General features: G+C 43.5%; 50 protein-coding genes. 18 read left to right on the forward strand and 32 right to left on the reverse strand.

Annotated elements, in window-relative coordinates:
- Positions 1-249: 249 nt before the first annotated feature.
- From AM228_RS36615 to AM228_RS00020, 7 genes are all read right to left on the reverse strand, one after another.
- Positions 250-567, reverse strand: a complete 318-nt coding sequence (locus tag AM228_RS36615; RefSeq protein ID WP_082348677.1) for a CHAT domain-containing protein — start codon at positions 565-567, stop codon at positions 250-252.
- A gap of 3 nt (positions 568-570) precedes the next feature.
- Positions 571-873 carry a hypothetical protein gene (locus AM228_RS00005; RefSeq protein WP_054464044.1) on the reverse strand — a complete coding sequence of 101 codons (303 nt, stop codon included), beginning with the start codon at positions 871-873 and terminating at the stop codon, positions 571-573.
- Between the two features lie 45 nt (positions 874-918).
- Positions 919-1,056, reverse strand: a complete 138-nt coding sequence (locus AM228_RS31470; protein ID WP_156331415.1) for a hypothetical protein — start codon at positions 1,054-1,056, stop codon at positions 919-921.
- Between the two features lie 548 nt (positions 1,057-1,604).
- Positions 1,605-1,853, reverse strand: a complete 249-nt coding sequence (locus AM228_RS00010) for a hypothetical protein (protein ID WP_156331416.1) — start codon at positions 1,851-1,853, stop codon at positions 1,605-1,607.
- Positions 1,808-2,242, reverse strand: a complete 435-nt coding sequence (locus AM228_RS00015) for a M48 family metallopeptidase (RefSeq protein WP_054464046.1) — start codon at positions 2,240-2,242, stop codon at positions 1,808-1,810. The genes AM228_RS00010 and AM228_RS00015 overlap by 46 nt, the downstream gene beginning before the upstream one ends.
- A 76-nt stretch (positions 2,243-2,318) precedes the next feature.
- Entirely contained in the window at positions 2,319-2,489 is a 171-nt protein-coding gene (locus AM228_RS31475) for a hypothetical protein (RefSeq protein ID WP_156331417.1), read from the reverse strand.
- Between the two features lie 90 nt (positions 2,490-2,579).
- The gene (locus AM228_RS00020; RefSeq protein WP_054464256.1) at positions 2,580-4,115 is read right to left on the reverse strand and encodes a SagB/ThcOx family dehydrogenase; all 1,536 of its coding nucleotides are present in this window, start codon (positions 4,113-4,115) and stop codon (positions 2,580-2,582) included.
- A gap of 583 nt (positions 4,116-4,698) precedes the next feature.
- Between AM228_RS00020 and AM228_RS00025 the strand changes: the two genes are divergently transcribed.
- Positions 4,699-5,241, forward strand: a complete 543-nt coding sequence (locus AM228_RS00025) for a pentapeptide repeat-containing protein (protein ID WP_054464047.1) — start codon at positions 4,699-4,701, stop codon at positions 5,239-5,241.
- 327 nt (positions 5,242-5,568) lie between these two features.
- Here AM228_RS00025 and AM228_RS00030 read toward each other — a convergent pair whose 3' ends face one another.
- Entirely contained in the window at positions 5,569-6,228 is a 660-nt protein-coding gene (locus AM228_RS00030) for an L-threonylcarbamoyladenylate synthase (RefSeq protein WP_054464048.1), read from the reverse strand.
- Between the two features lie 159 nt (positions 6,229-6,387).
- On the opposite strand from AM228_RS00030, the gene larC reads away from it, so the two are divergent.
- Positions 6,388-7,818 (forward strand): nickel pincer cofactor biosynthesis protein LarC, encoded by a 1,431-nt coding sequence (gene larC, locus AM228_RS00035; RefSeq protein ID WP_054464257.1) that lies wholly within the window; start codon positions 6,388-6,390, stop codon positions 7,816-7,818.
- 452 nt (positions 7,819-8,270) lie between these two features.
- Here the strand turns inward: larC and sbcD are convergent, their stop codons facing one another.
- On the reverse strand, positions 8,271-9,569 hold the full coding sequence (gene sbcD / locus AM228_RS00040) for an exonuclease subunit SbcD (RefSeq protein WP_054464049.1): 1,299 nt from the start codon (positions 9,567-9,569) through the stop codon (positions 8,271-8,273).
- Positions 9,570-9,728: 159 nt separating this feature from the next.
- Entirely contained in the window at positions 9,729-10,523 is a 795-nt protein-coding gene (gene cysH, locus AM228_RS00045) for a phosphoadenosine phosphosulfate reductase (RefSeq protein ID WP_231636501.1), read from the reverse strand.
- A 205-nt stretch (positions 10,524-10,728) separates the two neighbouring features.
- Between cysH and AM228_RS00050 the strand changes: the two genes are divergently transcribed.
- Positions 10,729-10,995 (forward strand): glutaredoxin family protein, encoded by a 267-nt coding sequence (locus AM228_RS00050; protein ID WP_054464051.1) that lies wholly within the window; start codon positions 10,729-10,731, stop codon positions 10,993-10,995.
- A gap of 198 nt (positions 10,996-11,193) precedes the next feature.
- On the opposite strand, the gene AM228_RS00055 is transcribed toward AM228_RS00050, so the two are convergent.
- Positions 11,194-11,415 (reverse strand): Uma2 family endonuclease, encoded by a 222-nt coding sequence (locus AM228_RS00055; RefSeq protein ID WP_231636503.1) that lies wholly within the window; start codon positions 11,413-11,415, stop codon positions 11,194-11,196.
- A gap of 429 nt (positions 11,416-11,844) precedes the next feature.
- Here AM228_RS00055 and AM228_RS00060 point away from each other — a divergent pair, with 429 nt between their 5' ends.
- From AM228_RS00060 to AM228_RS00085, 5 genes are all read left to right on the forward strand, one after another.
- The gene (locus tag AM228_RS00060) at positions 11,845-12,105 is read left to right on the forward strand and encodes a UPF0175 family protein (RefSeq protein ID WP_054464053.1); all 261 of its coding nucleotides are present in this window, start codon (positions 11,845-11,847) and stop codon (positions 12,103-12,105) included.
- Positions 12,089-12,598, forward strand: a complete 510-nt coding sequence (locus AM228_RS00065) for a DUF3368 domain-containing protein (RefSeq protein ID WP_054464054.1) — start codon at positions 12,089-12,091, stop codon at positions 12,596-12,598. The genes AM228_RS00060 and AM228_RS00065 overlap by 17 nt, the downstream gene beginning before the upstream one ends.
- A gap of 576 nt (positions 12,599-13,174) precedes the next feature.
- Positions 13,175-13,363, forward strand: coding sequence for a hypothetical protein (locus AM228_RS00075; protein WP_054464055.1), 189 nt, complete (start codon positions 13,175-13,177; stop codon positions 13,361-13,363).
- Positions 13,353-13,622, forward strand: a complete 270-nt coding sequence (locus tag AM228_RS00080) for a type II toxin-antitoxin system RelE/ParE family toxin (RefSeq protein WP_054464056.1) — start codon at positions 13,353-13,355, stop codon at positions 13,620-13,622. Before AM228_RS00075 ends, AM228_RS00080 begins: the two co-directional genes overlap by 11 nt.
- Before the next feature lie 266 nt (positions 13,623-13,888).
- Complete coding sequence (locus AM228_RS00085; RefSeq protein ID WP_054464057.1) at positions 13,889-15,412, forward strand: UDP-N-acetylmuramoyl-L-alanyl-D-glutamate--2,6-diaminopimelate ligase; 1,524 nt, start codon at positions 13,889-13,891, stop codon at positions 15,410-15,412.
- Positions 15,413-15,509: 97 nt separating this feature from the next.
- On the opposite strand, the gene AM228_RS00090 is transcribed toward AM228_RS00085, so the two are convergent.
- From AM228_RS00090 to AM228_RS00100, 3 genes are all read right to left on the reverse strand, one after another.
- Positions 15,510-16,088 (reverse strand): hypothetical protein, encoded by a 579-nt coding sequence (locus AM228_RS00090; RefSeq protein ID WP_072160592.1) that lies wholly within the window; start codon positions 16,086-16,088, stop codon positions 15,510-15,512.
- Positions 16,089-16,271: 183 nt separating this feature from the next.
- Positions 16,272-16,673: a hypothetical protein gene (locus AM228_RS00095; protein ID WP_054464058.1), complete on the reverse strand. Its 402-nt coding sequence runs from the start codon at positions 16,671-16,673 to the stop codon at positions 16,272-16,274.
- A gap of 94 nt (positions 16,674-16,767) precedes the next feature.
- Entirely contained in the window at positions 16,768-17,010 is a 243-nt protein-coding gene (locus AM228_RS00100) for a hypothetical protein (protein ID WP_156331419.1), read from the reverse strand.
- Positions 17,011-17,428: 418 nt separating this feature from the next.
- Here AM228_RS00100 and AM228_RS00105 point away from each other — a divergent pair, with 418 nt between their 5' ends.
- Complete coding sequence (locus AM228_RS00105) at positions 17,429-18,802, forward strand: AAA family ATPase (protein WP_054464060.1); 1,374 nt, start codon at positions 17,429-17,431, stop codon at positions 18,800-18,802.
- Here AM228_RS00105 and AM228_RS00110 read toward each other — a convergent pair.
- Both AM228_RS00110 and AM228_RS00115 read right to left on the reverse strand, forming a co-directional pair.
- Entirely contained in the window at positions 18,745-19,356 is a 612-nt protein-coding gene (locus AM228_RS00110) for a nucleotidyl transferase AbiEii/AbiGii toxin family protein (protein ID WP_082348678.1), read from the reverse strand. The genes AM228_RS00105 and AM228_RS00110 overlap by 58 nt on opposite strands.
- Complete coding sequence (locus AM228_RS00115) at positions 19,353-19,967, reverse strand: type IV toxin-antitoxin system AbiEi family antitoxin domain-containing protein (RefSeq protein WP_231636504.1); 615 nt, start codon at positions 19,965-19,967, stop codon at positions 19,353-19,355. Before AM228_RS00115 ends, AM228_RS00110 begins: the two co-directional genes overlap by 4 nt.
- Before the next feature lie 308 nt (positions 19,968-20,275).
- Here AM228_RS00115 and AM228_RS31480 point away from each other — a divergent pair, with 308 nt between their 5' ends.
- Entirely contained in the window at positions 20,276-20,437 is a 162-nt protein-coding gene (locus tag AM228_RS31480; RefSeq protein WP_156331420.1) for a hypothetical protein, read from the forward strand.
- Positions 20,438-21,041: 604 nt separating this feature from the next.
- Here the strand turns inward: AM228_RS31480 and AM228_RS00120 are convergent.
- A complete protein-coding gene (locus AM228_RS00120) occupies positions 21,042-22,775 on the reverse strand; it encodes a HAMP domain-containing sensor histidine kinase (RefSeq protein ID WP_054464062.1) in 1,734 nt (577 codons plus the stop codon).
- A gap of 391 nt (positions 22,776-23,166) precedes the next feature.
- On the reverse strand, positions 23,167-23,889 hold the full coding sequence (locus tag AM228_RS00125) for a putative N-acetylmannosamine-6-phosphate 2-epimerase (protein WP_231636505.1): 723 nt from the start codon (positions 23,887-23,889) through the stop codon (positions 23,167-23,169).
- Between the two features lie 435 nt (positions 23,890-24,324).
- On the opposite strand from AM228_RS00125, the gene AM228_RS00130 reads away from it, so the two are divergent.
- Complete coding sequence (locus AM228_RS00130) at positions 24,325-25,173, forward strand: DUF1361 domain-containing protein (RefSeq protein WP_054464063.1); 849 nt, start codon at positions 24,325-24,327, stop codon at positions 25,171-25,173.
- A 112-nt stretch (positions 25,174-25,285) separates the two neighbouring features.
- Here AM228_RS00130 and AM228_RS00135 read toward each other — a convergent pair whose 3' ends face one another.
- Positions 25,286-27,916 carry a putative PEP-binding protein gene (locus AM228_RS00135; protein ID WP_082348679.1) on the reverse strand — a complete coding sequence of 877 codons (2,631 nt, stop codon included), beginning with the start codon at positions 27,914-27,916 and terminating at the stop codon, positions 25,286-25,288.
- Positions 27,917-28,972: 1,056 nt separating this feature from the next.
- Here AM228_RS00135 and AM228_RS00140 point away from each other — a divergent pair.
- From AM228_RS00140 to AM228_RS00155, 4 genes are all read left to right on the forward strand, one after another.
- A complete protein-coding gene (locus tag AM228_RS00140) occupies positions 28,973-29,656 on the forward strand; it encodes a ComF family protein (protein ID WP_054464260.1) in 684 nt (227 codons plus the stop codon).
- 191 nt (positions 29,657-29,847) lie between these two features.
- Positions 29,848-30,072: a hypothetical protein gene (locus AM228_RS00145; RefSeq protein WP_054464064.1), complete on the forward strand. Its 225-nt coding sequence runs from the start codon at positions 29,848-29,850 to the stop codon at positions 30,070-30,072.
- A gap of 6 nt (positions 30,073-30,078) precedes the next feature.
- Complete coding sequence (locus AM228_RS00150) at positions 30,079-30,375, forward strand: hypothetical protein (RefSeq protein WP_156331421.1); 297 nt, start codon at positions 30,079-30,081, stop codon at positions 30,373-30,375.
- A 141-nt stretch (positions 30,376-30,516) separates the two neighbouring features.
- Positions 30,517-35,280 (forward strand): PAS domain S-box protein, encoded by a 4,764-nt coding sequence (locus AM228_RS00155; RefSeq protein WP_054464066.1) that lies wholly within the window; start codon positions 30,517-30,519, stop codon positions 35,278-35,280.
- A gap of 243 nt (positions 35,281-35,523) precedes the next feature.
- Here AM228_RS00155 and AM228_RS00160 read toward each other — a convergent pair whose 3' ends face one another.
- A complete protein-coding gene (locus AM228_RS00160) occupies positions 35,524-35,994 on the reverse strand; it encodes a hypothetical protein (RefSeq protein WP_054464067.1) in 471 nt (156 codons plus the stop codon).
- A gap of 5 nt (positions 35,995-35,999) precedes the next feature.
- Positions 36,000-37,124 (reverse strand): ParM/StbA family protein, encoded by a 1,125-nt coding sequence (locus AM228_RS00165; protein ID WP_156331422.1) that lies wholly within the window; start codon positions 37,122-37,124, stop codon positions 36,000-36,002.
- A gap of 59 nt (positions 37,125-37,183) precedes the next feature.
- Here AM228_RS00165 and AM228_RS31485 point away from each other — a divergent pair, with 59 nt between their 5' ends.
- The gene (locus AM228_RS31485) at positions 37,184-37,330 is read left to right on the forward strand and encodes a hypothetical protein (RefSeq protein WP_156331423.1); all 147 of its coding nucleotides are present in this window, start codon (positions 37,184-37,186) and stop codon (positions 37,328-37,330) included.
- Between the two features lie 108 nt (positions 37,331-37,438).
- Here the strand turns inward: AM228_RS31485 and AM228_RS00170 are convergent, their stop codons facing one another.
- Together AM228_RS00170 and AM228_RS35875 are read right to left on the reverse strand one after the other, a co-directional pair.
- A complete protein-coding gene (locus AM228_RS00170) occupies positions 37,439-37,834 on the reverse strand; it encodes a RidA family protein (protein ID WP_054464068.1) in 396 nt (131 codons plus the stop codon).
- Between the two features lie 221 nt (positions 37,835-38,055).
- On the reverse strand, positions 38,056-38,190 hold the full coding sequence (locus tag AM228_RS35875; RefSeq protein WP_255353120.1) for a hypothetical protein: 135 nt from the start codon (positions 38,188-38,190) through the stop codon (positions 38,056-38,058).
- Positions 38,191-38,386: 196 nt separating this feature from the next.
- Here AM228_RS35875 and AM228_RS00175 point away from each other — a divergent pair, with 196 nt between their 5' ends.
- A complete protein-coding gene (locus AM228_RS00175; RefSeq protein ID WP_054464069.1) occupies positions 38,387-38,662 on the forward strand; it encodes a hypothetical protein in 276 nt (91 codons plus the stop codon).
- Here AM228_RS00175 and AM228_RS00180 read toward each other — a convergent pair.
- Entirely contained in the window at positions 38,641-38,880 is a 240-nt protein-coding gene (locus AM228_RS00180) for a hypothetical protein (RefSeq protein WP_054464070.1), read from the reverse strand. The two genes, AM228_RS00175 and AM228_RS00180, sit on opposite strands and share 22 nt — an antisense overlap.
- A 418-nt stretch (positions 38,881-39,298) precedes the next feature.
- Between AM228_RS00180 and AM228_RS31490 the strand changes: the two genes are divergently transcribed.
- Entirely contained in the window at positions 39,299-39,454 is a 156-nt protein-coding gene (locus AM228_RS31490) for a hypothetical protein (RefSeq protein ID WP_156331425.1), read from the forward strand.
- Between the two features lie 78 nt (positions 39,455-39,532).
- Here the strand turns inward: AM228_RS31490 and AM228_RS00185 are convergent, their stop codons facing one another.
- The 8 genes from AM228_RS00185 to AM228_RS00215 all read right to left on the reverse strand — a co-directional run.
- Positions 39,533-43,528 (reverse strand): magnesium chelatase subunit H, encoded by a 3,996-nt coding sequence (locus AM228_RS00185; RefSeq protein WP_054464071.1) that lies wholly within the window; start codon positions 43,526-43,528, stop codon positions 39,533-39,535.
- Between the two features lie 323 nt (positions 43,529-43,851).
- Entirely contained in the window at positions 43,852-47,007 is a 3,156-nt protein-coding gene (locus tag AM228_RS00190) for a CHAT domain-containing protein (protein WP_054464072.1), read from the reverse strand.
- Positions 47,008-47,119: 112 nt separating this feature from the next.
- Positions 47,120-47,284 carry a hypothetical protein gene (locus AM228_RS31495; protein ID WP_156331426.1) on the reverse strand — a complete coding sequence of 55 codons (165 nt, stop codon included), beginning with the start codon at positions 47,282-47,284 and terminating at the stop codon, positions 47,120-47,122.
- Positions 47,285-48,018: 734 nt separating this feature from the next.
- Positions 48,019-49,203, reverse strand: a complete 1,185-nt coding sequence (locus AM228_RS00195; RefSeq protein WP_054464073.1) for a caspase family protein — start codon at positions 49,201-49,203, stop codon at positions 48,019-48,021.
- Between the two features lie 105 nt (positions 49,204-49,308).
- Entirely contained in the window at positions 49,309-52,695 is a 3,387-nt protein-coding gene (locus AM228_RS00200) for a tetratricopeptide repeat protein (RefSeq protein ID WP_231636506.1), read from the reverse strand.
- 250 nt (positions 52,696-52,945) lie between these two features.
- Complete coding sequence (locus AM228_RS00205) at positions 52,946-53,263, reverse strand: nucleotidyltransferase family protein (protein ID WP_054464074.1); 318 nt, start codon at positions 53,261-53,263, stop codon at positions 52,946-52,948.
- A gap of 299 nt (positions 53,264-53,562) precedes the next feature.
- Positions 53,563-53,868, reverse strand: coding sequence for a XisI protein (locus AM228_RS00210; RefSeq protein WP_156331427.1), 306 nt, complete (start codon positions 53,866-53,868; stop codon positions 53,563-53,565).
- A gap of 21 nt (positions 53,869-53,889) precedes the next feature.
- A partial coding sequence (locus AM228_RS00215; protein ID WP_369817654.1) for a XisH family protein occupies positions 53,890-54,398 on the reverse strand: 509 nt, incomplete at its 5' end.

The raw sequence follows: 54,398 nt of genomic DNA on the forward strand, positions 1-54,398 counted from the left end.
ATATGAGTATAATTAAACTTGTGAATCCGGCTGGCCAAAAATCTCTAATGAGCCAAAACGTAGATAAGGGCGAGTATGCCCCGAACAGCTATCCAGTAATTATTGTGCCACAAGGGTTTCTAGTATGTTTACGAAAATTAGTCCCCCTGCCAAAATGTCCGACTACTTAAGTGATGTCTCCATATCTGACGGCAAGACAAAAGCTACCAATTTTTGAGTAGCAATGGGTAAATCTGTCCAACAATTACGTTACAGTTTCAAACCCGGACTGAGCGCTAGACTATATTTTTCGATCAGATATTGTTGACCATCGTAGAGTGCTGCCATCGGTAATGAACGTAAAAAAACATCCAGGACAAATACCAGGTTTTGCGTTTGATTGCGGTTCAAATCTGCTTCAGCGGGCTGAATTAGCCAATCATAAATTTTTTCAGAAATTCGCAGGCGCTCCGCACTAGAATAACCCAGGTAAAGGGAAGAATAGAATTGTTGTAAAATTTCTTCAATTTTCCCTTTGGGCAGTGGGGTGGCGTAGGGGCGTAAAGAGCGATCGGGTAAGGATAAAATTACTTATAGGCGATCGCGCAAAATAATCGGATAAATCACTGCCGACTGCGGGTCAATCTCATCAAGTAACACCGGCTTTGTTTCCAAACAAGCATCCCGGAAAAAGTTATCTAATTCCGCCAATTGTAACGCTTCAATGACATCTCTGGCTTGGCTCAAAGTGGCTTGATTCGCATCAGTTTGCAGCAACAAGCTGACCAGGTGGCGATACACAGGTTCCACCGTTTCGGTAAAGTTAAACTGCACATCAGTATTAATCGCCACTAAATCACTGCGTAAAGATTGCCTGGTCTGATAAGCATTCAAATAAGCCGCTTTTGCCCCTGGGATATTCCCCTGATTTTTTGAAATTCAACCCAACTGACTGGATGACCGAGCAACTAGATAGTCGCCCTTAATTGCCTGGGCAATTTCTAGGGCTTTTTCCGTTAATCTTTTGGCTTCAGCCCATTGGTGATTTGCCGCATATATTTTCCCCAGTTGATCCAAGCTATAAGCTTCCGCCCGTAAATCTTTGATTTCCCTGGCTTGCTGAATTGCGGTGACTAATAAATCCGCGATATTTTGATAATTTACGGTCTCTGGACTGGGGGCTGATTGCCAGATTTGAAGTAAGTTTTATGCCAGATATACTCTAGCGTAAATTGAACGACGCCTCGGAGAAAGCTGGCTGATATTTGACTGGATATCCGGGCTTAATTTGCTGGCGGCTACCCATTGCGGACTTTTGACTAATAAACTAAATTGATTGAGTTGAATTTATTCTCGTTTTAAGTCGGTTTGCGCTAAGGAGATTGCCTCTTCATAGTAATCAAAATTACTGGAAAATTTACCCAAATATTTTGCAATATTGCCAACACGGGAAAGATTAGCACTAATATTAGTTTTTGCCCCTAATTGATCGCTAATTTGCCAAATTATAAAAACCCTTTGACTTGAAGTAAATTGCCCATGCTTTGTAACGCCACCCCTAAACTTCTCAGGCTATCTGCTTTAAGCCAAGAATCCGGTTGACTTTTCAACTGTTCAAAAATATTTTATAGTATTTTTTTATCCGGGCGATATTGTCCCAATGATTGTAAAGCTTGGGCTTGATTAATTTGACTCCCTAATTTTCCCGTTTCATTGTTGGCTTTCTCATAGACCGATTCAGCTTTAATCGAAGTTTCTAACGCCTGCTGAGTTTGCCCTTGGGCAAGTTGTAAACTCCCCTGAGTATTTAAGGCTTGGGCAAAGATGGCTAAACCTCTTTGATCCAGTTCTCCTTGATTTTGTAACAAACGCAAATAGAAATTGCCCCTTCTGCTTGCTGCCATTCTCCTACTTTTTGATAAGCAGAGGAGAGATAATTTAAGCTTAAAGCCTGATTTCTAATTTCCCCTTGTATTTCGTAGTCTCTCGCTGCCTGTTGCCAAAGGCTGACAGCAGCAGAAAACTGTCCGATTTGATACAGATTTCGGCCTTCCTTTAGCCGCGCTTCCGGGGTTTGGGCTAGGGTTTGAGTCTGAAGTTGAACAACTTGTGCCTGACTGGGATAAAATTGCGGAAAAACTGGCCATCCCGTAGTCACCAATAAAATTGTCACCAAGAAAACACCAATGAACCGCCAATCACTTTGCCACCATAAGCGGTTTGGTTTTTTATGGTTAAATCTGGGTTTAATTTTTAACCACACAATATTTTTATCGTGTTTTAATCGCGATCCTTACCGATAGATAGGCTTGATTTAATTTTTGTCAAAAATCCTGAAGCTATTGCCCTGTAATCAAATTCCCCAAATAATGTATAGCACGATCGCGGCTGTTTTGTGATTCATCCGCTGTCATGGCAAATTGAGGCAATTCCCTGGCATTTTGCTTTTCTGATTTCTGGTGGCGGTTGAGAAACGGAACAGTCGCGCCAAACCCAAATTTGATGGCCATATCTGACGATCCATTGTCTCAACCACGCCATTCCTTCCAGCAAAAGCAAAACATTTCTGGGATCGAACGAAAAGGACGATTTCTCCTGGTTTAAGCGGTTCTCGGGCAACCTAAAGTGGTGATATATAACACCGCTTCATCTTCGGGAATTCCTAGCACTTGATTGACTTGATCGTCAAAAAATCCACCAATTCCACTGACGCCGACCCCTAAGTACAGCGCCCCCAAGTTGATCCGTTGTCCCAGGTGTCCCGCATCTAAGTGCAGATAACGATAAGCGCGATCGCCGAATTTTTCCACTGCCTTTTTCAAATCGGCAGTATGAAATATCACCGCTGCGGCATCGCGACCCAACTCTTGCCCCAAACAGAGATAATGTAACTCTTGGCGGAAATTCTTAAACCGCACTTGTCGTAATTCTTGGGCCATCGGTGCATAGTAATAACAGCCAACATCTAAACCATTCACCGATAACACCGCCACAAACGTAGAAATAAGCTGGCGATCGAAAAAGTCTGGAGACGGATCTAAGCCTTGATAGCTGTAGTGACTTGGGTGATAAGTAAAGTCCAGAATCGCATTCAGTTGGGCTAAAGCGATCGCCCCTCCATTGTACTCACGAGTCGAACGCCGTCGCAAAATCGTCGTTTCCAGTCCCGTGAGGCGATCGCCCCAATCAATCGGCTGGCTTTTCGTAGACACCTTGGTACAAAAGGGAAAATTATATTTATCATCTTCCGAAGACCGATCCACCATTGTCCAGCCTTCTTGTCCCGTGGTATCCGCATCAATTTTGGTCGCTTGATGACAATAAGCCAGCAACTCACCATCTCGAATATCCGGGTAGTCCTTTTTCACCCCTGACGGTAAAGCCGTCCGATAAGGCGGTAAATTTTCATCCAGTTTTCGCAAATCCGCCAAAGGCATCAGAGTCGTCACCGCTTCTTGATCCGGGTCTAAATAAAGCAGTTCATTCAGGGCATCATCGAGAAAGCCCCCAATTAAATGGGGTCGATAGTCCGTAAACGATCCTGCCAACTCAATATTGCCCAACAAATGACCCGTATCCAGAAAAACCCGCCGATAAGCCCGGTCTTCATAACGCCAAGCGGAACGATAAAAAACCGCCGTAGTCGCTAAAGCCAATTTGGTCGTATCAAAAGCCGGATGCCAAAACGTGGCACTTTTCAACGTCGGCCAAACATCACTATCCCAAAACCGAATCAAAGAATGGGTTTTTGTCTGATAATTGTAAAGTCCAGGGGGCAACTCCGCCGTCCCCAAAGAGATTAAATAGAGTTCTGCCGGGTACAGCCCTCCCGCTGAAGGAGCCGCCCTTAGATACAACGGGGTTCCCATCATCGTGCTGACTTTAGCGGTTAAGCCATAGCTACAAAAGAGTAACCGCGATAAACGTTCTAACCCTGTGCGGGCCGGGTCGTGTTCTAACTCCGGTCGTTTTTTCAAATAAGGCTTTAAATCAATCGTCGCACCAATCTTGTAATCTTTGAAAGGCACTGGCTGCTGTGACCAGTCTATAAAGTGCTTTTTACTGGCCAAAGTTTCTGGATCGTATTTGGTGCGCTCGTGGTAGTGTTGGGCAATGGAAAATTGCTGTTTTGCCATAAAAGCAGGATGGTTGGTGTAATTACTGCTTTCATCTTGACATCTGAGATGACTGGGATGCACCCTCAGCCAGAGAAAGATTGCTCCTGGGCTTGATTCCTGGAACTTAGCCATCACAGCGATCGCCCAATTGTGCAAATCGGTTCGCCTGTGATGCTGCTAAAATTTTAAAAAATTAAAAAAAGCTAAAAAAAACCTGAATAAATTTACAAATTGTTACATTTGTTCATAAAGGATGTGATTCATCCCCGCCCTAGTAAACACCCAATAGATATAGAAGAGAGAAAAGAGATGCCTAGAAAAGAGAGGAGAGAGAGGAGTGCAGGGGAGCGGGGGTGCGCCACGCCAGCCCTAGGGGTGCAAGGCTGCGCCACGCCAGCCCTAGGGGGGATATTTTTCTCCTCATCTCCTCTGCTCCTCTGCTCCTCTGCTCCTCTGCTCCTCTGCTCCTCTGCCGACGGCGGCCTCCCCCGCTCCTCCGCTCGACGGCGGCTCCCCCGCTCGATGGCGGCTCCCCCGTTCCCCGGTCCCTATTCCCCGTTCCCTATACATTTTGGCTCAGGCTACTATCAGGCAGTACAAAATGCAAAAAGTCAATAGTGAAGAGGTACTCAAACAGTATGCAAACGGTCAACGTAACTTTGAGTATTTAGATTTAAGTGAGAATAACTGGTTTGAAGCCAATTTACGCGGAGCCAATTTCACTGGCAGTAACTTAAGTAAGGCTTATCTGCCTTATGCGAATCTCTCTCTCGTCAATTTGCGCCAAAGTCAACTCACTCACGCGGAACTCAGTGATGCCAAACTCGCGCAAAGCGACCTCAGCCAAGCTAACCTGAGCGAGGCTAATCTTTGTCGGGCAAATTTACGCAATGCCAACTTACGAGGGGCAAATCTCGCTGGGGCTAATCTCACTAAAGCTGATTTGTCTAATGCAGATTTAAGTGACGCTAACTTAAGTGATACAAATTTAACCGGCGCCAATTTATATAAAGCGAATTTAAGTCATGCTAATTTAACGGGTGCAAATTTTTTTCGCGCCACAAGGGTAGATTTTACCGATGCTTATTGGGATGAAACCACAATTTATCCCGACGGGTATCGTCGCAATGATGACTCTGTTTGAATTTCTGTTTGAATTTCTGTTTGAATTAGTGAGTTATAGTTGTTTGGTTATAGTTGTTTGGTTATAATTGTTTGGTTATAATTGTTATATTGGTTGACTTGATTTATTAATAATGATTATTTAAATAATTTGCGGATAATTGGCAAATTATTTATGGCAAATTATTTATTTTTTTGAAAATTATCTGCCATAAACCTGTTAATTGTATGTTAATTGTTTTTATAAAATATGTATTTATCTGGTAAAAATAAATTTTCACAAAATCATAAATTACCGCCAATATGACGGTAATTTATGATTTATGATCTACAGGGGCTTTATGGGGGATTAACTGGCATAACTGGGTTCGAGTTCGGGCAGCCACTCGGTGACTTCCTCCCATCCCTGACCCTTGCGAATCGCGATCGGTTCATCACCACTTAAATCCAGAATCGTGGAAACTTGATAGCCCGGATCTTCTCCGGTATCGATAATAATATCCACTAATTTCTCCAGTTGATCGAATAATTCGGCTGTACCCAGGGTTCCGTAGTCTTTTTTGTCCGGTAGATGGGCAGAAGTAGAAATAATAGGACTTTCCAATGCATTGAGTAATGACAAACAAACCGTATTTTTGGGCACCCGAATTCCGGTGGTTTTCCTTTTGGGATCCATGACGAGTTTGGGAACTAACTTGGTGGCAGGCAACAAGAACGTATAAGGCCCAGGAATCAAATGCCTGATAATCCGATAGGCGCGATCGCTCACTTTGGCATAAGTGGCAATATTAGATAAGGAAGGACAGAGAAAGGTTAAGGGCTTGTCATTGGACAAACGCTTAATTTGCCTAACCTTTTCCACCGCTGATTTAACTCGAATATCGCAGCCGATCGCATACACGGTATCCGTGGGATAAAGCATGACGGCGCCGTTACTCAGTGCGTCTTTAATCGGTTCAATGCTACGCAACTGAGGATTGTCGGGATGAATGTGATAAATTGTGGCCATAATAATAAGTCATCGGTTTTTACAAAAGAAAAAAATTTTTTTCCCTGGCTGTCACGCTGGATTAGACACCACTATGCATTCTAATCGGTAAAATTGAAACCGGGTTTCTTAATTTTTGGCTGGGTGGCAGCATTTATTGAGGTTAGCGAGAACCGATCCATGAAAAAAATTGCTTATTTGGAATGTCCCACCGGCATTGCTGGTGATATGTGTTTGGGTGCTTTAGTTAGTTCAGGTGTCCCCTTGGATTATCTGGATGAAAATTTGTCTCGACTGGGGATTTCTGATGAATATCACCTGAGAAGCGAATTGGTTCATCGCAATGGTCAAGTCGCTACGAAAGTTTATGTGGATTTGTCCACAGGCGATCGCGCAAAGGGGATCGCAAACGCGAATCGCCCCCAACATTTCCATGACCATGACCATGACCATGACCATGACCATGACCATGACCATGACCATGACCATGACCATGACCATGACCATAAGCATGGTCATAAGCATGACCATGAGGGTAAACATAAGCATGACCATGACCATGACCATACCCGACATTTGCCAGAAATTGAGGGAATGATTAAGGCTGCCAAGTTGCCGGAACGGGCAGAATTTTGGAGTTTGGCGGTATTTCGCCGACTGGCAGAAGCAGAAGGGGCGGTGCATGGGGTGTCTCCGAATCAAGTCCATTTCCATGAAGTTGGGGCAACCGACGCCATTGTGGATATTGTGGGGACTTGTTTGGGTTTGGATTGGTTGGGGATTGACAGTAATTCCCAGGGATGGCCTGCTTTGTCTTGTTCTCCCTTGCCGACGGGGGGTGGGACGGTTTGGGCTGCCCACGGACGTTTGCCCGTACCCGTCCCCGCAGTGCTCCAGTTGCTGCGATCGCGCCAAGTGCCGATTTATGCCAACGGAATTGAGAAAGAATTAGTCACACCAACCGGGGCAGCGATCGCCGTAACATTAGCCACGAGTTTTGGCCCACCCCCAGCCATGTCCCTGCACCACATTGGGTTAGGGGCTGGTTCACAGGATTTTGCCATTCCGAATATTCTGCGTTTGTGGATTGGGGAATCGGCACCGCTTAATCAAAAATCCTTGACAGATGAGACAAATGAGACAAATGAACTGACCAAAAACCTGGAAACAATTGCGGTATTGGAAACCCAGATCGACGATCTCAACCCCCAAGCGATCGCCTATACCTGCGATCGGTTATTTGCGGTTGGTGCGATCGACGTATTCACCCAACCCATTGCCATGAAAAAATCCCGCACGGGCATTTTGCTCACGGTTATTTGCCACCCAGAAAAAGTCTCCCCTTGCGAACAAATAATTTTTCAAGAAACCAGCACCCTGGGAATTCGTCGCTCCACCCAACAGCGGCATATTTTAAATCGAGTCATTCAGAAAGTGGCCACAAAGTTCGGAGAAATTCCGGTCAAAGTTGCCACCAATGAAGCAGGAAAAATTATTAATGTTCAACCAGAATATGAAGACTGTGCTGCCCTAGCCAAAAAACATCATCTCCCGTGGCGTGAAATCCATCGACAAGCATTAGCCGCATGGTACAGCATCAATTCCGTTTAAATAGTTATCAATAAAAACAGGAAACGGGGAAAATAATTGATAATTAATAATTAACAATTGATAATTAATAGCCAAAAATTATCAATTATCAATATGGTTCAGTAATGCTTATATTACCAGGTAGTTTTTGAGCAGTTGATAAACTGGCACTTTTGCTTCTCAGAGAGAAAATTTTGAAGTGCTAAAATAATAGTCAGCCGGATCTGCCTTGAAATATAGCTTGGAACTTAAATCAGATGTTGGCGCTAGGAAGATCAATCATCGTCTGTGATGAACATCACGGAACGAAGAGGGGTGAAACCCGTAGATTTGTAGGGTGGGCAAATATTGCCCACCCTACGTTATAAATAAAAGTGTAGTGAAATAGATTTGTAGGGCGGGCAAAATATTGCCTCCCCTACGTTATAAATAAAGGTGTAGGGTGAGCAATATTTTGCCCACCCTACGTTAGCCTAAAATAATTGTAATTGATCCTGACTATTCGGTTCGGCTGATTTTATTTTTTCGGCCTCATCTTCCGCAAAAAACTCCTCTTCTCCCGCTAATAAACTATTCGCAGCGGCCAGCATTTCCTCCGCAATATCTTGCAGGTCTTCTCGATTTTCCAGGTAAGTTTTCAATGCTGATAATGGATCGATACCCCCACCAGCCCCTAATTCCGGGAGGCGAGGTGACATTAACTGACTGACTAATTCTGGTTGAATTCGGTAGTTATGGGCTTCATTTAAACAATCGTGCAATACCGTATTATCAATTTGGTCTATTTGTTGCGGTTGTAACTGATAAATCAGCCGGACGATCGCATCTTTAATCCGATGTTTTTTAATCGCTTTGACTAACTTGGCTTGCGGTTCTGCGGCCTCGGAAACGTCAACCCGAATGGTGCAGAATTTGCGAACGGGAATGGGACAAAATTGCCAGTGACATTTGCCCGGTTCTACTTCTACTAAGACATAGCCTTTTTCTTCTTTTTCTTCACTAAAATCTACCCGTTCAATACTACCCGGATAAACCACTGGGGGATTATTGCCCGGATTGAGGTTTTGGTGACGGTGAACATGACCTAATGCTACATAGTCAAATTGCGGTTTTGTGAGTAAAGAAAGCGGAATGGTGAAGCCTTTACCAACTGCTAAGAATCTTTCAGCCCCATATTCGGCATTGTCTACCATTAAATGTCCTAAAAGTACCGTGGGCACTTGTGGGTTTAATTTTCTGATTTCTCCTTCGAGAACCGTGGAAAGGCGATCGATTAACAGATGATTAATTTCTGAAAGAGATAGTTTTTCCGTTTCCGGTCGGGTTAACAATGTAGAACGAGTTAACCACGGTAAGGTGATAACTTGAATTGACCCGTTTTTGGTTTCAATTCTATGAGTTTCCAGGGAGTCGCCAACAATAAATCCCGGTACTCCTAATGTGCGATAAATACAAAGACTTGCACCCCCTTGTCCTAGGGAATGTTGGTCATGGTTGCCGACGAGTAAGACTGTGGGGATTTTGGCGTCGGCTAACCGGCGAAATTGACTGGCAAATGCTTCCTGTACAAATGGCGGTGGGGTGGCGTCGGGAAAGGCATCTCCCCCAAAGAGGACTAAATCAACGTCAGAGCCGATCGCGCGATCGATACAAGTGGTTAAAGTAGTAACAAAATCCTCCAATCGGGTATTTTGTCCCGTTTGTGGGTTGGTTTTCCCGTGAGAAAACCCGCTACCGATATGAATATCCGACAAGTGGAGGATTTTAATCATAATTGTTGTTGGTTGTTTGTTGGTGGTTATTAGTTGGTGGTTGGGTAGGGATTCTTTGGTGGTTATTAGTTATTAAGTGGATTGCCCTAACGAATAACGAATAACCAAGAACGAATAACTAAAAACCAACAACTAACAACCAATAACTAATCACCAAAATTAAATATGTAGACCACATTCGGTTTTGTCACTGTCACGCCAACGACCAGCCCGTTCGTGTTCCCCATGTGCCACAGGAGTGGTCAAGGGTTCATCACCAATGCTGGCATAACCTTGGTCGTGAAGTACATTGTAAGGCACCCCATAGTCAAATACATATTTCCAGGTTTCTTTGCGCGTCCAGCAAGCCAGGGGGTTAATTTTTAGACGACCGTGCTTGTCGATTTCAAAGATCGGAATTTCTGCACGAGTTGAGGCTTGATCTCGGCGCCGACCATTAATCCAAGCTTTTACATTTAATTCATCCATTGCCCGCTGGAACGGTTCGACCTTGGTCAATACATGGAACTGATGAATATCCTTCTGCCACAGGGCATAGCCGTGCTGATGAGCAAATTCATCGCGATCGCTGGCTTCTCGGTTCTTGTAAATATAAAGGTCTAAATTATAGTGGGCTTTGGATTTTGCCACTAAATCTAAAGTTTCTTGAAAATGGTGCAGGGTATCGACAAATATGACTGGCACCGGGGGGTTGGGTTGCAGGTCACGGTAAAGCATATCCATGATTACCATGCCAGTGACACCAAAAGCAGTGCTTTGCACCAGTCCTTGTCTCATATTGTTGATGCACCAAGCGAGAATTTCGCGGGGATGAGCGCCTTCAAATCTTTGGTTGAGCTCATCGAGGTCAAAACTGATGGGTTGAACTGGTGCTTTTAGGGTGTGAACCATGTGACGCTGTTTTTTATAACCTTGGTGTATATTCACTAAACCAAATAGTATCAGATTTGTCAATCAAATACACACATAACTCGATCGAGAATGCGGATTTTTTGTATATTTTTGTAAATGTCTAATTACCAATATTTAATTATATAAGTATAATTAGTTGGTAAGTTATTCCTCAGTTATTCCTCAGTTATTCCTCAGTTAAAAAGCCCGATCGTGATCGCCTGGACTGGGATAAAATCAGGAAAATCAAGGGTTTGAGAGGCAATTCATGGAATTAATTTTTTACACAAAAGCAGGTTGTCACCTGTGCGAAGACTTGCAGCAAAAGCTAAAACAAGTTAAAGGGATAGATTTTGAGTTAGAAATGCGAGACATTACGACTCGTAAGGATTGGTTTACTGCTTATCAATATGAAATCCCGGTCTTAATCAAACAGACCAATACGGGAGAGGAACTGCTGCCGCGACTTTCCCCAAAAGCCACAGTAGAAGATTTGACACTTATGTTAAAGAAATTTTTTCCCAGTAATATTTAAGCGTAATATTTCCGAGTTTTGAAATCGGCAATTTCTACTACCACCTCTATTTCTAACGTAGGGTGGGCAAAACATTGCCCACCCTTATAGTTGGTTGAATTAAGATTGATACAATTCTGAGGGGGCGCAAGCATTGATCCCCTACGAATTTTTTATTTCGGTATTATCCAGCAAAATCATGCTTTAATTATGCTTTAATTATGCTTGAAAAATTTGGGCTGCGGTTAATTGTAATTCTGTAAAAACCAAAAAATCGATGATTTTATCATCGTGAAATTGCTTAACTTCGTACTCCCCATCAACCATAGTATAAACGGAAATAGTCGTAATTTTAGCATCACCAATAAAGCGGCCACCACCTAAACCAAAATAGCCTAAAATCCAGTATTTTCGTATCCCCATTAATTCATAATATCCCAATCTTTTCAGATAATAATACCATTTACAAAAATTCATACAACAGCCCTTAACATTCTTCGGGTGGGCAGGCATATTTTACCCACCCTACCAGATATGATCGTGGAATGCCTGCCCACCTTACAATATAAATACTTATTGTTGCATAATTTTTTGTAAATGGTATTATTTTGGGGCTACAGCCGCCTGATTTGCGAGAATATACAGGTTTGGGGGTGATTTAGTCGTTGGCGATCGCGTAAAGAAACCGGGTTTCTATCAGCATCTCTGTTTTTCCGCAAAGATTTGCGAAAGAAACCCGGTTTCTCAGTTGCGGGGATGAGGTAAAATAGGGTGACTATCCTGAACCAACGGCTATGGATGAACAACAGCATCAGGCGGATGTAGCCTAGTGATTAATGAATGTCTTTCAAAAGGATGAGGTGATGATAGATGCAAGCTATTAATATACAAATTCCCATCGAATTAATTGAGCAAGGTGAGACGGCAGTTTTGGAACAAATTGCCATGCAGCTTTATGAAAACAATATATTTACGTTTGGGCAAGCACGTCGTTTGTTGAATTATTCCGTGTGGGAATTTCAAAAACTGTTGGGAGAAAATCATATCGATCGCCAATACGATAAAAATGATTTAGCAGAGGATATAGAAGAAATTAAATCAGGATTGTGGGATAGTGAAAATCATTTGTAATGCTACACCGTTGATTAACTTTGCCAGTATTGGTCGCTTAGATATCTTAAAATCTCTGTTTACTGAGATAGTCATTCCCAAAGCGGTTTACTCGGAAACCGTTGAATCAGGATTTCCTAACTCTGAAACCATTGTTAATGGGATTAAAGCAGGTTGGCTTAAAGTTAAGCTAGTGGAGGAGATGTCAGAATCGATCTCTTTAGAATTAGATGCTGGAGAAAGGGAGGCGATCGCTTTAGCACTGAGTGAACAAAAAGCCAGGGTTGTATTGGATGAAAGAAGAGCCAGAAAAGTGGCGCAAGAGTTAGGATTAAATGTAATTGGCACTTTAGGAATTTTGATTTTAGGGAAACAAAACCGGATTATCCCCCAGGTTAAACCCCTGTTAGATGCAATGATGACAGAAGCCCAATACTGGGTTAATGAATCTCTGTATTATGATGTTTTGCAAGCGGTTTCTGAGGATGAAACTGAGAGGCTAAACAATTTATGAATTTTGGGTTTGGGGAAAGAAACCGGGTTTTTAGCAGTATCTCTGTTTGTTTACCAAAATTTAAGAAAGAAACCCGGTTTCTGGGAGGTTTATGGGAGGTTTCTGAGTCTCGGTGGGGGGTAAAGAAACCGGGTTTCTACCAGCATCTCTGTTTCTCAGCAAAGGTTTAGGAAAGAAACCCGGTTTCTGGGATGCGGGGCTGAGATGCGGGGATGGGGTAAAATGGGAATGCTATCCTGAAGTTGTTGCACCATGCTAACCACGGAAACTGAAATCTTAGCTATCCTTCGCAATCTACCCCAACCCGCCCTGGAAAAAGCTAAAATATTATTAGACTTTTTAGCTTGGCGGTATCAAAATACCTCGCCCAAAGGAGCAAAATCGCCAGTTTGCGGGGAAAAGCCACAGGTGATATAACCACTGATGAGATTCTGAATTTAACGCGGGGTGAGGAATGACGAATTTCCTCGTGGATAGTAATATGATTCTGGATAGGGTAAGGGAAGATTACCGGGCTATCCCATATCAAAATTAACTCGGCTGTACCTTGAACTCAATTACTCAGGAAAAAAGGTGATGAAAGGGATTCAATTTGTTGTGAATGAAGCTGGAGAAAAACAGGCTGTATTAATTGATTTGGCTGAGTGGGGTGAGCTATGGGAAGATTTCTATGATGTGTTGGTGGCTCATACTCGTGAGCATGAGGAAGAGGTGTCTTGGGAGGAGTTAAAACAAGAAATCCAGGCAGAAGCTTATGGCAAATGAAGGGTATGCTGTCCGGTTTAAGAAGTCGGCGGCTAAGGAACTGCGATCGCTTGATATCAATCTCCAGTTAGACATTGGGGAGGCGATCGATAGCCTGAGTTTTGACCCCCGTCCGCCCGGAGTGGTAAAATTGAAGGGGGACGATAATCTCTATCGAATTCGCATCGGTGATTATCGTGTAGTTTATGAAATTGATGATTCCGAAAGGGTGGTTCGGATTGTGCGCGTCAAGCATCGTCGGGATGTCTATCGGAGTTGATTTAAGGATGCCGAATGGGGGCAAAGAAACCGGGTTTCTAGCAGCATTTCTGTTTTTCCGCAAAGATTTGGGAAAGAAACCCGGTTTCTGAGTCTGGGGTGGGGGCAAAGAAACCGGGTTTTTAGCAGCATTTCTGTTTTTCCGCAAAGATTTTCCAAAGAAACCCGGTTTCTGAGTCTGGGGTTAACTAGGCAATCCAGATATTTGTGGATAAAATCTGTAACTATTCATTTGTAACAGCCCGATCGCTGTGAGGAGTAAGAAAAATGAAGTTACGCGATTTGTTAGCCCAGGTATCGAATATTTCCCATCAGCCTGCTGAGGCGGTTTTGGATCGAGAAGTGACGGGTTTAAGTACCAACTCCCATGCTTGTAAGCCGGGAGACTTGTTTATTGGGATGCCAGGAACACGAGTGGATGGGGGGACGTTTTGGCCGTCAGCGATCGCTTCTGGGGCGGTTGCGGCAGTCATTACCCAGGAAGCCGCCCAAAAACAACCCCCAGAAACCGCCACGGATCCGGTGATTTCGGTGACGGATATGACCCAAACTTGTGCTGATTTGGCGGCGGCTTTTTATGGCTATCCGGCAAAACAGTTGTCTATGGTGGGGGTGACGGGGACTAATGGCAAAACCACCACGACTCATTTAATTGAATATTTGCTGAATCAATATCCCGTCGCTTTGCTGGGAACTCTTTACACTCGCTGGCCTGGATTTTCCCAAGTGGCGGTGCATACGACTCCGTTTAGTGTGGAATTGCAAGAACAACTATCCGCAGCAGTGAAAGCGGGGGCAAAGTTTGCGGTGATGGAGGTGAGTTCTCACTCGTTGGACCAGGGACGAGTTCTCGGTTGTGGGTTTGAAGTGGCGGTGTTTACCAATTTGACTCAGGATCACTTGGATTACCATAAGACGATGGAGGACTATTTTGAGGCAAAGGCCCTGCTGTTTAGCGATCGCTATCTCCAAGGTCGGGCGGTAATTAATATTGATGATGACTATGGGAAACGGTTGTGCGTTCGCGATAGCGTTGCGGAGCAATATCGCTTACCGAAAGAAAAATATTGGACTTATAGCATCGAAGATAGTAGCGCGGACTTGTGGACTGCTGACGTAACCTACAGTCCATCCGGTGTTACAGGCATTTTACATACTCCCGTTGGTAATGCGGATTTCTCCTTGCCGTTAGTGGGTAAATATAATGTGTCCAATATGTTGGCGGCAGTAGGGGCAGCTTTACATTTAGGTTTGGAATTGTCGGAAATTGTGGCGGCATTACCCAACTTTACCGGAGTCCCCGGACGCATGGAAAAAGTGCAAATTACCCCGGATCAAGATTTAACGGTAATTGTGGACTATGCCCATACTCCTGATAGTTTGGAAAATGTCCTCAAAGCTACCCGTCCCTTTGTGTCCGGTGATTTAATTTGTGTGTTTGGTTGCGGGGGCGATCGCGATCGCACCAAACGGCCTTTAATGGGAGGAATTGCTGCCCGTCTTTCTGATAAAGCGGTGGTGACTTCCGACAATCCTCGGACCGAAGATCCAGAGAAAATTTTAGAAGATATCCTAGCAGGAATTGATCCAGAAACTTCACCTCTAGTAATCTGCGATCGGGCCGAGGCCATTCGTCGGGCAATTATGGAAGCAAAACCCGGTGATGGCATCGTAATTGCTGGAAAAGGGCACGAAGATTATCAAATTTTGGGCACGGAAAAAATCCATTTTGACGATCGCGAACAAGCCCGGGCAGCCTTAGAGGAAAAGTTGGCTTTGGTTAGCGAGTAATCAGCGATTTTTTGCGAACCACAAAGACACAAAGGACACAAAGATATGCCCTCCGTGTTCTCTGTGTCTCTGTGGTAAAATGTAAAAATCCTTTAAATTATTTTTCCTCCAAATGAAAAAATAACACTTGATCCCTCTCCCGAAATGATGTGTTTGTCGTACCTATAACTTGAAAATTATGGGGATTTTTGAGCCAGTAAGAATTATCTGTTTTGATTAAATTACCTTGACATACAATCGGCAGGCGTTCTTCATAAGCTTCGATCGCGAGAATATAGTCGCGATCGCTCAGTTCCGTTTCAATCTTTTCGAGGTGATTGGCTACTACCCCAAGCAAAATCACCGTCCCACTTAATCTATCTTTATGCGGTCTGAGCAGTTTAATCGGAATTGCCTCAATTACGCAATATGAATTAGTCAATTCGCTTAAAATTTCCCCTTGAAAACGGCCTTCGACTTCTTCTAATATATTCAAGATTTCTCGCATTCGGGGCAGATAATCTCCTAGGTTTTGGCGATGAGGTAGCAATATTTCAAATTCGCCGCGTTCTGGTTCAGACTTAACCCAAATTGTAGCATTTTCTAAAAAATTTTTTGCTTCCTGCCAACCGCGAGATTGTAGATAATTTGTGAGTAGATTTAGGTCTACTGTCTGGATAATTTCGCGATGATTCATCTTGGTTCGTAACCTTGGCGATCGCCTACCCATCCACAACCGTTTCAATTAATTCCAACTCAAGCGCCTCTTGACTTAGGCAACGCGCCGAAAATATTCAATTTTTATAGACAAAATGAGCAAATACAAGTAATAACCCGAAAATGACCGGGTTATTACTTGTATTATTTGGCCGCTAACTTTTTAAATTTCTTCCTCATATTTGCCCTTATTTATTGCGTCTTTAGCTGAATTGTAATTTTCAATAGCAGCTTTAATTTGCTTACATTTTTCTCGGATTTGGTTTTCAGCAAAAGCTAGACTGCTGATATCTGACTCTCCATGACATTTTGCTGTAACTCCCCGCACTAAATCTCTAACGGTTAAAGTGCTGCTATCCTCCTGCCCTTTCACTGCAAAAATTACCTGATTATCTTGGTATTGTGCTGATTTATTTGGATCAAGTCGAAAAAGAACTTTGCTCATTAGCCTGATTTTTTGACCAACCTTTTCCTCTTCTTCAGTTAAAGTTATTTTTATTTTAGATTCGTAGTAAGTTCCACCAAATGGCCCCTTTTTTTCTTCCCGATCTACAGACAATTTCATGGTTCTACTCCTCAAATACTGAAAAGCCGGATCTCTTATACTTTATTAATTCACCCTACGCTGACCCGGACTAAGAGCAGTAGAGCCTTTTTAGCTAGTTTTGGCCTGACTTGTTATTTAGCCTCTGAGTTTGAAGAAGAAGCTTAATCGCTTTCTTTGCTTCTGCATTTCCATCTTTGGCTAATTCTTCTAACTCGGTAAAAGTGCTATCTTTCACACCGCCAGGGTATTCATATTGAATTTTGGAGAGTTGATAATCTATTTTAGTGTGACGCAACTGCTCCCAGGTGTAGTTGCCTCCGTACTTATTGATGAGTTCTTGAGCTTGTTTTCCCATAATTCCGGCTATTCCTCTGTTTATCTCTCGATTTACCCGTGCCACTTTCTCCATTCGTTCAAGACGTCACTCCAGGATTGACCCTGAGATTGTAGCCATGTGACGGTTGGTTTTCCACACTTAATACAGGGTACCCCTTCTCTAGGATCTTGGCTTCTCTGGCAACTGCCGCAAACGTAGTTATCTCCATTTGGGTCAGCTTGGTATTTTGCAGATCTTGGGTAACTCACGGTTTTTTTCCTTCGCTGAGGTGGTTGTTGGGGCTCAGGATTAGCCCTTATGCAAACATCATCTCTGAAACTCTGCGTCCTGCCAAGTCGGAAACATCGGAGATTCGAGCCGATAACTCAATCGGGTTTGTCGGAAATGTCGGAAAGATCGGATATAATAGCTCAAACTTTACCACTATCCTTGATCTATGGACATCACGGAAGTGTTGAAACTGGCGGATGAGCTAGTTTTCACTCAGACGGGGAATCATTTGGACTATCTGCAAGAGGCGATTTTGCAAGGGACTTTGGAGGGTGAGACTTACGCGAAAATTGCGGAAGAGACTTATGCCAGCGAGGGTCATGTTAGAGATGTGGGTTCGGATCTCTGGAAACTGCTTTCGGAGGGGTTGGGGAAAGAGGTTAGCAAGGCGAATTTTAGAGCGGTATTAAAGAAAGGTAATTTTTATAATTATTCATCAGCTATTGGTAGAGATTATGTAACAGTTAATAATGTTCATCTTTGTTCGGAAGCTCGCCGATCGCCTACCCATCGCCCTCAACCCCAACCAACTCAAACTCAAGCGCATATTGACTTAGCAAATGCGCCGGAAATCTTCAATTTTTACGGACGAACGGAGGAACTCGCGACCCTCGATCGCGCCATTGTTGGCGATCGCTGTCGTCTGGTGGCACTTCTCGGATTCGGTGGGATGGGCAAAACGACTCTAGCGTTGCATCTGATTGAACAAATTCAAAATCACTTCGAGTATGTCATCTATCGCAGTCTGCGCTTTTACTCGGATCTGGGTGCGATTCTCGCCAATCTGTTGCAGATATTTTCTCCTGATGCCGAGATTCCCGATCGCCTGGAAACGCAAATCTCCCAACTCCTCACCCATTTACTTCAGTCTCGCTGTTTGATTATTCTCGATGATTTGCAGATTCCCTTCCATACTGGCAAACTGGCAGGGGAAGATGGATCGGTTTACGAAGAGCATCGGCTATTTTTTAAGATGATCGCCGAAGTGACCCATCAGAGTTGTGTGGTGGCGATCGCAGACGAAAAACCTATCGCGATCGCCACCTTGGAAAAGCAAAACTATCCGGTGCGATCGCTGGTGTTGGGGGGTTTAGGTGACGCCGCAAAAGCAATATTACAAGCGCAAAATTTATCGGATTCAGAAACCTGGGATCAGTTAATCCATCTTTATCACGGTAATCCCCTTTGGTTAGAGTTAACCGCGACCGAAATCCGAGAATTATGTGCCGGTCGAGTGGCAGAGTTTTTAACATATCAAACCCTGGTTGTATGGGAACCTTTGCAGGCGCAATTAGCCCAAAAGTTTCATAGATTAACGGTAGCGGAAAAGAAGGCGATCGCCCAACTTGCCACTGCAACCGAACCCGTGACATTACTGCACCTGTTACAACTAACACAATTCTCCCCTGCTGAGTTTTTTAATGTGATGCAATCCCTCGGCAGACGCTTTTTTGTGGAAATTCAGGAACGAGAAGGCGTCACTCAATTTTTCCTCAATCCGGTGTTGAGAGAGTATGCGAAAAATCGGGGATGGGATTGAAGATTGCCAGGGGTAATGGAGATCATTAGACAAGAGAGACAAGAGTGCAAAATAACGGATTGAATTGTCGGGAATTCAACCTCCATTGCCCTTGGTGTCACCGCATCACCAAAGCCAATATCAATCTGAAGATTAATGCGAGTCCTAGTTCCTGACAAAAAAGCGGGTAACTTAATTCGGACTCCTTCATACTCTTGCTTTTCTTTAATCGGCGAACCGATCGCTTGTTCGTGCTTAAACTCAAGGCCATCTGGTTCTACCGGAATCTGACAAATCTCCCGAAATATTTCCTCTAAAGAGGAAACAGTTGACTCGCCATAACCTAGTAAATCTAAGTCTCGTGTAGGTCGATGGGTTTGGTTACTCCAAAGGAAAAAAAGTAATGCACCTTTGAGAATAAATTGATTTTGATAGGGCGATCGACTTAAACGGTACAAAAACCGCTCCAAAGCATAGCGGGTCAGAACCGATTGAAAGTCATCTTTTTGCTGCTGGGAAAAATTTTGCAGCTTTTGACGAACTGAAGCGGCTAGATTTTGATTGCTCTGGTTCATGTCAGTGACTCCAGATAAGGATAGATAACGCGAGTCACGCGACAGATTTGAGCATAATGCCAAAGTTCATTCATGGTGCAGCGATGGGTAAACCAAGATTCGCGCAAGGCTTCAAGCGCTACGTCAATCCCAATTTTGTGGCGATATTTAAAACAATCCACGACTGTTTTGGCCACACCGTACACCCGCACAGGCAGTCCGGCGCAGTAATGCTCCTCAATGCCCTCAGTCAAAGCCTTACCTGACATATACACAATTCGCAGAGGCAGAATATCGTCTTTTGGCGGGCGTGCTTTGTTGGCGATCGCCATCCAAACCTCAAAAGGAGCTTGGGTGGTCAGTCCATGAAACCGGAGTGCAGAAAGCAGACAAACTATCCCATGAGATACCCGCGCACAAGCTTCAACTTCGCTCTGATTTTCCGTGAGATCGTTTTCTGGGAGGGTGTAGACGCCACGAGCCGAGCGAACCAGCATCCCTTGCTGTTCCAGTCTCCGTAGGGACTCTGGATGAATCCCGTGCTTTCTCAAATCTCGCGATCGCATGATTCCCGCATCTCGGACAAGTTCGATCGCTTGTCTTGAACTAGGATTGGTCATATTGTTTGCCATATTGAATGCCGCTATCTCTAGTGATAAAATGTCGGTATTTTTTTTATTTTACCAACACTTTGTCACAAATAGGCGAAGGCATCTCTGGAAAGAGGGATGTAGGGGCTGTCCTATTCGCAGAACAATCTTGGCGATTCTTCAATAAAATTTCAGCGCGGTAATTTCGATGCCGTAGACGCGAACCGGCATCAGGGTAGGCTATATGCTTCGCCCTGACTCAGCAATTTATCTCTTTGTGTCCTTTGTGTCTTTGTGGTTAAAATCAAAAATGTTGTAAAATAAAATTATCAAAAAAACCATTAACAAATATGACCCATAAAATAGCGGAAGACTTCATCAAACAAGCCGATATAGAAATCACACGGGGCAATTTGCATGGCGCTTGGGAAATTGCCGTGGAAACATTAAAGCATTTTCCAGACCATGCAGAATTAAAAAATATGAGTATATTCTCGCCCATCCGAAATTGAAAACGTTTCCCCGCGATCCAAATCAAGATGTCCAGGCAGATATCGACTGGATTAAGGAACACCGGGCTGAGTATCGCGGTTGTTGGGTGGCGCTGAAAAACGGTAAATTACTCGCATATGCAAAAGATCACTTTCGGAGGTGATTAACCAAGTTGGGGAGATTAAGAATAGTGGCATTCTTATTACTGTAATTTACTAACGATACTTCTTTTTATTTTGGTCAATAATTGTAATTTTTTTTACACCACAAAGACACAAAGGACACAAAGATATGCCCTCCGTGTTCTCTGTGTCTCTGTGGTAAAAAAATGTCAAACACATTATATTTCCCCAACGGTTCTAAATAAACATCGATCGCCTCTGTAGCTAATTCTTTAATAGACTTACCTTGACGGATAGCAACACTGGTTAGAAGTGGGTAATTTTTTTGGTCAATTTACACGGATCATCATCGGTTAACAAAGGCGATCGCAGAGGAAAAATTTGCTATTGTTTAGCAAATAATCCGCGATTTGTTCCTAACCACAAAGACACAAAGAACACAGAGGGATTTATCTCTTTGTGTTCTTTGTGTCTTTGTGGTAAAAAGAGAAAACCAAAATATCTAAGCTTCTAAGGGTAAAAAGATAGTTAGCACTTGACCTTGGTGCGATCGCTTTCTGACGATTAACTTCGCACCCAGGGCTTGAAATAGATTTTTGGTGGTACTTAAATTAAGGCTAATATTGCCAGTTTCCGGCTGAAACATCAGTAATTGACCAATCGACTTAAGTGGGGGAGTAGTCGCAGAACTAGGATCCCATTTATCCGCTTTAATTTCTGAATGTAACTGCATTTTTAATTGATTTCCAGCCAGCATCACTTTCACCTGCACATCACTGCCTCCGGAAACGGAAGAAATGAAGTTTTCTAAAGCACCCGTAAGCACTTGATCCAGCATAGTGGGGTCGGTGACAACTGGGGGCATTTTCGGCGGTAAAATTACCTCTAAATTTAAATTTCTGCGGCTGGCTTGTTTTTGCCACCGGGGAATACAATGGTTAAAGACATCTGCTAAAGAAGTTGAAGTCAGTTGTAACAGGGATCGGGTTTTTTCACAGGTTTCTAATTCTACTGCCCGGAAAATTAAACTAAAACGGTCAATTTGCTCGCTACATTCGCGGTCAATACTTTCTAATCGCTTAATAATATCCGCATCTAAATTACGCCGTTTTAATAACAACCGCGTCAGGGTGCGAATGGTGGTTAAAGGGGTGCGGACTTCATGGGCGATCGCCTGTAACAATTCCACATCCAAACTAGGAGATTGATTTGGGGTTTGATTCCGCAAATTTTTATCTCCCGTGGCCGAAAGTTTTGCTAAAATATGTTTAGAAGTGGCATTATAAGAGTGATTTTTTAAGGTTTTAATGGTAGTTTTTCCATCACCGGAGGGCATAGTCAGAGATTTTTGCTGAACTTTTTGGCTAAAGCGATCTTCCTGGTGACTAACAGAAACCACCGAGCCGCTAGTACCACTTAAAAGCTGGTAAGGTTTCCGCGTTGCTCTTGCCACTTTAGGAGAGAAATCCGCGAAATCCGCTTGATATTTTAAAGCAAGCTGACTAAACAGCATCACCGTTTTGTAATCCGGTATCAAGGGGACGAATTCGGCTAAATCATTGTCTAGCATTGATGCCATTTCTGGACTGCCCGTGAGGGTGACACGCGATCGCAATGCTTTGACCGCTAATTCTACTATTTTCGGCTCAAAAGAAAACTGAAATATGGGTTCATTTTGGGGAGATTGTCCCAAGGCCATGACTAAACTAAATTCTTTGGTTAACCAGACACAAAATTGCTCGTCGCTTAACGGATCGTTGGTGAGTGTCCGCACAATTTGAGGAAGGGCTAATTGGCGATATTGCTCCGCAACGCTATCGCGAACGCTCATCGAATCATCCCCCGGTAGTTGTGCTTCAGAAATAAATCTCCACGGTTCAAAATATTGAGAAAAATTTGCGGAGATATCCACCGGCAAAGCACTACATAACAGCACGCTATTCACCGAGTGACTCCGCAGATCCCCCGCGAATTTTTTATTAAGTAAAGGATGATTCTCGGTTTCTATGGTGGCTACTTCCCGTTGTAACAAACGAGAAAAGGCGGCGATCGCCCCATACCATTGCTGTTGGGCTGTGATGCGCCGATCTTCCTTGGTTGATTGTTGATATAGCCAGCGTTCGCGATCGACATTCACATCCCAACTCACGGCGGAAATTGGATCTAACGAACCAGCGATATCCGCATTGGCAGCAGCCAAAAGTTCACTAATGGTCGGTAATAGCCACTTATACAAAAGTCAACACCCCCAGAATGTTATCGTCAATTAATTAAATCAAGCTCCGGATAGGCCATTAAATCCAGAGAATTAAAGCCACCGAGAGAAGCCACCGATTGAGTTCCCTCAAATGTGGTGGCATTTATAAAATTCTTAAATGCTAACTCTAGACTAACGAAACTGTTACACTTAAGAAATTCGTAGAACCGAACTAATAAGTGGCAATATCCGATGCTTTACTCAGAGAAACTTATGGGCGATCGCCTCTCAGCATTTTTACAGACAATATTTTTACAGACAATTTACAGTCCAGAGGATTGTTTTAGCATAATCAGAGATTCGTGCGTCCGGGCGATCGCACCCGCCGACAAAAGCCATTCCAGGGGATCGAAGATCGTGAAACGATCGTTTAACCACGAGCGATCGCCCCTTGATAGGCTTGGACTTTTAAATCAATGCCCGTAATATCCGTCCCCACAACCACCGCATCCGCCCCAATTTCTAGGGCTTTTTTCGCCATTGCCGGGGCAGAAATTCCCCCTTCACAAATCACCGGCACCTGGAGAGTTGTCACCATTGCCTCTAACAGGTCAAAACCTGGAGGAGAAAAATTTTTGGTGGCGGCGGTGTAACCATAAAGGGTAGTGCCTACCATATCGGCGCCCGCTTTTTCGGCGGCGATCGCCGCTGCAATAGTATCCACATCCGCCATCACCATTTTGCCCAAATCATTGTGAATTCGCTGAATTAAACTAGCTAAAGATTCCCCAGGAGGACGCTTTCTTTCCGTAGCATCAATAGCAATAATATCCGCGCCCGCAGCCGCGATCGCCTCTGCATCCGCAAACCGAGGCGTAATATAAACCTCATAGTCTGGCAACGTTTGTTTCCACAAGCCAATAATCGGATAGGGCGTCTCAAAATTCTTTTGCAACTCTTCACGGACCGCTGACACATGGGCAGGGGTATCAATCCGCACCCCAGAAGCCCCACGCAGAATTGCCGCATGGGCGATCGCGGCAATGATTTTCGGTTCATATAACGGCGAATCAGCGGGTGCTTGACAAGATACAATTAAACCGGACACCAAACCGGACACCAATTTTTTATCTGTAGAATTGACCATTGGCATATTTTCGACTTCCTCACTAGGTTGCTGGTCAGCAGATTTAGACCTGAAATCTTAGTTTTACCACTAAAACGAAATCGCCATAAAATCCCCAGATAAAATCTCCAGCCCTGATTAATACCGCATTGGGTAAAATTCAAAACTGAATTTCAATAGTCAATTTTGCGAAATTTTCCGGAGCGTGGCTGAAGTTAAGCAAGAAGCAAATGAATCAATACTATATATGCACGATGGATCTGGACGATGTATTTGAGCCTTGTTACCGTAGAAATCAGATAGGGGATAAGCTGGGAGTTAGATCAAGGAAATTGCCCAAAGCCAAACCAAAATTTGGCACCAAATCTGTCTTTGGGTCAATAAATCTGGTTTCTGAACCTGTGTCTATGGTTTGAACGTATTTTGACAATTTTTGACAATAATTAAAGAGAGGAACTCTCTATGCTCGATCAAGGTTTAACTTGGATAGATTACGCATCTCAAGCGATGTTAAGTAATAGTCGCTGGATGACTTGGAATACTTTTTTAGCCTTAGTCCCGTTAGGGTTAAGTTTTTGCTTATTTAAACCAAGCACATCCCGCTGGTTTCCCTGGGCAGTTTGTTTGCTGATGGGTCTAACTTTTTTCCCCAATGCGCGACTTGTGGCATGGTTTCTCCGTCACCTGATTCCCGATTTAGGAATGCCCTATTTACTTGGTACATTGTTGCTCACCGTTGGTCTAATGATCGTGGATATTTGGGTGATTAAGCGATCGCATTCCCGTTCCCTAACTTGGTGGTTAGGCTTTTTAATTTTTATCAGTTTTTTACCCAATGCTCCTTATGTCTTAACCGATATCATTCATTTAATTGACGATATTCGCGAAGGCTATTCCGTTTGGATTATTACTTTGGCGTTGATTCCTTTATATTTAATCTTTATGATTGTCGGTTTCCAAGCTTATGTCCTCTCCTTAATGCACCTGGGAGAATATATGCAGGGCCAAGGGTGGGGACGATTGATTTTCTTCGCTGAAGTGATTATACATGGTTTGAGTGCGATCGCTATTTATCTAGGCCGATTTCTCCGGTTTAATAGTTGGGACATTATCACCAACACCCACACTTTAATCAACAGCGTCATGGAAGAGTTAATCGCCAAACGTCCCGTACTGGTAATGGTAATTACCTTTCTGGTAATTTCTGCCTTATACTGGTTAATGAAGTGGCTGACTTTAGGGGTTCAACAACTGAGTCATCATCGAAAAAAGATTAATTCCCAGTTTTTGTTAGAAAATCAAAAACATTGAACCGTATCGCCTAAATAAGGGGCAATTGATCAATCACCCCTAACCCTGGGCAAATAAACTATAGATCACATCTGGGGATAATCTGAGAATATACTTAAGAATTCAAAGAGTATCATTCGCGACGGGCTGCTTCTAAAAGCAGTCTTTTTTCTGAACGGGCGATCGCTCGATAAGTCGTTTCAAATGAAGTCGGTTCCACCGAAATTCCCGTCACCCCCCAGCGCACCAAATCATCGATAAATCTTGGATCCATCACCACCGCTTGACCGCAAATAGAACAAGGAATATTGAACGATTTCGTCAGAGTAATTAACTGCCGAATTGCTTCTTTCACTGCCGGATGAGGGGTTTCAAAGATATGTTGAAACTGGGGATGGTTGCGGTCTGAACCTAGTAACAACTGAGTTAAATCATTCGTGCCGATCGCAATCCCTTGAACCCCCGCTTTAACATAGTCCTGTAATAAAAATAATACCGAAGGGACTTCAGCCATAATCCAGAGTTGAAAACTATTCACCCGAGTCAGTCCAGTTTGTTCCACTTTTTGACGGCAAAAGACAAACTCTTCAACACTTCGCACAAACGGCAAGATTAAATTAATATTAGTGTAACCATCATTTTGCACTCGATCCAGTACCGCTAATTCTAATTCAAATAAACTGGAATCAAGCAAATAACTAAATGTTCCATGTACCCCCAGGGCTGGATTTCTTTCTTCCGGTCCGAGATATTCATCGGCACGTAGATCGCAAGATCGATAAAAAACTGGACGGGGGAAAAAATATCGGGCAATTTTCGTCACTGCATCGCTCATTAAATCAATAAATTCTTGCTGATGTCCCGCTTCGATCCAATTTTGCGGGTTTTGCGGGCCAACAATATCTAAAATCATCAGTTCCGAACGCAACAATCCGACGCCATCTACCGGCAAATTGTCGATTTTTTCCAGAGATTTTACTTGACTCAAATTTACCATAATTTGAGTGACAATTGCTTCAAAATAGGCAGAGTTATATGCAGAATTAGATCCAGAATTATTATAGGCATAATTATTATATACAGGATTGTTGGGTAAACTCATTGGCAGACTATAAGGATCTGAATTCATAGACACAGGTGTTTTTTGGGGAAGTTGATTAAGAGTTTTTTTAACTTCGGAAATTTGGGATTGCATCTGGAAAACTTTCCCTCGATCTCCATTAATCAATAACAATTGACCCGACCTAATTTTTTTGGTGGCACCGATGACCCCAACCACCGCAGGAATACCTAATTCTCTGGCTAGGATTGCCGCATGAGAAGTCATTCCCCCCTGTTCGGCAATCACTCCAGCGGCTTCTTTTAAACAAAAAAGCGCATCCACATTTATTGTTTTGGCGACAATCATACTTTTGGGCGGGATAGTGGTTGGCAGTTGACCGTAATCACTAATCACAAATGCCGGGGCGATCGCTTCTCCAGGAGATGCCCCTACTCCCAGCAACCAAGGATGATTTTCACTAAAATTTGCCAGATTATCCCGTATATTTTCCCCTTGATCTGCCAAATTATTTGGGACATTATTTGGGACATTATTTGGGTAGGGCTTTGGTGTGCTATCCCAGCTGATCACTTGACTTAAATACAGTTGCAGACTAGGCCATTTCTGATAATTAAAATCAGCACTCGTGTTAATTTCTATTTTTTGGCCTGGACAAACAATCCATTCCCAAACTACGCGCTCGCCCAAATCGGCAACCAGAGTTTCCGTGAACCCAATTAACTCTGAGAGGAATGGTTCTGGCAAGGCATACTGTTGCTGTTGTGCTTCATCCAGCATCAACGGCTGAATAAATTGGCAAAAGTCCAGATTCGTAGCCACCGAAACCTCCATTTCCCAAGGCAAATCTGATGAGTGGTCATGGCTGTTTTTGGCCAGCGCATATTCTATGAAACTCTTTGGTGGGATTTGATTCACCGGAACATGATAAGCAATCAGCTTATTGCCTAAAGTTTGTTGTTGGACTCTGCCCGTGATGGGATTCACTTGGTAATAATCCGCAACCGTTTTCCCCGCAGGAATCGACATTCCTAACCCCCAAGTTCCTTTAATCTCCCAAATATCCGATCGGGTTTCCAAACTGCCAGCGGCGATCGCATTCCATACCGGCTGAACCAAAATCGCCAAATCTAACTGTTGTAAACAAATTCCCGACTTTTGCCAATAAAATAAACTCCGAGCGCTAAATAATTCCGCCCAAGTTTCTTTCCATACTCGACTCAAAGAATATCGGTTATTCCGGCAAACCCGACTTTCTAGCAATCCAGAAATCTGAGAAAAATTCTGGGTATATTCAGCACCTCTAGATATCACTCGTTCAACCAAACAAGGACGAAAGATTAACACAGGTGAATTTAATTGATCTGCCGCAACTTCTAAGGTATCGACCCATGTTTCTGGTAACTCAGCCTCGCAAAGTTCTTGGCGAATATGTGAAGCCAATCCTTTTAACTGCTGTACATTATCCACATTAATATGCAGCATTGAGGTGAGGAGTTCCCCTATCAGTGGTTCTGACCATTTATTAGTGGCTAAAAATTCTCGTAATGCTGGGGCGGCGATCGCAAACCCCGGAATCACCGCCCGTCCAACTTGGGCTTGTTGACTCAAATAAAACGCCCGATCTCCCACCAGCGATCGTTCTGATGGCTGAATTTTACCTATCCAGTACAACAGGGTATCCACAGTTACACTTAAAGTCACTTATTTTTTCTATCACTCATCCTACTCTTTAAATAGAGCAGAAAATAGGGCAGATTTAGCCCCGCCGTAAATTATTTTTATGTTATTGTTTATAATTTATTGGTAACTGGTTATTAATTGAGAATTAACAACCAAAGAATCCCTACCCAAAGAATCCCTACCCAAAGAATCCCTACCCAAAGAATCCCTACCCAACAACAACCAACAAAAAACCCTCCTGGGAAGGGTGGCAATTTATTTGTCCTAGATTTTTTAAACAAGAGTGACAAATTTGAATATAGCAAATTTTTCTCAGTATTTTTATCTAGTAGGCTCCTTGTATTTTATCGATCAGTTTTTTGTGTAAGCCGTTTGCCTTCTAGTTTTTGCTCTGGCGAACTGCAAGCCGTTTGCCTTCTCCTCGATGATTTCTCACATATGAGCCGATAAAACTCGGAGTCTAGAAACCTGGAAATATCCGTAGGGTGCTGCCACCTCTCATTTTAGTTCAAGAAACTACTTAGCTAAATCCCTAGCGATCTACTTGTCTTTATGATCGGATTATCAGGCCAAAAATACTTAGGTGTAAATATCGCAAAAACAAAAAATTTACAAAAAATTTCCCAAAAATCTTCCGTAATTTTACAGATTACTTAAGTGGATATGGTATGATAGTTGAAAGTGTAAACAAAATTTGTCACTCCGCCTGGGCGTTCCCCGTGGGAAACCCTGCCTTGTCCTAGGTTTTCTCGGATTACCCATCCGAAATAGGGGGGTGACAACCTTGATTTATAAAAAAGTAAACCAAGAAATTATCTTTTGGCATAGTCAATTACTGGGTAATAATAGATAAGATTCACTTATAATTTTAACGATGATCATCAAAAATAAATGATTGATCGAGGCAGGTTAAATTAGAGATAATGTTTTTAAATGAATAAAAAATAGATGTATTATTTTTTAATACATCCAATCAAGCAAAAATGAGTTTTTTTTATAAAAAATATGTGTTATTTTATTTCTGAATATTCACAAATTAAAAATTAAAAAGATAATTTTCCGGGAAAATAAGTGGCTGTGGCTAATTGGAATCGACTGCTTAAACCGATTTTAGACTTATGGTTTCAACCCAACTGTGTTCTGTGCGATCGCCCCGCCAGAGAGATTATTTGTGCATATTGCCAGCGCCAATTACAGCAATATCAATTCGCCCAACCCGATCGCTTTTGGCGGCAAGAAGTGCCATCCCTCTTTGTCTGGGGCGCTTACCAGGGAACGGTGAAACGAGCGATCGCCCAAATGAAATTATCTCAGGAGCAAAACTGTCCCGAACTCAGTAAACCCCTGGGCAAATGGCTGGGACAAGCCTGGTTAAAATCCCCCCTATCCTATGGGAAAAAATTCACCGTCGTACCCATTCCCTCCGACCCTCAACGCTTAAAAGAACGCGGCTTTAACCAAGCGGAACTCTTAGCTAAAAGCTTTTGTGATATCACCGGCTATCCCTGCCAAACCCAAGGGTTAACCCGAAGTCGCCCCACCAAAGCCCTATACGGTTTATCGCTCGAACAGCGAATGCAAGAAATCAACCAAGCCATGGGGCTAGGTGCGGCTTTTCGCGATCGCCCGCCTCAAAATCCGGTCTTATTATTGGATGACATTTACACCACAGGCACTACCTGTCGCGAAGCCCAAAGAGTGCTCCAACAAAATAAAATTCCCGTTTATGGCATGGTTGCGATCGCTACCACCAAAAAATAATCACAACATCGTAGCTGGCAAAGTACCGGGCAAACTACCGGGCAAAGTACCGGGCAAAGTACCGGGCAAAGTACCGGGCAAAGTACCGGGCAAAGTACCGGGCTACTTATCGCTTTGCTTATCGCTGGGATATTTCAGCGGAAGGGCGATGGATTCGCCAACCAGAGGCGGATTATAATGAGTTCGGCTGGGTGGGAGAGTTGGGCTTTTATGTGACTCCCGATTTACGAGTGTCCGTCGGTTATGTGTTTGGGGAAGTGAGCGATCGCGATTTTAATAGCGATCGGTCTGCGGATGGTTTTTACTTCAGCTTAACCATGAAAACGAATCAAGTTTGGGCTGGTTTTGGAAGTCAGAAACCGGGTTTCTTTGAAGAAAGAAGCCCGGTTACTCGAAGAAACTGGGTTTCTAGGTGAATGAACATGGATAATGGTGATCGAGGGTCACAAGTTTCTCCTCAAGAAGCTGGTATTGATGCGGGAATTAAAACAGGCGGATTCTTCTTTGTTGCCTTTGTTTGGCTAGGATATCATCCGCTTTTGAGTTTGTTTTTAGGTGCGATCGCGGGAGTCTGTGCCGGTTGCATTGCTTGCTGGTGGCGAATTACGGAGGAACCGGAACAGGTTCTACCAGAGGAGAAAAGGAAGACACTGAGGCAACAGAGTAAATCTCTCCATGAGTGGCGGCAGAGAAGGGGTTTGCTGCGAAAGGGAAAGTAGTTTTAGGCTGGGCAGAAAAGAAACCGGGTAACTCCGGCGAAACTCCCAGAAACCGGGTTTTTGAGATAAACCCGGTTTCTTCTGATGCTACCAGAGGTTATAATTTAGATAATTTCTTGAAAAAATGACGGTCGAATCAAAATGTATAAAACGATAAAAAACTGTCTTGATTTTATTGTTAAACATCGTTTGTATATCTGTTTAGGCATTCTGACGATCGCGGGGTATGTTGGCAATGCTTTAAGCTTGTCTCTTTTTTTTGGGGTCGATTTTATCTTTGGCAGCATTGCGGTTCTCCTAGTGGTTTCTCTCTATGGCATGACCTGGGGAACGATCGCCTCAATCGTCGCAGGCAGTTATACTTACATCCTTTGGAATCATCCCTACGCCGCCATGATTTTGGTGGGTGAAGCCGCGTTTCTTGGCATTTCATTAAATCGCCGAAGCAAAAACTTGCTGATTCTCGATGCAATTTATTGGTTTGCGATCGGGATGCCCTTGGTATGGATATTTTATTCTGGCCCATTAGAAATGGCTCCAATTCAAGCGGGACTCGTCGTGCTGAAACAGTCTGCTAATGGGATTTTTAATGCGGTTATTGCCAGTTTAATTATCAACTATTTACCAATAAAAAAATTGCTGGGTAATAAGAAAGAAAAAAAGACAATTTTTCTTGAAGAAACATTGTTAATTTTATTCGTTGCTTTGGTGTTTTTACCATGTTTATTACTGACGGTTGTTTATGCCAATCAAGTATTTAAAGAAATTGAATTTGATATTAGTAGAGAACTAAAAACATCATCGACGGCGTTAGTATCGGAGGTAAGTTTTTGGTATCAGCAACATAAGTATGCCGTAAATCAACTGGCAAAAATTGTCGGTCAATCAGAATTTGAAGCATTGGAAAAATTACAAGATAGTGCCAAACAGATGAAAGACGCATTTCCAGGATTCTTGGAAATATATATTACCGATGCTTCTGGCCAGATTCTGGCATCGGCACCTCAGATAGAAACCCGGTTTCCTCAAGAAACCGGATTTAATCTTGCTAATGAGCCAATTTTTGAGCAAGTAAAACTTAATCTGCAACCCGCTTTGAGTGAGATTCATGTTGATTCGACTTCCCCAACGCCTCATGTGGGGCTCGCGGTGCCGATTATCAAAGCAAATCAGTTTGCTGGCTTGGTTTATGCAGCCCTTTCTATCCAGGAAATCGACCAATTAATTCATCCCAAAGTCGAAGAAATGAACATAGAAGTGACTCTGGTGGATAGAAAAAACCGGGTCATCAGTAGTAGCTTGAGTCAGGCTGAAGTTTTGAAAGATTTTCCCGCTTACCCCAGCCAAGAACTTCGTCAAATGCATCAAGCAAATAATTATATTACTTTTCATTGGCTACCCAGAAGTACCAAAAATCCCATGACCCGGTGGAAAAACTCTGTATATGTGAAAGCTATTGAGATCGATCCAGAGATTCCTTGGAAAATTTATGTAGGAAAACCGGCGGAATTATACATTAATAATTTACAAATTTTATATATTAAAAACTTAAGTTTGATGATGGCGATCGCCTTACTATCGGTGGTATTGGCAACCATTCTCAGTCGCAACTTAGTATCTCCCCTGCTTCGCTTGGCTCTAGTCACAACTAATTTGCCGGATAAGCTTCTGGAACAAGAAACAATTCACTGGCCTACTTCTTTGGTGACTGAAATTTATTCTTTATTACAAAACTTTCAGGAAATGGGGGTCACCCTAGAGCGAAAATTCTATGAAATTCAAAGCGCCAAAGATACCCTAGAACAACGAGTTGAAGAGCGAACCCAAGAACTTTCTAAGATTAATCAAGAATTAGCGGTGGAGATTGCCCAGCGGAAAAAAGCGGAAATGATTCTCCGACGACAAGCCCTGACATTCGAGAGTATTCAGGATGGAATTGCGATCTCTAATCTCAAAGGCCAAATTACCGATTGGAACCCTGCTGCCAGCAAAATGTTTGGTTATAGTAAGGCAGAAGTGTTCGGCAAAACTCTGGAAAATTTCGGATTAGCAATTTCTTGCCAAGACTCAGCCCAAGAATACCCCCAAGAATATCCCCAAGAATATCCCCAAGAATATCCCCAAAAATATCAGGTTGAAATGCACTTGTATAATAAACAAGGGCAGGAAGTGATTTGTGAAACGATTTTGGTTCCCCTTAAAGATGAACAGACTGATGCTATTATCGGTAGTATTAGTGTTTACCATGACATTAGCGATCGCGCCCGGGCGCAACAAGAATTGCGGATTAGTCAAGAACGCTTAAGACTGGCTTTAGATAGTACCGAAGATGGTCTGTGGGACTGGAATGTCGCTACGGGAGAATGTTATTTCAGTCCTCGTTGGTTAGAAATGCTGGGATATCAACCGGGAGATTTACCTGAAGATATCTCCGCTTGGGCGCCATTGGTTAACCCAGAGGATCAAGACCGAGTTAGCGAAGAACTGCAAAGGCATTTGGACGGTAAGACGCCGATCTATGAAGTAGAGCATCGGTTGCGGAAAAAAACCGGGGATTGGTGTTGGATTCTCGGACGAGCTAAGGTGGTTGAACGAGACGAAGATGGTCAACCGCTGCGAATGGTGGGCACGAATATCGATATCAGCGAACGCAAGAAGTCAGAGAAAGAACTTCAAGAAGCGAAAGTAATGGCTGAATCTGCTAGTTTGGCCAAGAGTCAATTTCTCGCGAATATGAGTCACGAAATTAGAACTCCGATGAATGGCATTTTGGGTATGGCTGATGTGTTGGGAAGAATGGAATTATCCCCAGAACAACAGGATTTTGTCCAAACCATTCATGCCAGTGCCGAAAACTTATTAATTATTCTGAATGATATTCTGGATTTCTCCAAACTTGAAGCCGGGGAAATGCCTCTAGAAATTTTGGAATTCAGTGTCAGAAGTTGTGTCAATGATGTGGTGAAATTACTTTCCACCCAAGCGAATAAGAAGGGACTACCAGTGATTAAAGAGATCGCGCCTAATGTCCCAGAGATATTATTAGGCGACCCCGGTCGGCTGCGGCAAATTTTGCTGAATTTAATGGGCAATGCGATTAAATTTACTGACTCTGGTGAAGTGAGGCTTTCTGTAGAAGTCGTTGAGGATCATTCTCTGTCTCCTCTGTTAAATCCGGTGAAAGTTCTGTTTAAGGTGACGGATACCGGCATCGGAATTCCTGAGAAGGATATTCATAAGCTTTTCCGATCTTTTTCCCAGGTGGATGCTTCGACAACTCGAAATTACGGGGGGACTGGTTTAGGGTTAGCCATTTGTAAACAACTGATAGATTTGATGGGCGGGGAAATTAATGTAGAAAGCAAAGAGGGAGTGGGTTCAACTTTTTGGTTGATGATTCCCTTTCCCACTGGTCAAGTTAACCTGTTGAAAGGCGATCGCTTGTTAATTGTTTCTGTGGATTTGACAACTCGAAAACTGTTGCGTGAGTTGGCTTTATCTTGGGGCATGACTGTGATGGAAGTTGAAGACAGTGTGGCAGCCCTGAAAGCTTTACAAGAGGCTTTAAGCGATCGCGCTTATGATTTCTCGATCCTTGACCTAACTTTAGCTTGTGATATCGACGAATTCTCCAACAATGTCAAGAATCCTCATTCATTTTTAGAAGGAAAAACTTTAGCGGAAATTATTAGAATTAATCCCGCTTGGGCGAAGACTCAACTGATTGCTCTGACCGCCGATCCTCTAACAGAATTAGAGGACTTAAAGTCTTTTGGTTTTGCTGGATTGTTGATTAAGCCCGTGAAAGATTCTGATTTGTTAGAATGTTTGCTGGCTTTACAGGAACAGGCTGAAGAGGCTACGTTAGCGGATGCCCTTTGTTTAGAACCCTGTTTAGAACCCTGTTTAGACTCCGAAGCAAAAACAATTGGCAGTCAACCGCTGACAAAGCCGGTTGATGCCGATGCTGAAAAAAACCCGGTTTCTCCAAGAAGTGGGGTTTCTGAGTTGGTCGTTGATTCCAGCAATGGGGAAGGGAAGAATACCGGAGAATTAAAAATTTTAATTGCGGAAGATAATAATACGAACCGGAAAGTCGCTTTACATCAATTAAGGTTGTTAGGATATGAGGCGGATGCGGTGGTGAATGGCCAGGAAGTTTTAGAAAGACTGGCGCAGACTGATTATGATTTAATTTTTATGGATTGTCAAATGCCCGTTCTGGACGGTTATCAAGCTACTGAAGAAATTCGCCGTCGAGAAGGGAGCGATCGCCATACGGTGGTGATTGCATTGACTGCTAATGCGATGAAGGGCGATCGGGAAAAATGTATGAAGGCTGGCATGGATGATTATTTAACTAAACCCGTAAAAATTCCCGATTTAAACGCGATATTAGATTACTGGTGTTCTGTCTTTGGGAAACATAATCAGCCCCCAGCTATTGCATTGCCGACGCCAAATTTAGTCAATGAACCGTTAGAAGATTTATTAGAAGATTTACCGCTGCCATCTCATGCTCCCGATGGTGTCACTCCTGAATCCGTTGCCGAAAATCCGATCAATTTTGCCGAACTTTTGGAAAATACTTGTCAGGGCGATCGCGAGTTCGCCCATGAACTATTGCAAGCGTTTGTCCTGGATGCGTCGAATAATATTGAATTGCTGAAAAAAGCCATTGATCAGCAAGATTTCATTCAAGTTAAATTTTATGCTCATCAACTCAAAGGTGCCAGTGGCAATGTTAGAGTCTGTACCCTGGAAGCGATCGCCAAAGAATTAGAAATGATCTCTCAAGAAAACAACTTAGCAAAAGCCAAAAATTTAGTCATGGAAATTGACGCAACTTTTAGTCGGGTTAAATTATCCGTAGCGCAACTTAACACCAAATTTATGCCTACATAATAGACAAGAATGCTTTCTCAAGCTCAAAAGCCCCCCTTAATTAAAAAGGGGGGTTGGGGGGGATCTAAACAGGTATTTTGCACTCTTGTCTAATCATTTCAGATTTCCTAAAAAAAGTCATAAAAAAAGTCAAAATCATTTGCCGATTTCGACAGATGATTTTGACTTAAAATCTAATCCCCAAGACTGAAAATATCCTAAGAATTTACCGTTTAGAGCCATGACTAAAAACTCCAGGCAAGGTTAGAAATCATCTAACAGCGCACCCAGACGACTGAGTAAAGGATCGACCTCCTGGGGTGGAGGCAACGGCTCAGGTTTTTCTGAAATCGGGATTACCTTTGAGGCAGAAACAGTAAAGCCTCCACTATCGATCGCTGTGGCCAACTGCCCAACCTGAAGACTGAGTTGCTGTAGATGACTTTCTAAGGCATCGATTCGGCTGACTTCTCTGGCGGCTATCCGTTGTTCCAGAGAAGCCAGTTGACCCTGAAGTTGAGTAATTTGTGATTCCAACTGACTCAATTTATTGGAGTCGGGTCTAACTGATTCCGGCACATATAATAACTGCCAGAGTGCTTCTTTGCACAAGTCACTGAAAGTCTTATTGGGTTGTTTGACTAACTCATTTTCTACAGCCGCTAATAAGGTTTCGTCTGCTGCCTCATCGGTAAATTCAACATTTTTAGTTTTTTTATTTGACCACAGTCTCATCAGATTTAGGCTCTACTAGAGCGCGTGTATGATGTCGCGAGTTGAGCTTCTCCATAAAGATATTGTCCCAAAGCATTCGCTTGTCGGGAAGGCTGAGTTAAATGGGCTTTGAGTTTGGCTTCTTTAAACAAAATTTCCAGGTCACTCCAGAAGAATTCCCCGCCCCCACCAGTCATCACCACATCTGTCACCCGTTCTGGCAACCAGGCTAAGACGCGATCGCGCATATCGCGAGAAAAATGCTCTTTCAAGTTGGGCAGAAAATCATCCAAGTTAGCGGGCTTCGTGGCACCTCTGGGTCGGAAGAAGCGTTCCCCTTTGGGACGGTTCACCGCATCAATCAAAGCCAAGGATTCGGGATCCGCCCCTTCAATTTCTTTGGCCACTTGTTTGTAGAACTCGTTCATGCCAAAAGGTTCACTTTGAGACACCCCACGAGCCAAGCGGAAATTGTCAATCATTAAACAGTCAGTGGTTTGATGCCCAATATCCACGATCGCCACCGGCAAACGGGAAAAGTCCGTAGTAGCCAGCTTTTTGTCTAATTTTTGTTGCGCTTCCAACCAAATCAAGCTGCCATATCCTTCGGGCATCACCCAGACCTTCCGAATATTGATGGAAACTTCCTCACCGCGATATTTCATCAGATGAGTCCCGGTCAGTTGGCTGATAATTTGTTCTTTTTCCCGTTCAAACTCTTCTTGGGACATGAAAGGCAAACCCAGCACGACCGCCACATCATCTTTCACTTCAAAATAAGAGGCACAGGCTAAGGTTTTCACCAGTGCGTCTTCTACCTTGGAAGCCCCGACCCGCAGTTTGGCGCCAAAGTCAGCGGCTAGTTGACCAAAGGCATATCCTTGTCCTTGATATTCGATCCACAGATCCAACAAAGGATCGGAAGGACGAGATTCAAACTCACCGCCGCGAATTTTTTCTAAAGATAGCTTGGCGACGTTGGCGGGGATAAAGACTACATCTTTAGCATCCCGACTGACACAAGATTTAGTGGCGGTGCGACCTAAGTCAACACTGAGAATCGTCGTGCGGATGCTGCTGGCGCTTGGTCTAGCTACGGACACCGTGGGTGTCGGCGTTACCGGATTATTGATTGGCTGTTGGCTGGTCATAAATACCTCATTACAATTGGGCAATCTCTCATTCAAAATTAGAGCATAAAAGCTGATTCATGGTTGAATCAAATGAATTGACTTATTTTTGCACGATATCGATCGCCCGCGAATTAAGACTCTCCCTGAATCTGGAAGATCCAGGGACTGAAGGGCGGTTTTCGTTCCCTGGGGCAATCGGGGGCTTTCAGTTCCAAGTGAATTGATCTGAAACGGCCTCTTTTTAGGGTCAGCATTATCATGCCGCAGTTCAATACTCTAATCGGGCAAATAGATCAGGATTATGCACCCTCAAAAGCGGAAAATTTATCCTCTTAGTCTGAAATCATGGCAATACATTCAATTTCTACCCGCACATCTTTGGGCAACCGAGCTACTTCCACCGCTGCCCGGGCTGGAGCCGTGGCAGGCTCAAAATATCTGGCATAAATGGCATTCATCGCCGCAAAATCGTTCATATCCGCTAAAAAAACAGTGGTTTTGACGACATTTTGCCAAGTCGCTCCCGCTGCTTTCAAAATAGCTTCGATATTGGCCATAACTTGTTCCGTTTGTTGCTGAACATCGTCACCGCCAACAATTTGATTGGTTTGTGGATCCAAGGGGATTTGTCCGGCGACGAAGAGCATCTGCCCTTTGGCCATAATTGCTTGATTGTAAGGCCCGACGGGTGCCGGAGCGCGATCGGTACAAATAATTTTATGACTCATTAATCTGGATGGTCCGGTAATTTCTGATAGTTGGAGAATACCTCAGAAGTGTTTTCCCCGATCTACCTGTTTTGGTATGGGTCTATCTTACCGGAAGAGGGAAACCCTCGATAACGGTGGGCAATATTTTTCAGGAATTTTTCCGAGGTGCGATCGCCTGGTTTTTCCCTAACCCTGAATTCCCTAAAGTTAGTCGGTTGGGAAAAATTTTATCCCCCTAATCAATAGCAACGCCAAGAGAAACTGCGGAAATATTTTATCGGCGATCGCACAAATTTTCGGTAATTTTCGGTAATTTTCGGTAATTTTCGGTAATTTTCGGTAATTTTCGGGATATTTGCGTAATTTTTCCCCATTGGCCAGATTTTTTTTAAGATTTTTTAAGATTTTTTAAGATTATGCCGGACTCTACTTGATCTGAATCAACCATCGAGATATAATCACACTTATCAGCTTTTTTTGAGCAAATCTTGACTTGCCAAAATTCATCTAGGCGATTAAAAACTTTGAGCTTAACTATATATTAACGATATATTTAGGAGATTCCTGGATATGGTTGAATTGATTGTCTATTTAATTCGCGGGTTTCAGTCTGTATTAATTCCCTTATGTTTTTTAATGGCTTGGCTGATTTTGGTGGTGACTGTTGGCACTATTTACAACGCGATCGCCTCTACTATTCATCAAGCCAAAGAAATGCACAAAATTCCTTGTACAGGTTGTCAATTCTTTACCAACGATCTCCGCTTAAAATGTCCGGTTCAACCGAAAATCGCTCTAACTGAAGACGCGATCGGTTGTCGGGATTACTGGGAAAAAAAACGGTGAAATATCATCACAATTATTTGCCGATATTTTTTACCTGAAGATATAAAATCGCAAACATTGTCATATTCTAATTGTTCAGTATAGCCATCAGCTAAACAATCAAATAAACCTATTTCTTTAATTAAATCAATAGATGGATGCTTTTGAATTTTCCAGTGGTAAGCTAAATCTTTGATCCAAGCTTGAATTAAAGTAATTAAATAATATTTAAATAGCATTATATTCACCATATATGGATATAATAAAATGAACTTTTTAGGCAATTTCACTACTAAAAAAAAACAGTTAACAATGTTGTTTCGTATATTTTATTACCCTAAAAATTCACAAAAAAAAAAAAATATGCTGATATTATTCCCTTTTTTTTATTTATAATTTGGTGGCTGAATCAAACCGAAAGAATCTGACATCAATCATTAAAAATAAATTTTTATTTTTATCTTTGGCCACAATAACTGGCTCAAAATCAATAATTTTTATGGGCTAAAAAGCATTTAGGTTGACCTCAAGGCTAATGATTATCTGGTAAATTCCATATTTGCTAATTCACTTGGCTAACTGAATTGGCTAATTCACTTGGCTAACTGACTTGGCTAATTCACTTGGCTAACAAGTGCCACAATACCATTTTATCTTATGATGAAATGTTGGGAGTTGATCGCTCTTTACAGCGGTTTTCTGTTGAATAGACCACAGATATTAGTAGGGGCGAAGCATTCCAGCATTAAATCTCTGTTGTTAACCCATCAATATCTGCCGGAATGCTTCGCCCCTACAGATATTTCTGGTTGACCAATCTGAAAACCGCTGTAGGGTAAAAAAAACCGGGTTTCTTCAAGAAACCCGGTTTCTAATTGCCTTCTAAACGGCTTATTCTATCCCTTCAATGCGGTCTTCAACTTCTTGGTACAACTGACGCAAACGGTCTAAATTCTCTTCACTGGTTTCCCAGTAACCGCGTCCGTTGGCTTCCAACAAACTTGTCACCATTTTGCGGAAAGAATGGGGGTTGAGGTTTAACAAACGTTTTTGCATTTCTGCATCTTTCATAAAGGTGTCGTTGGTTTCCTCATATACCCAGTTGTCCACGGCGCCCGCAGTTGCCGACCAGCCGATGGTATTCACCAACCGCTTGGACAGTTCCCGGACTCCTTCATAACCGTTGGACAGCATCCCCTCGTACCATTTGGGGTTCAGCATTTTGGTGCGGGCATCCAAACGCACGGTTTCACTGAGCGATCGCACCTGGGCATTTGCCGTGGTGGTATCGGCAATATAAGCCGCTGGAGTCTTGCCATCACCGCGCAACTTCGCCACCAACTTGGTGGGGTCAGAGTCGAAATAGTGAGAAACGTCCGTTAAGCTGATTTCCGAAGAATCCAGGTTTTGGAAAGTGACATCAGCAGTTTTCAAGGAAGCCTCGAAAATATCCCGGCTTTCGCTAAAGCTGCCCGGATTATCGGAAGAGAAAGCAAAAGACTTGCGCTTCAGATACATATCCTGTAACTCGGCTTCATTTTCCCAGGTGCTATTTTCCACCGCCAAGTTGACGTTAGAAGAATAGGAACCAGAGGCATTAGAGAAAACGCGAGTCGCCGCTTGCCGTAAGTTAATCCCCAAATCTGCCGCTTGCTTCATGGCGTGTTTGCGGACAAAGTTCATTTCCACGGGTTCGTCGGCTTCAGCGGCCATTTTCACCGCTTTATCCAATAAGGTCATCTGGTTAATAAATAGGTCGCGGAATACCCCGGAACAGTTGATTACTACGTCAATGCGAGGACGACCTAATTCTTCCAGAGGAATCAATTCGAGTTTGTTCACCCGTCCCAAGGAGTCGGGTAAAGGCTTCACCCCGACCATCCACATGATTTGGGCGAGAGATTCGCCGTAGGTCTTAATATTGTCCGTTCCCCAGAGGACGCAGGAAATGGTTTCTGGGTATTGACCGCCGTTGTCTTGCCGTTGCCGGTCTAATAGGCGATCGACCACGATTTTGGCGGACTTGACTGCCGCAGCAGTGGGGATGGTTTCCGGGTTGAGGGCGTGCATATTCTTGCCGGTGGGCAATACTGCCGGGTTGCGGATGGGGTCGCCACCAGGACCGGGGAGCACATATTCCCCTTCTAAGGCCCGCAATAGGGCACCGAGTTCGTTGTCGGCGCACACTTGCTTGAGGCAGAATTCCAGATATTCAAATAAGGGCTTAATCGGTTCTGGGTCAACTTTGGGGAAACCGGCAGCGTGCAAGGCTTCGATCCAAGGTTCTTTTTTGCCCATGTTGAAGAAATTCAACTTAGACACTAGCGAAACCCGTCCGTCAGCGTCGGTCTGTTCTTTGACCAAGGCAGCAACGGCGTCGCGGGTGGCTTGGGTGATGTCTTGCAAGAGTTGGACATCTTGGAGAATGCCGCGATCGTTGTTGGCGTAGACATCATTAATATCACGACCAACTGAAGCAGCAACGATCCGAGGTAATGAGAGAATTTCCTCTTCTTCGCGATCGAGGCTGGCAATATTCACCAAGGTGGCGATCGCTTCTTCGGCACTCGGTGGCTTACCAATAACGTGCAGACCACAAGGCAACAGCCGCGATTCAATTTCCATCAGCTTGTGGTAAACCAAACCGACAATATTATCCCGTTCTTCAGCGGATAACTCGGAGGCGTCTTTTTCTGGGAAAGCAATATCTTTGTCTAAATTCACCATCCGAGATTGTTCAATGATGGTGTTGACAATTTGCACGCCCCGTCCGGTATCTTTCAAAGTTTGATAAGAACCGATTAACTCATTCAGTTCTTGCAAGCCCTTGTACAGACCGGCGTTTTCAGCGGGAGGAGTCAGATAGCTGATGGTTTCTGCATAGCTACGCCGTTTGGCGATCGTCGCTTCCGAGGGGTTATTCGCCGCATAGTAATAGATGTTGGGAATCTTGCCAATCAAACTATCGGGATAGCAGTCCCCAGACATCCCCATTTGCTTACCGGGCATGAATTCCAAAGATCCGTGAGTGCCAAAGTGCAGCACCGCATCAGCGCCCCAGATTTTTTCTAAATAGGTATAGTAAGCGGCAAAACCATGATGGGGGCTGGCAGAACGGGAGAATAACAACCGCATGGGGTCGCCTTCATAGCCAAAAGTGGGCTGTACGCCGATAAATAGATTGCCGAAAGCTTTGCCATAGACCAGCAGGTTTTGACCGTCGCTGTTCAGGTTGCCTGGGGGTGGGCCCCAGTTTTCATGGAGTCGTTCCGAGTAAGGAGTGAGTTTTTCATACTCTTCTACGGACATACGATAGGCAACGTTTAATTCCGGGGAGGCATATTGGGCTTGGGCATCGTGAATCACCTCTTGCATCAGCGCTTCAGCGGATTCGGGCAATTCTGGGATGTCGTAGCCGTTGTTTTTCAGGGCTTTGACTACTTCATAGATGCTGCCAAAAACGTTGAGATAGGCAGCAGTTCCCACGTTGCCTTTGTCCGGGGGGAAGCTGAAGACGGTGATGGCAACTTTTTTGTCCAGTTTGGGCTTACGGCGCAAAGTTGCCCATTTGATTGCTCGTTGGGCGACGGCTTCTACCCGGTCTTGTAATGCGATCGCCTTCCCGGTAGCCCCGTCCCGACCGGACATAATAATCGGTTCGATCGCCCCATCCAATTCGGGAATGGCGATTTGTAATGCTACTTGAATCGGGTGCAGACCTAACTCGCTCTCTTCCCATTCTTCGGTGGTTTGGAACACCAGGGGCAACGCCACCATATAAGGACGGTTCAACCGTTTCAGGGATTCGATCGCCTTGGGATGGTCTTGACGGGCAGGGCCACCCACCAGGGCAAACCCTGTCAGAGAAACCACCGTATCCACTAAAGGCAAGGGTTCTACGCCTTTAGCGCCCACATCCCAGAAATAGGTATCCACGGGCTTGGAAAAGTCTAAACCGCCGGAAAATACGGAAATAGGACGGGCGCCCATCGCCTCAATTTCCTGCACCATTGCCACATAATGAGCATCATCCCCCGTCACCAGGTGGGTGCGCTGCATCACCAAACCAATGCAAGGAGCGAGGGGGTCTTTCAGGTCATCAGAAATATCCGTGCGGCTGTTGTACCAGTTGAGGTATTCCTTGACATCTTCAAACATTTTTGGCGCCAGAGGGTGCCAGATACCCATATCGGGATAGACCACCGGGTCAGCAAACTGCACATTGTTGCCAGTTCCCAGAGACCCTTTAAACACATACTTAGCCGCCAACATGAGCAGGAAGTTTTGCAAGTTCTCGGAAGAACCCCCCAGCCAATATTGGAAGGAAAGCATGAAGTTCCGGGCATCTTGGGCTTTGTCTACGGGCAGATATTTTAAGACTTTCGGCAGGGTTTGCAGCAGTTTCAGCATCCCGTCTTGGAATGAAGAACCGGATTTTTCCTTCCGCTTCCGCATGAATTCCGCGATCGCGCTCTTGGATTGCCCCAATTGGGACATGGAGAAGCTGCCCATCTTGTTGAGGCGCATCACTTGCGGCATCGAAGGAAATACCACAGCGACATCTAAGGAGTCGCGGTACGGCTCTACTGCCGCTACGACCTTTTCAGCCAGGTCTTCAATGAAAATCAGAGACGCGATGAAAATATTGGCCTCAGCCACATCCCGTTTCAAAGCTTCAACATTTTCCGGGTTGCGAAGTTCTTCAATTAAATAACCGCTGATTTCAATGGCGATGTTCGGGTTTCCTTTGTTAATCGTCTGCACCGCCTCTGACAGGGTGCTTTGATACTGGGCTTCTAGCACCACATAGACCACCTTAACCAGCGATCGACCCCTGAGATCGTCTGGGACTATATGACGAACGGTGGGCTTCACTTGAGTGAACATTCAGTTTGACTCCTTTGATTTATCTGGGTTTAAGATTTATTGCCATATATATTTTTTTACCAGAAAATCTTGACTTTATGAGTGGTTTTGCCCAAATTTGCCCCAATCTGATAAAAAAAGTGCCATAAATCTTTACAAATATTTACACTTATGCGAGTATATACTCATAAATATGTTAAGCTGGAGATAAATTAGCCAAATTCGTCAGAATTTACCGGCGAGCATCCCAGGCATTTTAGTCGCCAACCATCACCCCAGTTTTGGTATGTCTCCTGGGACGGCGATCGCTCGAACGTCGATCAGCTATTTTATGCACGACAAACTTACCAATCCCCCTGAATAGTAAAGGCAGCCCAATAATAAGGCGATCGCCAATTTCCCTCTTGCCACATCTCTAATTGGGCAGCCCGCAAAGCTGCCGCTGGACTCAGGTTTTCTTGGAGCATTTTTTGATAAAAATTATCCATTAAATTAGCAGTCGCGGCATCATTAACCGCCCACAAACTCACCACCACTCGACGGGCTCCGGCATACATAAACCCACGAGTTAAACCGACAATTCCTTCCCCGGTTACATTATCTCCGGTGCCAGTTTCACAAGCACTTAATACCACTAATTCCGCATTTAATCGCAGGTTAAAAATATCTTGCAAGCGCAAAAAACTATCTTGACTATTCCCGGATTCGTCATAACGCGAAAAAGCCAAACTAGAGAGTAAAAGATTATCTTCAATACAGCCATGAGTCGCTAAATGCACGATATTATAGTCTTGTAAATTCGGGCTAATCGCTTGTGCGCGGGTGGCATCAAATCCCAAAGCACTAAACGTTTTACCATCCGTAACTTGGGCTAAAATATTATTTGCTTCTTCACCGCTATAAAGTAAACGTCTGATACTACTGCAACCTCTATTATCCACTGGAATAATGTCAGCTAGTTGTTGATTATTGGACGCAATTTTACCTTTAATGCTAGGGTCAATGCGAGAGTCATTAGCATCAAAAACCGGGTCAGCCAAAACTGCCAAAGTTTTCGGGGCAGGGGGACGTTTTTGCCATTCCTCTCGTTGCACCGCGATACTGGTAAAAGATGGCAGGCTAATAATTTCGTGATTGATTAGTAGGGGCAATTCACCCGTGGTTGCCCCTCCGCTATTATAAATTGGTAAAGCCGCAAAAGGTAGCAGTTGTAATTTACCATTACCAACGATAATTAACCGTTGCTTATCTAGTTGGTCAGCAATGGGAGACAACAACATATCGCTTAATTTTTTCCCTGCATTCAGGTCAGTTTGGCTTGGTGATTTAAGCAATTCTAAATATGCCTCAATTGCCGAATCAATTTGAGCATCCGCTGGGATTTGGTGAACCTGGAAACTATTTTTACCCACCAGAAATAGATAACTGCGTTCTTTTCCGAGGGCATATTCTAATAACAGAGTATCTTCATCGAGTAACTCTTGAATTTCCGCTAAGGAAAGGGCTTGAGGATATTTTAAGTTAGCGTAAGTGGGGCTATTTTGCCGGATTTTAGTTTCCAGTTCAGAGAGTTGCTTGAGAATACCGTCAATTTCGGCTTTAATTTTGTCTAAATCAGATTGATTATAACTAGCACTAACTAAATCTTGCCGTTGTTTTTCTTTGGCACTTAATTGTTGATTTAGGCGTTTTTCTTCTGCCAACAAATTGGGGTCAACCCCTTCACGGATATTCAGGTTTGCTTCGGTAAGGAGTTCCGTCAGGACACGGGCACGGGAATTTTCGCTAGTTTGTAAAGCTAGGGCATCATAACCTTGATTGGGCTGTTGTTGGTGTAGCTGCATTAGCAGGTCTATTTTCAGTTCATAATAATCTTGAACTGTGGAAAAGTAGGATTGCCGTAGGTCTGGATTAATAATATTGCGGCGGAGGTTTTCGACAATTTCAATGGCATTTTCAATGTTATCTAGAGATTGATTTAAATTCCCTCTATCTCGTTCAATTTCTGCAAGAATCGCCCACTCAAATGCTTCATTGCTATAATCTTTAGTTGTCTGCCATATTTGCAGGGCTTGATTATGGTATTTTAATGCGGCTTCGTAATTGTTCAATAAGTAGTAGATATTGCCAGCACGGGAAAAAGAAATTGCTTTAAATCCGAATTCTGTTTCCGGCAAGCTTTCCGCGATCGCCATTCCTCTGTTAACGGATGCCAACGCTTGATTATTATCGCCTAACAAGCTATATACCTTCGCCATTTTTAGCAGAGTATCTGCTTCATAACGAGGAAGTTTTTGCCCTTGTAAAAGTTGCAGCGACCGAGTGAGATATTGCTGGGCTTGTTGGTAATTTTCCGATTCAGAATAAATACTACCCATAAGATTGAGTATTTTAGCTTCTTCCACTGGCTGATTCAATTGCTGCCAAAGGGTAACGGCCTGTTCGTAGTAAGATAAAGCTTGGATTGAATCGTCTAATTTAGCGTAATATGTTAGGCCAATTTCTGAAAGCATCTGTGCTTGACCGGCTAAATCTTTGAGTTCTTTCCACAGAGAAAGCGCTTGGTTTTGGTAGGACAAACTGCGCTCAATATCGCCTAATTTTTCGTAAATTTGACCAAGGACTTGCGCCACCTGAGCGGATTCAGGTTTTTTTCCCATTTCTTGCCAAATAGCAAGGGCTTGATTGTAGTAGTCAATTGCTTGCTGATAATTCCCCAAATTACCCGTGACATCACCCATAAATCTTAGGGTGGTGGCGACATCACTTTGGGAGTTAATTTTTTGCCAATATTCTAAGGCTTTTTTGTATTGGTCTATCGCCTGCTCATTGTTGCCTAATGATTGGTAAATTAAACCCAAAACTTTAAGGATATTGGCGGCATTAGCCAAGTCTTGTTCTGCTTCATATAAGCTAAGAGCCTGATTATTATAGGCGATCGCTTGCGGGAAATTTCTTAGAGAGTGGTAGGCTGAGGCGATTTGTGCTAAAACATGAGCTTCTTTGGCTTTTTCTCCCGTATTTCGCAACAGAGTTAATGCGCGATCGTAATAGGAGATTGATTGCGAGAATTGCTTAAGTTGGTGGTGGGCTAACCCAAGTCTGACTAGGGAAGTAATTTGATTGGGAATATTGTTTTCTGCTTCAGATAGTTCCAGGGCTTGATTTAAATAAGTAATGGCTGCTTCCTGTTCTCCCAAGCTGGAATAAAGAATGCCAATATTTCCTAGAGTTTTCGCTTCTCCACGTCGATCCGCAGCGCTTCTAAATAGCTGGAGTGCTTGTTTCCACTTCTCCATCGCCTGTTGCAATGATTCGGCAGTTCCTTGTTCAGATAGTTGTATTCCTTCCTGAAAAAGTCTTTCTGCTTCAGCGCTTAATTCTTCGGCATTTTGCCCTTGGGCAACGGCTGCCGGGGTAACGATCAAATTTACTCCCGGAACAGTGAATAAGATTCCGGTAAAGATTAATCCAGTGAAAATTTTAGTGCTTAAATTCATTGACTTATGCTTCTCCTAAATTTAACGAAGTTTTAACAAGGATAAAGCTTGAATTCCGAAAGCTTTTATCTGATATTTTACCACAAAGACACAGAGAGCACAAAGAGTTAGATTACCAATCCAACCGGCCAGAGCCCGCCATAACCCGCAGACCCGCGAGTCCGTCAGTCCGCCAGTCCGCCAGTCCGTCAGCCCGCCAGTCCGCCAGTCCGCCAGGGATTAGAATCCCTGGCTCATAGCTAAAGTCGGTTAAAACCGACTGAAGGTTATATTTCACAAGACTTTTAGTTTATTTAAATGGGCTAATCTAAAAGGCTGACCACAAGAAAAGAATTATATTCCAGTCCTATTTTAAACGCTTGGAATTATCTAATTTTTTTGATTATGGCTATAATTTTAATCAATTTTAACAGATTGTCTCCTGCAATATCTGGTCAGGATTTCAGTCGGTTTTAACCGACTTGCGCTATGAGACAGGGATTTTAATCCCTGTCGGAATTGTGGGCGAAATATGTGGGCGAAATATGTGGGCGAAATATGTGGGCGAAATATGTGGGCGGGCGGAATTTAACGGCTTGTCTATTGCCATAAGCGTCATAACCCGCCAGTCCGCCAGTCCGCCAGTCCGCCAGTCCGCCAGGGATTAAAATCCCTGGCTCATAGCTAAAGTCGGTTAAAACCGACTGAAGGTTATATTTAATAAGACTTTTTGTTTATTTAAATGGGCTAATCTAAAAGGCTGACCACAAGAAAAGAATTATATTCCAGTCCTATTTTAAACGCTTGGAATTATCTAATTTTTTTGATTATGGCTATAATTTTAATCAATTTTAACAGATTGTCTCCTGCAATATCTGGTCAGGATTTCAGTCGGTTTTAACCGACTTGCGCTATGAGACAGGGATTTTAATCCCTGTCGGAATTTTGAGCGGGCGGAATTTTGGGACTGTCGGAATTGTGAGACTGTCGGAATGTCGGAATTGTGAACTGGCGGAATTAATTTCGATAAATTTAACGAATTTTTAACAAATCTCCGGCTTGCACTTCTCCCGAAATTTCGGCTACACCGACTAAGCCCTCCCGACTGATTAAGCGCAGAATTTGCCCAGTTTCTAGGGTGACAAATTCTATGCCCGTTTCCATTGAGTTGGGATAAACTCCCGTTAACAATATTGTAACCATATTGCCTTTTTGTTCCAATACGATCGCATTGGCAACATTTGCCGGATTTTCTATAAAAAATAACGGCTTTGCTTCAAAACCGCTATCGGCTTTTGCTTCCCAGAGAGGTTGCTGATTATAATCACGGGGCATTTGAGACCCTACAACAGCGATCGCCTCTTTGGGGGTACTATTATTTTGCCATAAATACTGAGTCAATCGATAGGTAAACGCACCAGAAACAATTCCATTAAGCTGCTCATCAATGGCTAATCGATCGCGTTGGGTGGCGGCTAACACCACGCCATTGGCAATGCCTTGTTTGTAGCGATCAGCAAATTCATCTGGCGACCATCCTAAGCGGCTTAACCATTGTTCTTGATAGGCTTTTTCTTGGGGAGATATTTCGACTTTTTCGCCACCATCCCGCGATCGCACCGTAATTTTTCGAGTGGCAGCACCGGAAAAGCAACTATCTAAAACAGCGGTAAAATATTCTGTTTGAATCGCCGACATTAACAAGAATAAAGTATGTCCCATAATATCAGCAACGGTGCCCCCTTGTTCGGGATAGTCCACGGGCAAATTGGCATCGGTGGGCACAAAGGTGCCATTCACACCCACATTGAATCGGCGATCGATAAAAATCGGATTAGGGTCGCGCACCAAAGACCCATGACCGGAATAGTGATACACCACCACATCTCCGGGTTTTGCCTGTTTAATTAAATGTTCTTCAAAAGCATCTAAAATCCCTTGTCTGGTAGCATTTTCATTCAATACCATCACAATATCTTGCGGATTAAATCCAAAGCGATGGATTAATAATTGCCGTTGCAAAATCGCATCATTCACACAACCTCCCAGGTTCTTACTGCGATCGACATATTGATTAATTCCCACTAATAATGCCAATTTTCTAGAGGTAGTTTGGGCTAAAGTTTGTTGATACTTTGCTAATTTTTGATTAATTGCCCATGCGGTGAATGCGGCGCCGGTTGCTTGCAAGAAATAACGACGAGATAGTTTAACCATTTTTTTTATCCCTCTGTAATTTTATCAAAAAACAAAGAAACCGGGTTTATCCGACAATTTTGGCTCGAAATCCGAGATTTATTAAAGAAACCCGGTTTCTCATCCTTACCAATCGCCCTGAATTGTAAAGGCAGCCCAATAATAAGGCGACTGCCAATTTTTTCCTTGCCACATTTCTAATTGGGCAGCCCGCAAAGCGGCAACCGGACTCAGGTTTTCTTGCAGCATTTTTTGATAGTAATTGTCCATTAATTTAGCTGTTCCCGTATCATTAACTGACCAAAGGCTAACCAAAACCCGACGAGCACCGGCATACATAAAACCACGAGTTAAACCGACAATTCCTTCACCGCTGACATTATCGCCCAGACCTGTTTCGCAAGCACTTAAAACCACTAACTCCGCGTTTAATTGCAAGTTAAAAATATCCTTTAATCGGAGAAAACTGTCTTGGCTGTTGCCTTGTTCATCATAACTAGAAAACGCTAAACCTGACAATAAAGGATTATCGTTAATACAGCCATGAGTGGCAAAATGCACCATTTGATATTGTTGTAAATTGGGAGCGATCGCGGCTTGACGAGTGGCAGCAAATCCCAGGGCACTAAATTCTTGATTATCGGGAACTTGGGCAAGGATATTATTCGCTTCTTCTTCGGTATAATATAAACGATCTAAATTAGTACAACCTTGTCGTAAACCAGGAATTTTTGAAAGGTCTTGATTTGTCGAGGCGACAATGCCTTCAAGTCGGGGGTCACTTGGGCCAAAAACTGGGTCAGCAAGGACGGCCAAAGTTTTGGGAGCAGAGGGACGTTTTTGCCATTCTTGTTTTTGCACTGCCAGACTGGTGAAAGAGGGTAGGGTAATGATTTCGTGATTCACCAGTAGGGGAGAGGGGGAAGTGTGGGAGGAGGGGGAGGAGATGGGGAGGGCAGCAAAAGGTAATAGTTGTAGTTTACCGTTAGCGACAATAATCAGGCGTTGGTTATGCAGTTTATCGGCAATAGGAGAAAGCAGAATATTGCTGAGTTTTTGCCCAGAAGTGATATCAGTTTGGAGGGGTGATTTTAACAGTTGCAGATATTCCTCAACCGCAGCCTCAATTTCTGCGCGGGGCGGTAATTTATAACTGCTGAAACTATTTTTTCCGACCAGAAACAGATAACTGTTATCTTTTCCCAGAGCATATTCCAGCAGCAGGGTATTTTTATCAAGAATCGGTTGAATTTCTGCTAGGGTCAGAGGGTCGGGATATTTTAAGTTGGCGTAAGTGGGGCTATTTTGCCGGATTTTGGTTTCTAGGTCAGAGAGTTGGGCGAGGGTTTGATCAATTTCTGCTTTAATTTGGTCTAAATCTGATTTCGTATAGTTACGACTTACCAAGTTTTGACGCTGTTTTTCTTGGGCGCTGAGTTGTTGATTCAGGTGTTGTTCTTCGGCTAGTAAGTTGGGGTGAACTCCGGCCCGGATATCCACGGTCGCTTCGGTGAGAAGTTCGAGTAAAGTTCGGGCACGGGAACGTTCACTAATATGGAAGGCTTCGGCATCATATCCTGAATCGGGATTTTGCTGGTGCAATTCCATCAGCAGGTCAATGTAGAACTCATAAACATCTTGCTTTCCCGCAAAATAAGATTGCCGGAGTTTTTCACTAGCGATTTTACGGCGTAAGTCTTCAATAATCTTGATAGCCGCTTCAATATCGGCTTTCGCTTCCGTCAGCTTGCCCTGACTACGTTTTAACAAAGCTAAATTACCCAGGATATTGGCTTCTCCTGAGATATCCCCCACTTGTCTAAATATGGGCAAGGCTTGGTTGTAGTGGTCTAGGGCGGTTTGCTTTTCTCCTAAGTCGTCGTAAGCTCGGCCAATATTATTCAGAGTGGTGGCTTCTCCTGAGATATCTCCCATTTGTCGAAATATGGGCAAGGCTTGGTTCAAGTAGTCCAGGGCGGTTTGCTTCTCTCCTAAAGACAAGTAAAGTAAGCCAATATTATTCAGGGTGGCGGCTTCTCCGGAGATGTTCCCTACTTGTCGCAGTAAGGGCAAGGCTTGGTTGAAGTGGTCTAGGGCGGTTTGCTTGTCTCCTAAGTCGTCGTAAACTCGGCCAATATTATTCAGGGTGGCGGCTTCTCCTAAGATATCCCCCAATTGTCGTGATAAGGGCAAAGCTTGGTTGTAGTAGTCCAGGGCCGTTTGCTTGTCTCCTAAGTAGGAGTAAACTTGGCCAATACCTGTCAGGGTCATGGCTTCTATTGAGATATTCCCGACTTGTCGTGATAGGGGCAAGGCTTGGTTGTAGTAGTCCAGGGCAGTTTGCTTGTCTCCTAAGTCGGAGTAAACTTTGCCAATACCTGTCAGGGTCATGGCTTCTCCTGAGATATCCCCCACTTGTCGTGATAGGGGCAAGGCTTGGTTGAAGTGGTTCAGGGCGGTTTGCTTGTCTCCTAAGTAGGAGTAAACTCGGCCAATATTATTCAGGGTGGTGGCTTCACCAGAGATATCCCCTAATTGTCGTAATAGGGGCAAGGCTTGGTTATAGTAGTCCAGGGCGGTTTGCTTCTCTCCTAAAGAGAAGTAAACTAGGCCAATATTATTCAGGGTGGCGGCTTCTCCGGAGATGTTCCCTACTTGTCGCAGTAAGGGCAAGGCTTGGTTGTAGTAGTCCAGAGACCTTTGCTTGTCTCCTAAAGAGAAGTAAACTCCGCCAATACCTGTTAGGGTGGTGGCTTCACCAGAGATATCCCCCACTTGTCGTCGTAAGGGCAAAGCTTGGTTCAAGTAGTCCAGGGCGGTTTGCTTGTCTCCTAAGTCAAAGTAAACTCGGCCAATATTATTTAGGGTGGTGGCTTCGACTAAGATATCTCCCACTTGTCGCAGTAACGGCAAGGCTTGGTTGTAGTAGTCCAGAGACCTTTGCTTGTCTCCTAAGTCGGAGTAAACTTGGCCAATATGATTCAGGGTGGTGGCTTCCATTGAGATATTCCCCACTTGTCTATATTTGGGCAAGGCTTGGTTGAAGTAGTCCAGGGCGGTTTGCTTTTCTCCTAGTAGGTTATGGATAACGCCGATCGCTAATAACGTTAGTGCTTGTTTTTCTTGGTTGCCACTTTGCTGATAGAGTTGCAAGGCTTGCTCAAGTTTTTGGATGGCTTGTTGATAGGATTCTGTTGTTTGTTGCTGAAATAGTTGCTCTACTTCTTTAAATAGTCTTTCTGCTGCTGCGTTGATTTCTTCGGTGGTTTGGGCTTGGACGATGGGCTGTTTGGGGATGAGTGCCATCCCAGGGGAGATGAGTAATATTGCGGTGGCGATCGTGGTGGCCAATAGCTGATGGTGCAGTTTCATGGTGGTTGCCCAACGGTTTTTTATTTTATGATGGCTGAAATATTGAGGATTGGGTTGATTTGTGACTATTTTGTAATTTTCTCTGGGCAGGGAATAGGGAGAATAAACCGGGTTTCTGCGACAATTTTGGCATTGGAACATGAGATTTGGATGCCTAAACCCGGTTGCTCATCTCCGGTTGTTAATTAATCAAGCGATGTCCCCAAAAGAGCGATCGCACTTCCCAGTCTTCCTAGCATAGGTAAAGCATTAACTGCTTCACCAATAAGAAAGCAAATGATGGGCAATCCAGACTTGAATTAACTCATCTTCTTCAAAAACTCCCTGCCCTCGCATAGCATAACGGTCAATTGCCGCGATCGCGTCAATAGTAACCGTTCATCGGTTCGCCTCATAAATTTACGGCCTCTTGTAAAATGCGATCGCGCAACCGAGGTTTTAACATGGCGATCGTTGCCACATCTACCTGCTTTCCTAACAAAGTTTCCCATTCTAATTTTAAGCCAACAGGAAACCAAGGGGTAATTTTTTCTAAATCATAATCAACCAAAAAATCTATATCACTTTCTGCGGTTGCTTCTCCCCGTGCCACTGAACCAAAAATCCTCACATTTTTAGCACCATGCTTGGCGGCTATCTCCATGATTTCTCTTCGTTTTTGTTTCAGTAACGTTTGAATATCCAGGTAATTTTGGAAATTAGGTGACATGATATTAAGTCCTTCAATAAAATTATAGTACCTCAGATAGTAGGTGAAGATAATTAATTGCACTTTTCGTTCTCCGCCGATAGGCTGTGGATTCCCGCCTTCGCGGGAATGACAGTTTTTCTTCTGATATGGTATCTAGTGCATTTATTTCTGCCCTTCTACTTAGTAGGACAGGGCAATGCCTTGTCCCTACATTATACTTGTAGGAACAAGGCATGAACCAAGCAACCGGGACTCAAGGGATAATTTTTGCATTCAATCAGAGATTTGCTAAAGAAACCCGGTTTCTGATTATATCTTTATTCCACCCCAAATCCGGTATATGGTCGCTTGTAAGGGGCATGATAAGCCAAGATAATATCTTCCTTGGGAACGCCCCATTCTACTAACTCATTGGCTACCCCAATTTCTGTGCCATCATGTTGAATCCAAATTTTCTCATTTTTAATATCTATTTGCAGCACGCATCCCCGGACTCTGCGGTTGCCATGCCATCCCACATTTAGCAGTTGGTAATGATCTTGTTCGCGATTCCCTCCGGGACGCTTCGCGAACGCAGATAGTCTGAACTTCAATATCCCCGTATCTGGGTTTATATTGACCATATTCTTTAATTAAGCGTTCCACTAATTCTCGGTATTTTGGCAATTTTTCCATTGCTTAATCACCTCTTGGTTGCTATCATATATTAATAAATATATCTGATTTTTATTCACAAAATTTTGCGTAAATGGCAGGATAAAAAATGTTTCATAAGTTTCCTCGCTTATGGCTAAATATAATTTTCGTTCCGGCTGAATATCGTCTAAGGCTAAACGGTAATTTAGATAGTGTCCTAATGCGGTATGAAATTCATAAGTCATTGAAGGGTGAACAAAGCTTTTAATCTCAACGGCGATTTTTTCGGTGCCTTTTTCGGATAATTTTTCAGCCGCGATAATTTTTTCTGCGCCTAAATCAACATACATATCAATGCCGCCATAGTCTAAATATAGCGGATCGTCGGTAATTGTCCAGCCATCTTTAATTAAGGCATTTTTGACGGCATTGTGAAATATATCTTTGGTTGGCATAAATTGTTGTTGGTTGTTGGGTAGGGATTCTTTGGTTGTTGGTTGGGGTGTAGGGTGTAGGG

It is taken from the genome of Planktothricoides sp. SR001, from assembly GCF_001276715.1.
In the GTDB taxonomy this organism is placed as follows: Bacteria; Cyanobacteriota; Cyanobacteriia; order Cyanobacteriales; family Laspinemataceae; genus Planktothricoides; species Planktothricoides raciborskii.

Excerpts from the sequence above, each read along its gene's own strand:
- AM228_RS00020 (WP_054464256.1), bottom strand. The coding sequence starts at position 4,115 with ATGGCAAAACAGCAATTTTCCATTGCCCAACACTACCACGAGCGCACC.
- AM228_RS00095 (WP_054464058.1), bottom strand. The coding sequence starts at position 16,673 with ATGAAATTGTCTGTAGATCGGGAAGAAAAAAAGGGGCCATTTGGTGGA.
- AM228_RS00205 (WP_054464074.1), bottom strand. The coding sequence starts at position 53,263 with ATGTCACCTAATTTCCAAAATTACCTGGATATTCAAACGTTACTGAAA.
- AM228_RS00175 (WP_054464069.1), top strand. The coding sequence starts at position 38,387 with ATGGTTGAATTGATTGTCTATTTAATTCGCGGGTTTCAGTCTGTATTA.
- AM228_RS00025 (WP_054464047.1), top strand. The coding sequence starts at position 4,699 with ATGCAAAAAGTCAATAGTGAAGAGGTACTCAAACAGTATGCAAACGGT.
- AM228_RS00030 (WP_054464048.1), bottom strand. The coding sequence starts at position 6,228 with ATGGCCACAATTTATCACATTCATCCCGACAATCCTCAGTTGCGTAGC.
- AM228_RS00185 (WP_054464071.1), bottom strand. The coding sequence starts at position 43,528 with ATGTTCACTCAAGTGAAGCCCACCGTTCGTCATATAGTCCCAGACGAT.
- AM228_RS31490 (WP_156331425.1), top strand. The coding sequence starts at position 39,299 with ATGATGAAATGTTGGGAGTTGATCGCTCTTTACAGCGGTTTTCTGTTG.
- AM228_RS31480 (WP_156331420.1), top strand. The coding sequence starts at position 20,276 with ATGACCCATAAAATAGCGGAAGACTTCATCAAACAAGCCGATATAGAA.
- AM228_RS00085 (WP_054464057.1), top strand. The coding sequence starts at position 13,889 with ATGAAGTTACGCGATTTGTTAGCCCAGGTATCGAATATTTCCCATCAG.
- AM228_RS00200 (WP_231636506.1), bottom strand. The coding sequence starts at position 52,695 with ATGTTCCAATGCCAAAATTGTCGCAGAAACCCGGTTTATTCTCCCTAT.
- AM228_RS00090 (WP_072160592.1), bottom strand. The coding sequence starts at position 16,088 with ATGAATCATCGCGAAATTATCCAGACAGTAGACCTAAATCTACTCACA.
- larC (WP_054464257.1), top strand. The coding sequence starts at position 6,388 with ATGAAAAAAATTGCTTATTTGGAATGTCCCACCGGCATTGCTGGTGAT.
- AM228_RS00100 (WP_156331419.1), bottom strand. The coding sequence starts at position 17,010 with ATGGGAAAACAAGCTCAAGAACTCATCAATAAGTACGGAGGCAACTAC.
- AM228_RS00150 (WP_156331421.1), top strand. The coding sequence starts at position 30,079 with ATGGATAATGGTGATCGAGGGTCACAAGTTTCTCCTCAAGAAGCTGGT.
- AM228_RS00160 (WP_054464067.1), bottom strand. The coding sequence starts at position 35,994 with ATGAGACTGTGGTCAAATAAAAAAACTAAAAATGTTGAATTTACCGAT.
- sbcD (WP_054464049.1), bottom strand. The coding sequence starts at position 9,569 with ATGATTAAAATCCTCCACTTGTCGGATATTCATATCGGTAGCGGGTTT.
- AM228_RS00165 (WP_156331422.1), bottom strand. The coding sequence starts at position 37,124 with ATGACCAGCCAACAGCCAATCAATAATCCGGTAACGCCGACACCCACG.
- AM228_RS00130 (WP_054464063.1), top strand. The coding sequence starts at position 24,325 with ATGCTCGATCAAGGTTTAACTTGGATAGATTACGCATCTCAAGCGATG.
- AM228_RS00060 (WP_054464053.1), top strand. The coding sequence starts at position 11,845 with ATGCAAGCTATTAATATACAAATTCCCATCGAATTAATTGAGCAAGGT.
- AM228_RS00155 (WP_054464066.1), top strand. The coding sequence starts at position 30,517 with ATGTATAAAACGATAAAAAACTGTCTTGATTTTATTGTTAAACATCGT.
- AM228_RS00195 (WP_054464073.1), bottom strand. The coding sequence starts at position 49,203 with ATGGTTAAACTATCTCGTCGTTATTTCTTGCAAGCAACCGGCGCCGCA.
- AM228_RS00125 (WP_231636505.1), bottom strand. The coding sequence starts at position 23,889 with ATGCCAATGGTCAATTCTACAGATAAAAAATTGGTGTCCGGTTTGGTG.
- AM228_RS31475 (WP_156331417.1), bottom strand. The coding sequence starts at position 2,489 with ATGGCCATCAAATTTGGGTTTGGCGCGACTGTTCCGTTTCTCAACCGC.
- AM228_RS00170 (WP_054464068.1), bottom strand. The coding sequence starts at position 37,834 with ATGAGTCATAAAATTATTTGTACCGATCGCGCTCCGGCACCCGTCGGG.
- AM228_RS31485 (WP_156331423.1), top strand. The coding sequence starts at position 37,184 with ATGGTTGAATCAAATGAATTGACTTATTTTTGCACGATATCGATCGCC.
- AM228_RS00180 (WP_054464070.1), bottom strand. The coding sequence starts at position 38,880 with ATGCTATTTAAATATTATTTAATTACTTTAATTCAAGCTTGGATCAAA.
- AM228_RS00105 (WP_054464060.1), top strand. The coding sequence starts at position 17,429 with ATGGACATCACGGAAGTGTTGAAACTGGCGGATGAGCTAGTTTTCACT.
- AM228_RS35875 (WP_255353120.1), bottom strand. The coding sequence starts at position 38,190 with ATGGGGAAAAATTACGCAAATATCCCGAAAATTACCGAAAATTACCGA.
- AM228_RS00050 (WP_054464051.1), top strand. The coding sequence starts at position 10,729 with ATGGAATTAATTTTTTACACAAAAGCAGGTTGTCACCTGTGCGAAGAC.
- AM228_RS00075 (WP_054464055.1), top strand. The coding sequence starts at position 13,175 with ATGAAAGGGATTCAATTTGTTGTGAATGAAGCTGGAGAAAAACAGGCT.
- AM228_RS00110 (WP_082348678.1), bottom strand. The coding sequence starts at position 19,356 with ATGAACCAGAGCAATCAAAATCTAGCCGCTTCAGTTCGTCAAAAGCTG.
- AM228_RS00210 (WP_156331427.1), bottom strand. The coding sequence starts at position 53,868 with ATGGTCAATATAAACCCAGATACGGGGATATTGAAGTTCAGACTATCT.
- AM228_RS00115 (WP_231636504.1), bottom strand. The coding sequence starts at position 19,967 with ATGGCAAACAATATGACCAATCCTAGTTCAAGACAAGCGATCGAACTT.
- AM228_RS00190 (WP_054464072.1), bottom strand. The coding sequence starts at position 47,007 with ATGAATTTAAGCACTAAAATTTTCACTGGATTAATCTTTACCGGAATC.
- AM228_RS00080 (WP_054464056.1), top strand. The coding sequence starts at position 13,353 with ATGGCAAATGAAGGGTATGCTGTCCGGTTTAAGAAGTCGGCGGCTAAG.